At 50.8% G+C, this 57,671-nt stretch carries 54 protein-coding genes and 1 other RNA gene (1 of these 55 cut by a window edge); 28 read left to right on the top strand and 27 right to left on the bottom strand.

Annotation, left to right across the window (positions count from 1 at the left end):
• The first annotated feature begins 97 nt into the window (after positions 1-97).
• Positions 98-463: a DUF805 domain-containing protein gene (locus tag ACHHZ7_RS10075; protein ID WP_060683769.1), complete on the top strand. Its 366-nt coding sequence runs from the start codon at positions 98-100 to the stop codon at positions 461-463.
• Between the two features lie 108 nt (positions 464-571).
• On the opposite strand, the gene yhaJ is transcribed toward ACHHZ7_RS10075, so the two are convergent.
• Complete coding sequence (gene yhaJ, locus ACHHZ7_RS10070; protein ID WP_003024855.1) at positions 572-1,468, bottom strand: DNA-binding transcriptional regulator YhaJ; 897 nt, start codon at positions 1,466-1,468, stop codon at positions 572-574.
• Positions 1,469-1,572: 104 nt separating this feature from the next.
• Between yhaJ and ACHHZ7_RS10065 the strand changes: the two genes are divergently transcribed.
• Positions 1,573-2,274 carry a pirin family protein gene (locus tag ACHHZ7_RS10065; protein WP_060683154.1) on the top strand — a complete coding sequence of 234 codons (702 nt, stop codon included), beginning with the start codon at positions 1,573-1,575 and terminating at the stop codon, positions 2,272-2,274.
• Between the two features lie 26 nt (positions 2,275-2,300).
• Positions 2,301-2,450, top strand: coding sequence for a hypothetical protein (locus ACHHZ7_RS10060; RefSeq protein WP_003828578.1), 150 nt, complete (start codon positions 2,301-2,303; stop codon positions 2,448-2,450).
• 54 nt (positions 2,451-2,504) lie between these two features.
• Here the strand turns inward: ACHHZ7_RS10060 and ACHHZ7_RS10055 are convergent, their stop codons facing one another.
• From ACHHZ7_RS10055 to tdcA, 9 genes are all read right to left on the bottom strand, one after another.
• Positions 2,505-3,815: a serine dehydratase subunit alpha family protein gene (locus ACHHZ7_RS10055; RefSeq protein ID WP_008785880.1), complete on the bottom strand. Its 1,311-nt coding sequence runs from the start codon at positions 3,813-3,815 to the stop codon at positions 2,505-2,507.
• Between the two features lie 24 nt (positions 3,816-3,839).
• Entirely contained in the window at positions 3,840-5,171 is a 1,332-nt protein-coding gene (locus tag ACHHZ7_RS10050) for an amino acid permease (RefSeq protein WP_020996346.1), read from the bottom strand.
• 569 nt (positions 5,172-5,740) lie between these two features.
• Positions 5,741-7,105, bottom strand: coding sequence for an L-serine ammonia-lyase (tdcG, locus tag ACHHZ7_RS10045; RefSeq protein WP_048236822.1), 1,365 nt, complete (start codon positions 7,103-7,105; stop codon positions 5,741-5,743).
• A gap of 87 nt (positions 7,106-7,192) precedes the next feature.
• On the bottom strand, positions 7,193-7,588 hold the full coding sequence (locus ACHHZ7_RS10040; protein WP_003828585.1) for an enamine/imine deaminase: 396 nt from the start codon (positions 7,586-7,588) through the stop codon (positions 7,193-7,195).
• Between the two features lie 13 nt (positions 7,589-7,601).
• Positions 7,602-9,896 (bottom strand): formate C-acetyltransferase, encoded by a 2,295-nt coding sequence (pflB, locus tag ACHHZ7_RS10035; RefSeq protein ID WP_043017750.1) that lies wholly within the window; start codon positions 9,894-9,896, stop codon positions 7,602-7,604.
• Positions 9,897-9,924: 28 nt separating this feature from the next.
• Positions 9,925-11,133: a propionate kinase gene (gene tdcD / locus ACHHZ7_RS10030; RefSeq protein ID WP_060683153.1), complete on the bottom strand. Its 1,209-nt coding sequence runs from the start codon at positions 11,131-11,133 to the stop codon at positions 9,925-9,927.
• Between the two features lie 31 nt (positions 11,134-11,164).
• Positions 11,165-12,496 (bottom strand): threonine/serine transporter TdcC, encoded by a 1,332-nt coding sequence (gene tdcC / locus ACHHZ7_RS10025; protein ID WP_008785886.1) that lies wholly within the window; start codon positions 12,494-12,496, stop codon positions 11,165-11,167.
• A 22-nt stretch (positions 12,497-12,518) separates the two neighbouring features.
• Positions 12,519-13,508 (bottom strand): bifunctional threonine ammonia-lyase/L-serine ammonia-lyase TdcB, encoded by a 990-nt coding sequence (gene tdcB / locus ACHHZ7_RS10020; protein WP_003828594.1) that lies wholly within the window; start codon positions 13,506-13,508, stop codon positions 12,519-12,521.
• A gap of 98 nt (positions 13,509-13,606) precedes the next feature.
• Positions 13,607-14,545 carry a transcriptional regulator TdcA gene (gene tdcA, locus ACHHZ7_RS10015; RefSeq protein ID WP_003828596.1) on the bottom strand — a complete coding sequence of 313 codons (939 nt, stop codon included), beginning with the start codon at positions 14,543-14,545 and terminating at the stop codon, positions 13,607-13,609.
• Positions 14,546-15,733: 1,188 nt separating this feature from the next.
• On the opposite strand from tdcA, the gene ACHHZ7_RS10010 reads away from it, so the two are divergent.
• Positions 15,734-16,881, top strand: a protein-coding gene (locus tag ACHHZ7_RS10010) for an IS3 family transposase (RefSeq protein ID WP_126317353.1) whose coding sequence is annotated in 2 segments (ribosomal slippage) — positions 15,734-15,980 and positions 15,980-16,881 — 1,149 coding nt in all. Because the reading frame shifts where the segments join, the coding sequence is not laid out codon by codon here.
• A 61-nt stretch (positions 16,882-16,942) separates the two neighbouring features.
• On the opposite strand, the gene ACHHZ7_RS10005 is transcribed toward ACHHZ7_RS10010, so the two are convergent.
• A complete protein-coding gene (locus tag ACHHZ7_RS10005; RefSeq protein ID WP_053263617.1) occupies positions 16,943-17,467 on the bottom strand; it encodes a phage repressor protein in 525 nt (174 codons plus the stop codon).
• An 80-nt stretch (positions 17,468-17,547) separates the two neighbouring features.
• Positions 17,548-19,305 carry a FliC/FljB family flagellin gene (locus ACHHZ7_RS10000; RefSeq protein WP_284300832.1) on the bottom strand — a complete coding sequence of 586 codons (1,758 nt, stop codon included), beginning with the start codon at positions 19,303-19,305 and terminating at the stop codon, positions 17,548-17,550.
• A gap of 441 nt (positions 19,306-19,746) precedes the next feature.
• Between ACHHZ7_RS10000 and ACHHZ7_RS09995 the strand changes: the two genes are divergently transcribed.
• Positions 19,747-20,325, top strand: a complete 579-nt coding sequence (locus tag ACHHZ7_RS09995) for a recombinase family protein (protein WP_044701290.1) — start codon at positions 19,747-19,749, stop codon at positions 20,323-20,325.
• A gap of 306 nt (positions 20,326-20,631) precedes the next feature.
• On the opposite strand, the gene ACHHZ7_RS09990 is transcribed toward ACHHZ7_RS09995, so the two are convergent.
• The 7 genes from ACHHZ7_RS09990 to garP all read right to left on the bottom strand — a co-directional run bounded on the left by ACHHZ7_RS09990 (position 20,632) and on the right by garP (position 28,061).
• Entirely contained in the window at positions 20,632-21,330 is a 699-nt protein-coding gene (locus ACHHZ7_RS09990; RefSeq protein ID WP_060683151.1) for an inovirus-type Gp2 protein, read from the bottom strand.
• A gap of 385 nt (positions 21,331-21,715) precedes the next feature.
• Complete coding sequence (locus ACHHZ7_RS09985) at positions 21,716-23,110, bottom strand: tyrosine-type recombinase/integrase (protein ID WP_225623071.1); 1,395 nt, start codon at positions 23,108-23,110, stop codon at positions 21,716-21,718.
• 289 nt (positions 23,111-23,399) lie between these two features.
• Positions 23,400-23,776, bottom strand: an RNA gene (gene rnpB / locus ACHHZ7_RS09980) — RNase P RNA component class A.
• Positions 23,777-23,808: 32 nt separating this feature from the next.
• On the bottom strand, positions 23,809-24,954 hold the full coding sequence (gene garK, locus ACHHZ7_RS09975) for a glycerate 2-kinase (protein WP_060683149.1): 1,146 nt from the start codon (positions 24,952-24,954) through the stop codon (positions 23,809-23,811).
• Positions 24,955-25,019: 65 nt separating this feature from the next.
• Complete coding sequence (garR, locus tag ACHHZ7_RS09970) at positions 25,020-25,910, bottom strand: 2-hydroxy-3-oxopropionate reductase (RefSeq protein ID WP_003828600.1); 891 nt, start codon at positions 25,908-25,910, stop codon at positions 25,020-25,022.
• 30 nt (positions 25,911-25,940) lie between these two features.
• Positions 25,941-26,711, bottom strand: a complete 771-nt coding sequence (gene garL / locus ACHHZ7_RS09965; protein ID WP_008785889.1) for a 2-dehydro-3-deoxyglucarate aldolase — start codon at positions 26,709-26,711, stop codon at positions 25,941-25,943.
• A 15-nt stretch (positions 26,712-26,726) separates the two neighbouring features.
• Positions 26,727-28,061 (bottom strand): galactarate/glucarate/glycerate transporter GarP, encoded by a 1,335-nt coding sequence (gene garP, locus ACHHZ7_RS09960; RefSeq protein WP_008785890.1) that lies wholly within the window; start codon positions 28,059-28,061, stop codon positions 26,727-26,729.
• Between the two features lie 405 nt (positions 28,062-28,466).
• Between garP and garD the strand changes: the two genes are divergently transcribed.
• The 7 genes from garD (at position 28,467) to ACHHZ7_RS09925 (ending at position 36,860) form a co-directional block, all read left to right on the top strand.
• Positions 28,467-30,038, top strand: coding sequence for a galactarate dehydratase (gene garD / locus ACHHZ7_RS09955; protein WP_060683148.1), 1,572 nt, complete (start codon positions 28,467-28,469; stop codon positions 30,036-30,038).
• Positions 30,039-30,393: 355 nt separating this feature from the next.
• The gene (locus ACHHZ7_RS09950; RefSeq protein WP_060683147.1) at positions 30,394-31,653 is read left to right on the top strand and encodes a sugar ABC transporter substrate-binding protein; all 1,260 of its coding nucleotides are present in this window, start codon (positions 30,394-30,396) and stop codon (positions 31,651-31,653) included.
• Between the two features lie 78 nt (positions 31,654-31,731).
• The gene (locus tag ACHHZ7_RS09945) at positions 31,732-32,676 is read left to right on the top strand and encodes a carbohydrate ABC transporter permease (RefSeq protein WP_048236826.1); all 945 of its coding nucleotides are present in this window, start codon (positions 31,732-31,734) and stop codon (positions 32,674-32,676) included.
• A gap of 9 nt (positions 32,677-32,685) precedes the next feature.
• Positions 32,686-33,510 carry a carbohydrate ABC transporter permease gene (locus ACHHZ7_RS09940; RefSeq protein WP_079938288.1) on the top strand — a complete coding sequence of 275 codons (825 nt, stop codon included), beginning with the start codon at positions 32,686-32,688 and terminating at the stop codon, positions 33,508-33,510.
• 11 nt (positions 33,511-33,521) lie between these two features.
• Positions 33,522-34,628 carry an ABC transporter ATP-binding protein gene (locus ACHHZ7_RS09935; protein WP_060683146.1) on the top strand — a complete coding sequence of 369 codons (1,107 nt, stop codon included), beginning with the start codon at positions 33,522-33,524 and terminating at the stop codon, positions 34,626-34,628.
• 36 nt (positions 34,629-34,664) lie between these two features.
• Positions 34,665-35,921 carry a Gfo/Idh/MocA family protein gene (locus ACHHZ7_RS09930; RefSeq protein ID WP_192463945.1) on the top strand — a complete coding sequence of 419 codons (1,257 nt, stop codon included), beginning with the start codon at positions 34,665-34,667 and terminating at the stop codon, positions 35,919-35,921.
• 18 nt (positions 35,922-35,939) lie between these two features.
• Positions 35,940-36,860 carry an ROK family protein gene (locus ACHHZ7_RS09925; protein WP_060683145.1) on the top strand — a complete coding sequence of 307 codons (921 nt, stop codon included), beginning with the start codon at positions 35,940-35,942 and terminating at the stop codon, positions 36,858-36,860.
• Positions 36,861-36,897: 37 nt separating this feature from the next.
• Here the strand turns inward: ACHHZ7_RS09925 and agaR are convergent, their stop codons facing one another.
• A complete protein-coding gene (gene agaR / locus ACHHZ7_RS09920) occupies positions 36,898-37,668 on the bottom strand; it encodes a transcriptional repressor AgaR (RefSeq protein ID WP_003024920.1) in 771 nt (256 codons plus the stop codon).
• Positions 37,669-37,992: 324 nt separating this feature from the next.
• On the bottom strand, positions 37,993-38,799 hold the full coding sequence (locus ACHHZ7_RS09915) for a DeoR family transcriptional regulator (protein ID WP_003024922.1): 807 nt from the start codon (positions 38,797-38,799) through the stop codon (positions 37,993-37,995).
• Between the two features lie 249 nt (positions 38,800-39,048).
• Here ACHHZ7_RS09915 and kbaZ point away from each other — a divergent pair, with 249 nt between their 5' ends.
• From kbaZ to kbaY, 8 genes are all read left to right on the top strand, one after another.
• Positions 39,049-40,344, top strand: a complete 1,296-nt coding sequence (gene kbaZ / locus ACHHZ7_RS09910) for a tagatose-bisphosphate aldolase subunit KbaZ (protein ID WP_071845261.1) — start codon at positions 39,049-39,051, stop codon at positions 40,342-40,344.
• Between the two features lie 19 nt (positions 40,345-40,363).
• The gene (gene agaV / locus ACHHZ7_RS09905; protein ID WP_003024925.1) at positions 40,364-40,837 is read left to right on the top strand and encodes a PTS N-acetylgalactosamine transporter subunit IIB; all 474 of its coding nucleotides are present in this window, start codon (positions 40,364-40,366) and stop codon (positions 40,835-40,837) included.
• 10 nt (positions 40,838-40,847) lie between these two features.
• Positions 40,848-41,627 carry a PTS N-acetylgalactosamine transporter subunit IIC gene (agaW, locus tag ACHHZ7_RS09900; protein ID WP_003839998.1) on the top strand — a complete coding sequence of 260 codons (780 nt, stop codon included), beginning with the start codon at positions 40,848-40,850 and terminating at the stop codon, positions 41,625-41,627.
• Positions 41,617-42,495 (top strand): PTS N-acetylgalactosamine transporter subunit IID, encoded by an 879-nt coding sequence (agaE, locus tag ACHHZ7_RS09895; protein ID WP_060683143.1) that lies wholly within the window; start codon positions 41,617-41,619, stop codon positions 42,493-42,495. Before agaW ends, agaE begins: the two co-directional genes overlap by 11 nt.
• Positions 42,496-42,511: 16 nt before the next feature.
• A complete protein-coding gene (gene agaF, locus ACHHZ7_RS09890; protein WP_008785899.1) occupies positions 42,512-42,946 on the top strand; it encodes a PTS galactosamine/N-acetylgalactosamine transporter subunit IIA in 435 nt (144 codons plus the stop codon).
• Entirely contained in the window at positions 42,943-44,076 is a 1,134-nt protein-coding gene (gene nagA / locus ACHHZ7_RS09885; protein ID WP_060683142.1) for an N-acetylglucosamine-6-phosphate deacetylase, read from the top strand. Before agaF ends, nagA begins: the two co-directional genes overlap by 4 nt.
• A 301-nt stretch (positions 44,077-44,377) precedes the next feature.
• On the top strand, positions 44,378-45,532 hold the full coding sequence (locus ACHHZ7_RS09880; protein ID WP_008785901.1) for an AgaS family sugar isomerase: 1,155 nt from the start codon (positions 44,378-44,380) through the stop codon (positions 45,530-45,532).
• Between the two features lie 12 nt (positions 45,533-45,544).
• On the top strand, positions 45,545-46,426 hold the full coding sequence (gene kbaY / locus ACHHZ7_RS09875) for a tagatose-bisphosphate aldolase subunit KbaY (RefSeq protein WP_016151042.1): 882 nt from the start codon (positions 45,545-45,547) through the stop codon (positions 46,424-46,426).
• A 55-nt stretch (positions 46,427-46,481) separates the two neighbouring features.
• On the opposite strand, the gene rsmI is transcribed toward kbaY, so the two are convergent.
• Entirely contained in the window at positions 46,482-47,345 is an 864-nt protein-coding gene (rsmI, locus tag ACHHZ7_RS09870; RefSeq protein ID WP_060683141.1) for a 16S rRNA (cytidine(1402)-2'-O)-methyltransferase, read from the bottom strand.
• A gap of 63 nt (positions 47,346-47,408) precedes the next feature.
• Between rsmI and ACHHZ7_RS09865 the strand changes: the two genes are divergently transcribed.
• The 4 genes from ACHHZ7_RS09865 to dolP are packed head-to-tail and all read left to right on the top strand — an operon-like array spanning position 47,409 to position 51,023.
• Positions 47,409-49,460 carry a penicillin-binding protein activator gene (locus ACHHZ7_RS09865; protein WP_060683140.1) on the top strand — a complete coding sequence of 684 codons (2,052 nt, stop codon included), beginning with the start codon at positions 47,409-47,411 and terminating at the stop codon, positions 49,458-49,460.
• Positions 49,418-49,813, top strand: coding sequence for a YraN family protein (locus tag ACHHZ7_RS09860; RefSeq protein ID WP_003828625.1), 396 nt, complete (start codon positions 49,418-49,420; stop codon positions 49,811-49,813). Before ACHHZ7_RS09865 ends, ACHHZ7_RS09860 begins: the two co-directional genes overlap by 43 nt.
• 34 nt (positions 49,814-49,847) lie before the next feature.
• Complete coding sequence (gene diaA, locus ACHHZ7_RS09855; protein WP_003024948.1) at positions 49,848-50,438, top strand: DnaA initiator-associating protein DiaA; 591 nt, start codon at positions 49,848-49,850, stop codon at positions 50,436-50,438.
• 9 nt (positions 50,439-50,447) lie between these two features.
• Positions 50,448-51,023, top strand: a complete 576-nt coding sequence (gene dolP, locus ACHHZ7_RS09850) for a division/outer membrane stress-associated lipid-binding lipoprotein (RefSeq protein ID WP_008785904.1) — start codon at positions 50,448-50,450, stop codon at positions 51,021-51,023.
• An 84-nt stretch (positions 51,024-51,107) separates the two neighbouring features.
• Here the strand turns inward: dolP and ACHHZ7_RS09845 are convergent, their stop codons facing one another.
• On the bottom strand, positions 51,108-51,743 hold the full coding sequence (locus ACHHZ7_RS09845) for an NAD(P)H-binding protein (RefSeq protein WP_060683139.1): 636 nt from the start codon (positions 51,741-51,743) through the stop codon (positions 51,108-51,110).
• A 36-nt stretch (positions 51,744-51,779) separates the two neighbouring features.
• Positions 51,780-52,208 carry a YhbP family protein gene (locus ACHHZ7_RS09840; RefSeq protein ID WP_032945092.1) on the bottom strand — a complete coding sequence of 143 codons (429 nt, stop codon included), beginning with the start codon at positions 52,206-52,208 and terminating at the stop codon, positions 51,780-51,782.
• A gap of 52 nt (positions 52,209-52,260) precedes the next feature.
• Between ACHHZ7_RS09840 and ACHHZ7_RS09835 the strand changes: the two genes are divergently transcribed.
• A complete protein-coding gene (locus tag ACHHZ7_RS09835; protein WP_048236838.1) occupies positions 52,261-52,551 on the top strand; it encodes a GIY-YIG nuclease family protein in 291 nt (96 codons plus the stop codon).
• Here the strand turns inward: ACHHZ7_RS09835 and ACHHZ7_RS09830 are convergent.
• A complete protein-coding gene (locus ACHHZ7_RS09830) occupies positions 52,548-53,051 on the bottom strand; it encodes a GNAT family N-acetyltransferase (protein WP_060683138.1) in 504 nt (167 codons plus the stop codon). The two genes, ACHHZ7_RS09835 and ACHHZ7_RS09830, sit on opposite strands and share 4 nt — an antisense overlap.
• A complete protein-coding gene (locus tag ACHHZ7_RS09825; RefSeq protein ID WP_060683137.1) occupies positions 53,045-53,569 on the bottom strand; it encodes an SCP2 domain-containing protein in 525 nt (174 codons plus the stop codon). Before ACHHZ7_RS09825 ends, ACHHZ7_RS09830 begins: the two co-directional genes overlap by 7 nt.
• Before the next feature lie 220 nt (positions 53,570-53,789).
• On the opposite strand from ACHHZ7_RS09825, the gene ACHHZ7_RS09820 reads away from it, so the two are divergent.
• From ACHHZ7_RS09820 to ACHHZ7_RS09810, 3 genes are all read left to right on the top strand, one after another.
• Positions 53,790-54,785 (top strand): peptidase U32 family protein, encoded by a 996-nt coding sequence (locus ACHHZ7_RS09820; protein WP_003024971.1) that lies wholly within the window; start codon positions 53,790-53,792, stop codon positions 54,783-54,785.
• Entirely contained in the window at positions 54,776-55,672 is an 897-nt protein-coding gene (locus ACHHZ7_RS09815) for a U32 family peptidase (protein ID WP_008785909.1), read from the top strand. The genes ACHHZ7_RS09820 and ACHHZ7_RS09815 overlap by 10 nt, the downstream gene beginning before the upstream one ends.
• Positions 55,673-55,850: 178 nt before the next feature.
• Positions 55,851-56,858, top strand: a complete 1,008-nt coding sequence (locus tag ACHHZ7_RS09810) for an LLM class flavin-dependent oxidoreductase (RefSeq protein ID WP_060683136.1) — start codon at positions 55,851-55,853, stop codon at positions 56,856-56,858.
• Positions 56,859-56,948: 90 nt separating this feature from the next.
• Here ACHHZ7_RS09810 and mtr read toward each other — a convergent pair whose 3' ends face one another.
• On the bottom strand, positions 56,949-57,671 hold the 3' portion of the coding sequence (gene mtr / locus ACHHZ7_RS09805) for a tryptophan permease (protein ID WP_003828642.1). It continues 522 nt past the right edge of the window; only the last 723 of its 1,245 coding nucleotides appear in the window; the start codon falls outside the window, past its right edge — the gene reads right to left on this strand; its stop codon occupies positions 56,949-56,951.

Raw genomic sequence — 57,671 nt, 5'->3', positions numbered from 1 at the left:
ATAATTAATACCGTAAATATTTACCATCATTTCATTCACGGCTATTCTTAATTTGATTACTTTAAAAACAAGTAATTGAATGCAGAACGAGGCAAAAATGGATTGGTATTTAAACGTATTAAAGAATTACTTTGGTTTTGGTGGCCGCGCACGTCGTAAAGAATACTGGATGTTTGTGCTGGTCAACATCATCTTCTCATTCGTGCTGGGTATTCTGGACAGAATGTTTGGCTGGGAGCGCGCCGGTGGAGAAGGCATATTAACGACGATTTACGGGGTTCTGGTCTTTATTCCGTGGTGGGCGGTACAGTTCCGGCGTTTACATGACACCGATCGTTCAGCCTGGTGGCTACTGGTGCTGCTGATCCCGATCGTAGGCTGGCTGGTGATCATCATTTTCAACTGTCAAAACGGGACTCAGGGGAGTAACCGCTTCGGGCCCGATCCCAAACAGTTATCCTGACGTAGCATATGTAGATGCCTGATGGCGCTGCGCTTATCAGGCCTACAACATACTCCGTCTTCCAGGCCGGATAAGGTGCTTCGCACCGCATCCGGCGTAACAGTCAGGCTATTTACCCGCAAACAGCTTGGGGATTTCCCGCAGACACCAGGATTTCGCCTCGCCCATGCTGTCACGACGCCAGGCCATAATAATATCTATCTCGCTTGTCGATTCCGGACTAACGACCCGCAGCCGACCAGCCGCAATATCCTCTTCCACCAGTGGGTACGGCATCGTCGCCACGCCAAGTCCTGCCAACAGCGCCTGACGTTTATCTTCTATCGTACTCACCGTCAGACGCGGCTGCTTATCAAGCAGTTGAACCGTCAGCACCGGACGTTCACGGGCGGTATCCGCCACCGCGATCCCACGGTATTTAACGCGGGTGACTTCCGATAACGGTTCCGGCTCCTGATGGATGGGATGATCCGGGGCCGCTACATAGACGTTCATCAGCGAGTACAGCTTGCGCGAGTTGATTTCTGAGGATGAGCGAAAATGCATATCCGGCGCAATCACGATATCCGCCCGCCCCTGCTCAAGACGCTCCCACGCCCCGGCCAGAACTTCGGTAATAACGGAAAGCTGGGTATTGGCCTTCCCGGCAAGCCTGTCGATCAGCGGGAAAAACGCCGCCGTCGGCACCAGCGCTTCGGTAACGATAGTCAGATGCGTTTCCCAACCGCGAGCCAATGCTTCGGCATCGGTAGTCAGTTTATCCGCAGCTTCCAGCAGTACGCGCCCGCGCTCCAGCAACATACGCCCAACGTTAGTAAATTTTGTGCGGTGGCCTGAACGGTCAAACAGCACCACGTCCAGCTCTTCCTCCAGCTTCTGCATGGTATAGCTAAGTGCGGAAGGAACGCGTCCCAGTTCGTCTGCCGCAGCAGCAAAACTACCGCGTCTGTCTATTGCGTCCATGACGCGTAACGCTTCAAGCGTTAAAGCCCTTTCTTTGGCCATCTCGTTCTCATTCAGGAAATTTGAACATACCGGGCAGAATATCTGGCTAACAATGCAGCGTCTAGCCATTTAACATAAAAGGAAGTAAAGAGAGGTCAAGAACTATGATTACTACCCGTACAGCCAAACAATGCGGGCAAGCAGACTACGGCTGGCTGCAGGCCCGTTATACCTTCTCCTTTGGACACTATTTTGATCCTAAACTGCTGGGTTATGCCTCGCTGCGTGTTCTGAACCAGGAAGTTCTGGCACCGGGGGCCTCTTTCCAGCCACGGACCTATCCGAAGGTGGATATCGTCAATCTGATCCTCGAAGGGGAAGCGGAGTACCGAGACAGCGAAGGCAACCATATCAAGGCCAAAGCAGGTGAAGTTTTGCTGCTCGCGACACAGCCCGGGATTAGCTATAGCGAACACAATATCAGCAAAGACAAACCGTTAACCCGGATGCAGCTCTGGCTGGACGCCTGCCCGCAGCGTGAAAACGCCTGTGTACAGAAAGCCACGCTGAGCACCGGTAAGCATCAGTTGCTGGCCTCGCCGGACGGTGAACAAGGCAGCCTGCATCTGCGCCAACAGGTATGGGTGCACCACGTTGAGCTACAGCAAGGTGAATCGTTGAGTTTTCAGTTACATGGGCCACGTGCTTATTTACAGTCGATTCACGGCAGATTCCATGCGGTGACGTCTGGCGCCGAAAAAGAAGCGCTCACCTGTGGCGATGGGGCATTTATTCGTGACGAAACTAACATAACGTTAGTCGCCGATACCCCGCTGCGCGCTTTGCTGATAGATTTGCCCGTATAGTCAGGGAAAACAATGGAGTACGACTATTGAGCAAGAAATCATCAAAAAAACGCCAGCCTCAGGTTGAGCCGAAAAAACAGGAAACAGTTACCTTCGGCTATGAAGAAATGCTGACAGAGCTGGAAGCGATTGTGGCCGATGCCGAACTACGGCTGGAAGACGAAGAAGCCGCCTGAACAGGCGGCTTAGACTTATGCCGGGTGGCGTCAACGCCTAACCCGGCCTATAGATTAATGTGCCTTACTGGCCATGATCTCAATAATCTGCTTGTCGGTTTCCTGCATCGAACGACACGCCAGCGCACACAGGTTAGCGATAGATTGCTCCACGTTATGCGCCACAATCCCTTCGTTGCCAGTTACAGCAGTATCATCCAGCGCCATCAGTACCGCTTTCCACGCCGCGGAAGCACTGGTTGAGACTTTCATCGCGCAGCTGTTTGAAGCGCCATCGCATATCATTCCGCTCACGTCGCCAATCATGCTGCTGATCGCCATCGCGATGGTGTTGTAGCGACCATCTACGATCCATGCCATCCCCGCTGCTGCCCCCATCGCCGCCGTAGTTGCCGCACACAGTGCAGACAAACGCGGAAGCTGATGATGGATGTAGATAGCGCTCAGATGAGACAACATTAGCGCACGTGCCAGTTTCTCCTCATCCGCACCAAAGTGCTCGGCCACCACCATCACCGGAACAGTCGCGGTAATGCCCTGATTACCGGAGCCGGAGTTGCTCATGGCCGGCAGCGTCGCCCCGCCCATTCGCGCATCCGATGCCGCACTGGTGCGGATCAGAATAGAGGTGGAAAGATCGTTCGCCAGCAGGCCACGCGCACACTGCTTCTCAAGCGTAGTTCCGATGTGCAAACCCCAGTTACCGCGCAGCCCTTCCTGAGACAGCGCACCGTTCAGTTTTGCCGCATCGAGGATAAAGCGGATTGACTCAAACGGTACCGCATTCACGAACGCCAGAATCTCTTCCAGCGAGGTGTGAGACAGTACCGCCAGCGGCGACTCCTGTTCCTCTTCCTGAGCATTCTGTTCTGTGGTGAACACTACGCCCTTATTGGTCTCAATGTGCACAATGTTGGTATGACCGCCCACAATCGTCACGCACGCCCATCCTTCAGCGCTGTAAACCTTCGCGCGGGAAAAGAGGATGTCCTCGCAAGGCTCCTGCAGCATCACCGCAACCTTGCCAGCGCTCAGCATCGCTTTCGCATCGGCGATCGCTTGTGGTGACGCATCTTTCAGTACCTCTAAACCGGCACGGGCATTTCCCCCCAGCGCACCCAGCGCCGCCGCGACAGGTAACCCGACCATTCCGGTACCCGGCACGGTAACGCCCATGCCGTTTTTCATCAGGTTCGGTGAGACCCACGCGTCAATGCGTTCAACCGCGCCGTCCAGCTCAGAGGAGGCAACCGCCGCCGCCAGAGCCAGAGAGATAGGTTCTGTACAGCCCAACGCAGGCTTAACTTCTTCCTGCACCGCGCGGATAAAACTATCCCATAATGGATTCAATGTAGTCTCAAACATAACAACAACCTTTGCTCAAATATCTCAGGAAAATGCCAGGAACGGAGAAACGCACAACAGCAGGCCCGTGAAAATAATCAGATACAGGGAAGCGCCTTTGTATTTGTGCAGTGCAGGAACTTTGTAGACCAGCCAGGCCGGGATCAGACAACCCACCATGCCGAAGATAGGGCTACAAATAGAGGTGAAGCTCAGCACCGGCGCGTTGAGCACAATTGCGCTCCAGGCCAGCAGGATGGCAAAAATCATAATGCCGCGCTGAACAAAGGTTTCGTTGATTTTCTCAGCCGGCATATAGCGGCGCAGAATGTTCATCACGATCCCTTGAGTCGCTTCACGGAAACCTAAGTAGACACCGAAGAAAGCGGTCATAACGGCGAAAATGTTCAGAATAACGCTGACGATTTTCACCCAGCCAGCACCCGCACCATTGATAAATTGCGCGGCAATCGCCAGAGCGGAAATGTTCTGCTCATAAGCTTTAACCGCTTCGTCGTGGCCCATCGCCAACGTGAAGGAAACGGCGTAGAAAAAGACGGTAACAAACAGAATACCGAACGCGATGTTCATGGCACGCAGGGCTTTATGGCGCGCCACTTCGATGGATTTGTTGCGTGAACGGTATGAGATAACCATCGGGCTTAAGGTCTGAATAAACAGAATCGAGGTCAGCGTAAACGGCAGAGTGATGATCGCATTTTTGATCAGCAGCGCCATCGGCGGCAGTGAACCCGCGTTATGCAGATGCCACATCCCTACCATCGACACGCCAAGCGCTGCCACAACCAGCAGCTTGGTCATTACCATACCGGTGGAGATTTTAAACAGCATTTGTTCCCCGCGTGACGAGATAGCCACCAGGATGCAAATCAGTACCAGGCCATAGAACGGGCTGTCGGACAGTAAACCTTCCGTCACACCAAACGTGTGCAGATAGGAGGCGCTGTCATTGGTGATGGCGGTGGAATAAACGAACATCCAGATAACCAGCATCACAAAATACAACGCACCTAACAGGATGCCCCAGTTCTTACCCAGATAGCCGCTGATCACGCTCGGGTAGTCTTTACACTCTGGGGACTCAGCCAGCGTGTTGATAAACAGGCGCTGGAACAGGTACATGGCTGGGTAGCCGATGATAGAGGAGAGCAAGAACACCCACAGCCCCATCAATCCTACCTGGACAGGAAGAAAAACAATCCCCGCGCCAATTGCCATACCGATACTCATAATGACCCAGCCGGTGTCCGTGCTGTCGAACTTAATGGCTTCACGCCATTCGCTTTCGGTCATTCCCGCCCGACGTGCCGGAGCAGATGCGTCGAGTATTACGCTACTATTCGTTGCCGTTTCCATAATTTCCCGCTCAATGTGTAGGTAGAGGTTTTTATATTTTTTTCGTACTGCATCAATGCGATACGCAGTACTTAGGTGCAGGTGAGCTATTGGAGTAATGAAGAAATCATACGCGCAGGATCAGAGAAAAACTTCACAAACAAACCCCTGTAATTTCTAAAAGTTAAGAAATATTTTCTCTTTTATATGCATGTATAGGATTTAAATTCTATTTTTGAAGCAGATCACAACAAAAAATGTACACCAAAGTGCTAATGCTGATCAGTTAACACCTCACCTTCTGCGTTTTTTGTTAAAACAGCAAAACAGATTTAACTGGAAGTCAGAGGGTTGAAGCGATGACCCCGGTCCGGCTGAAAATCGATGAGGCGTTGACGGCTGACCGGGACTGCCCGCAGGGATGCGGGCAGAGGGGACGGCCTGCATGGATGCAGGCTCGGCCCCGACCCGACAGGCAGACGGAATAAGACGAATAGCTCGCGCAGCGACGATTTTCCCGCCGGGAGCCTGGGATGCAAGGGAGCGGCGGCGCTTACGCCTTATCCGGCCTACAAACGCACCCTTTCATCTCAGGTACAGACCACTTTAATCGCCAGACCACCGCGTGACGTTTCGCGGTATTTGTCGTTCATATCTTTGCCCGTTTCATACATGGTCTCGATCACTTTATCGAGCGAAACGCGTGGCTCAGATGTGCGACGTAGCGCCATGCGTGCGGCGTTGACGGCTTTTACCGCGTTGATCGCATTACGTTCAATACACGGTATTTGCACCTGTCCAGCAACCGGATCGCAGGTCAGCCCCAGGTTATGCTCCATGGCGATTTCCGCCGCAATACAAACCTGCGACGGGCTACCGCCGAGCAACTCGGTCAGCCCGGCTGCCGCCATTGAACAGGCTACGCCAATTTCACCCTGACAGCCGACTTCGGCACCAGAAATAGAGGCGTTCATCTTATACAGCGCCCCTATCGCCCCCGCGGCCAGCAAGTAACGGGCAATGGAGTTTGCATTCACCGGACGGCGGAACTTGTCGTAATAGGCCAATACGGCAGGGATAATTCCACATGCGCCGTTGGTCGGTGCCGTCACAACCCGGCATCCGGCGGCGTTTTCTTCGCTCACGGCCAGCGCGAACATGTTGATCCAGTCAATAACGTTCATCGGGTCGCTGGACAGGTTATCGCTGGAAACCAGCAACCGGCGTAATGCCACGGCGCGGCGCGGGACGTTCAATGGACCCGGCAGGACGCCTTCGGTGTTCATGCCGCGCTCAATCCCGGCGTGCATGACATCCCAGATGGCGGCAAAGCCAGCATCGATTTCTTCTTTGCTGCGCATCGCCAGTTCGTTCTGCATCATCAGACCGGAAACGGACAGCCCGTTACGCTCACACAGTTTCAGTAGTTCGCTGGCGGAATGAAAATTGTAGGGCACGTGTGCTTCAACATCATGCGCCTGACCAAATTGCTCCTCTTCAACGATAAAACCACCGCCGACGGAGTAATAGGTTTTGCTTAATAGCGTCTCGGTGCCGTTCCATGCGGTGATACGCATGCCATTTTCATGGCGCGGCAGCGTTTCGGCGTGAAAAAGAATATTTTTATCTGGAGTGAAATCGACAATATGCGTGCCCTCTGCAACCGGTAAACGTCCGGTACGGGCCACTTCCTGAATAAAGCCAGCGATTGAATCTATATTAACGTTTTGCGGACTGTTACCGGCCAGTCCCATTATGATGGCGACGTCTGTCGCATGACCTTTTCCGGTCAGGGAGAGCGATCCGTAAAGATCGACCACAATATGCGTAGCCTTGGGGAGTTCCCCACAGCTGACCAACAGATCGATAAAGCTTTTACCTGCGTTCATTGGCCCCACGGTATGGGAGCTGGAAGGCCCAATGCCAATCTTAAAAATATCGAATGCGCTAATCATATCCACACCCTCGGATTGCCGTTCAGTGAAGACCAGGTTTCACACTCATTAAGGATCGGGGCGATCCTGAGATCGCCCCGCAAGGGATTACAGCGTGTCGCCACGTACGGCGATGGCTTCAATCTCCAGTTTCACATCCTTTGGTAAGCGGGCGACCTGCACGCAACTGCGCGTGGGGTAGATTGCCTTATGCTCATCAAAGAACTGCTGGTACACCTGATTAATGGTGGCGAAGTCGTTCAGGTCAGAAACGAAAACGGTCGTCTTCACGATATCGCTCACTTTCAAACCTGCGGACTCGACGATCGCTTTCACGTTTTCCAGGCTTTGACGCGCCTGATCGGCCACGTTTTCAGCCACTTCACCGGTCTGTGGACACACCGGGATTTGACCTGACGTCAACACCATGCTGCCCAGATCCACACCCTGTACGTAAGGCCCAATCGCCCCTGGCGCACATTCGGTTGCAATTACTTTTCTCATAGTCCCTCCGGCGTCAGAGCGCCTGGGTGAAAGTACGTGAAATAACATCCTGCTGCTGTTCGCGGGTCAGCGCGTTGAAGCGCACCGCATAACCAGACACGCGGATCGTCAGGTTCGGATAGTTTTCCGGGTGCTCAATGGCATCCATCAACATTTCACGGTTCATAACGTTAACGTTTAGATGCTGACCACCTTCCACATGTGCTTCATGGTGGAAGTAACCGTCCAGCAGACCGACCAGGTTGGTTTTACGCACTCCATCCTCTTTGCCCAGCGCTGCCGGCACAATGGAGAAGGTGTACGAGATACCGTCTTTGGCATAGGTGAACGGCAGTTTGGCAACCGAGGTTAACGACGCCACCGCACCTTTACGATCGCGGCCGTGCATCGGGTTCGCCCCTGGCGCAAACGGCGTACCTGCGCGACGTCCGTCCGGCGTGTTACCGGTTTTCTGTCCGTACACCACGTTGGAGGTAATGGTCAGAATAGACTGCGTCGGCACCGCGTTACGGTAGGTTGGTAACACCTTAATTTTCTTCATAAAGCGTTCAACCAGGTCGCAGGCAATGCTGTCTACGCGCTCGTCGTTGTTGCCGTATTGCGGATAGTCGCCTTCGATTTCGAAATCAACTGCCAGACCATTTTCATCACGAATCGGTTTCACGCGAGCGTATTTGATAGCCGACAGAGAATCCGCCGCCACGGACAGACCCGCCATACCACAGGCCATCGTGCGATAGACATCACGATCGTGCAGCGCCATCAGCGAAGCTTCGTAGCTGTACTTGTCGTGCATGTAGTGGATGATGTTCAGCGCGCTGATGTACTGCACGGCCAGCCAGTCCATAAAGTGGTCCAGGCTCTCCATCACCGTGTCGTAGTCCAGCACGTCATCCATCAGCGGTGCCGTTTTCGGCCCGACCTGGATTTTCAGCTTCTCATCCACGCCGCCGTTGATTGCATACAGCAACGTTTTGGCGAGGTTGGCACGTGCCCCGAAGAACTGCATTTGCTTGCCGATAACCATCGGGCTGACGCAGCAGGCAATGGCATAGTCATCGCTGTCAAAGTCGGCACGCATCAGATCGTCGTTTTCATACTGCAAAGACGAGGTGATGATAGACACCTGGGCGGCGTACTTTTTGAAGGCTATCGGTAGCTGCTCAGACCACAGCACCGTCAGGTTCGGCTCAGGTGCCGGGCCCATGGTGTGCAGCGTATGCAGATAGCGGAACGAGTTTTTCGTCACCAGCGTGCGGCCATCCAGTCCCATACCGCCGATAACTTCGGTCGCCCAGATTGGGTCGCCTGAGAACAGGGTGTCGAATTCCGGCGTACGCAGGAAGCGCACCATACGGATCTTCATAATGAAGTGGTCGATCAGCTCCTGCGCCTGCTGCTCGTTTAAAATTCCCGCTTTGAAGTCGCGCTCAATGTAGATGTCGAGGAACGATGCGGTACGGCCCAGCGACATAGCGCCACCGTTCTGCGATTTCACCGCAGCCAGGTAAGCAAAATACACCCACTGCACCGCTTCCTGCGCATTACGCGCCGGACGGGAGATATCGCAGCCGTATTTCGCCGCCATTTCCTGCATTTGCAGCAGGGCGCGACGGTGTTCAGACAGCTCTTCGCGAAGACGAATCGTGGCTTCAAGATTCTGGCCCCACTCCAGGTTCGACTGGAGATCGGCAAACTGCAGTTCACGCTCACGTACCAGATAGCGGATACCGTACAGCGCGACGCGGCGATAATCACCGATGATACGACCACGACCATAGCCATCCGGCAGGCCGGTCAGCACGCCGGATTTACGGCAGCGCAGCATATCCGGAGAGTAGGCGTCGAATACGCCCTGGTTATGGGTTTTACGCAGTTCAGTAAACTGGTATTCAAAATCAGCATCCATCTCACGACCATAAGCATCAAAAGAGCTTTTGATCATGTTGATGCCGCCAAACGGATGCAGAGCACGCTTGAGCGGCTTATCCGTTTGCAGACCGACGATTTTTTCCAGTTCTTGTTCAATATAACCCGCATCATGCGCGGTTATCGTGGTAGCAATATTGGTATCGAAATCAACCGGCGCGTGCGTCGAGTTTTCAATACGGATGCCCGCCATAACTTTTTCCCACAATGCAGTGGTCGCAGGCGTTGCTTCGGCGAGGAAAGATTCATCCCCTTCATAAGGCGTATAGTTGTGCTGAATAAAATCACGGACATTAATTTCTTCTTTCCAGTCCGTACCTTTAAAGCCATTCCAGGCTTCGGCATACAGCATATCGCTGGTATCGATATTTACCTTCATGAAAAATAATCTCTCTGCTGAAATTTAATTATGCAAATTCTACTGGTGTATTAATTTTGCCTAAGGCAATGGCATCACGCGCAATCATTTTCTCTTCATTTGTGGGAATAACCGCACAAATAACACGAGCATCTTTATTAGAGATAATTCTTTCGCCATGGGAATTTGGCAGGCTATTCATTTCGCTGTCGATATTCACCCCTAAAACGGCGAGATGTTCAATAACCAGACGACGAATTAATACCGAGTTCTCACCAATTCCGCCGGTGAAAATAATCCCATCAAGACGATGCAGCGATGCGGCATGTCCGGCGATATGGCGTGCAATACGATGCACAAACGTTTTAATCGCCAGCTGCGCACGCTCATGTCCTTCGTGCCAGGCTTTTTCTAACGTACGTAAGTCAGAGGACAGACCGGAAATACCCAGTAAACCGGACTCTTTATTCACTACGCGCTCAAGGTCGCCGAGCGTCTGGTTGGTTTCGCTGGCAATCCACGCCATCGCGCCGAAATCGACGTCGCCGCTGCGTGTGCCCATCATCAGCCCTTCCAGCGGCGTCATGCCCATTGAGGTATCAACGCTCTGTCCATTACGTACCGCACAGATTGACGCGCCGTTCCCAAGGTGCGCCACAACCAGACCGGAGTCATCACTCTGCAGGTCAAGAAGCTCATGCGCCCGTTGAGAAACATAGCGGTGCGACGTGCCGTGGAAGCCATAACGACGAACGCCCAACTCCTCAAAATATTTCCACGGTAAACCGTACAGATAGGCTTCAGGAGCCATCGTCTGGTGGAAGCTGGTATCAAATACCGCCACCTGCTGCACGCCTGGGAAAAGGTGCTGAGCAGATTCGATCCCACTCAGGTTCGCATAATTATGTAACGGGGCTAATGGCGATACCCGGCGAATATTATCGATAACTTCGTCAGTAATAATTGCTGATTCGGTAAAGATATTTCCGCCGTGGGCAATGCGGTGGCCAATTAAGGCCACACTGTCCATTAAATTACGTTTCTCCAGTTCAACGGCAATTGCTTTTAATGCGTCTTCGTAGCTGTGGTGAGCCAGCTTAGCTGGCTCTCCTCCATTAATTGCTATGAACGCATTTTCAGAGTTAATACCGTCTGCAATTCCCGCCATTAAAACTTCACAGTTTGCTGCATCCAGCACTGAGAATTTAATGGAAGACGAACCACAGTTAATAACCAGTACTACCGGAAACTCATTCATTTCACTACTCCGCTCATCCTGAGCTTAAGGATTAAAACAGTTTGTAGACGATGTTCAGAATGGTCAGCAGACCAATCACGGTAACAAACACGTTATCCAGACGGCCACGGTATTTCGCCAGTGATGGCGCTTTACGGATGGCATACATCGGCAGCAGGCAGAGCAGAGAGGCAATAATCGGCGCGCCCATTGCTTCAATCAGGTCCAGGATGTTCGGGTTGGCGTAAGCCACAACCCAGGTGGAGCCCATGATGAAGATCATGCTGATGGTATTAAGTTTGCCGGCAGAAACTTTCGTTTTATCGCCTTTGTAACCAAACTTCAGCACCAGACCGTTCAGACCTTCCAGCGTCCCCAGATAGTGGCCGAAGAAAGATTTGAAGATAGCAACCAGGGCGATGATTGAAGCACCGTACTCCAGAACAGTTGCGAAGGTGGACTTCGTACCGGACAGTGAAGCGAAGTGGTTTGCCAGGTAAGACAGCACAGGAATGTTTTGCGCTTTCGCATCCGCCATGTTTGCCGGAGAGAGCGTGAACAGGCAGCTAAAGGCGAAGAACATTACCACCGCAACCATCAGCATACTGGCGCGGGAGATGATTTTAGAACATTTCTGCTCGGTGAATTCGCGACCGTAATCTTTCTCATACTCTTCGCGTTTAGAGACGACGAAGGAAGAAACGATTGGCGAGAAGTTGAAAGAGAACACCATGATGGAAATACCCAGCCATACGGTAACCAGGATGCCGTCATGGCCAGTCAGGGCGATATTGCTGATATCAACCTGATCGATAACCGCAGAGTTCCAGTAAGGAATCAGTGACAGAGAGATAAGCACCAGGCTGGCAATGAACGGCCATACCAGGTAGCTCATCACTTTAACCATCAGATCTTTACCAAACCAGATGACGAATGCCATCAGCAGCAGCAGGAACAGCGCCACGAAGCCACGGTTTAACGCTGGCATCTGCAGCTGGTTTTCCCAGAAGGTCATAAAGGTGTTGGTAATGGTGACGCCATAAATCCACAGCAGCGGACAAATCGCAAAGAAGTAGAGGAACGTGATAACCACGCCGCCCGTTTTACCAAAGTGCTCTTCAACCGTTTCTGTGATGTTACCGGAAGGGTTAGAACCGGAAAGACACAGGCGTGCCAGCGCACGGTGGCAATAGAAAGCGATGGGGTATGCTAACACCAGCATGATCAGAATGGGGATCAGTCCGCCAAAACCTGCGCGGATAGGGAAGAACAGCACCCCAGCGCCGATGGCTGTACCAAATAAACCCAGTGTCCAGGTGGTGTCCGATTTGCGCCAGGACGACTGTTTTGTCTGGCTGGATACAATGCTATCAGTAGTACTCATATCCTATCCTCAACGAAGTATATTAAGCGTCAACTAAACCAGTAATTTGAGATACACGAGAAAGGTCGATATTACCGCCAGAAATAATGCTGACTGTTTTTCTGTTCTGGATATAGCTATCTAATTTCCCGCTTAATAATGCTGCGCATGCCAGCGCGCCGGCACCTTCAGTCACAACTTTATTTCGCTGAATTAATGCCACCATGCTGTTGCGAATTTCATCTTCGCTGACCAGGACAATGTCATCCACCAACTCACGAACAATTTCATACGTTAAAGTACCCGGGCGGGAAACGTCACAACCATCCGCCAGGGTGCCGGTCGTTCGGTGCGTGGTTATTTCTCCAGCGTGGAAAGAAGCCGCCATGCCGTGAACGTTTTCAGACTGTACGCCAATAATTTTAATGGTCGGGTTAATAGATTTAATTGCCACCGCAATACCAGCAATCAGTCCACCACCGCCAATTGGCACAATCACGTTATCGACATCGTACAGATCTTCCAGAATTTCCAGACCAATAGTGCCCTGACCAGCAATAACTTTCGGGTCATCATAGGGTGGAATAAAGATACGGCCTTCAGTTTCCACAATCTCGCTAACCTTAGCGATTGTGTCGTTGAAGTTGTCGCCGTGCAGCACAACTTCTGCGGAATAATCGCAGGTTGCCGCTACTTTAGACTTCGGTGCGCCTTTCGGCATCACCACTTTGCCGTCGATTCCGAGCATAGCGCAGGAGAGAGAAACACCTTGCGCATGGTTACCTGCAGAGCAAGCCACCACGCCCTTACATCTTTCAGCTTCGGTTAATGAACTGAGCTTGTTAAAAGCACCACGGATTTTAAATGAACCGGTACGCTGCATGTTTTCAAACTTGAGGAAAATTTCCCCTTTGCAACGTTCACTAAAATAGTTAGAGCGAGGCATTCCCGTTTTATAAATTTTCCCCGCAAGTCTTTTTTTCGCTTCGAGGATATCTTCAATTGCAACTGGGAGATCGTATGTAATGTGCATTAGAACCTCTTACCTGGGTATTAAAGTAAATAGATAGCCGTGACCATTGTCAGATATAGACAAATGGCGTTTATTTCGTGTTAAAACAAATTCAATCTTTAATCAATTTCAATTAATTGCCTTCGTCTCCGACAATTATATGATGAATATTCTTTGGCTAATTCCACCAAAATAGATGCTGCTTTTTTAATTCGATAATTTTTCGACCACACGGCGGCATAGCGCGCGACGGGTAAGGTTTCTTCTACCGGGATAGTAATAAACTGGTTTGAGCCAAACGGTGTGGTCATATCGCAGGGAATTACTGTTAAGAAATCAGCATTGAGAACAAGATTATAAATCGTAACGACAGAGTCTGTTTTAACGATGTTTTCACTGCTGATGCCATTATTCTGTAACGTGGTAAGAAGTTCGCTGTAGTACCCCATATTCGTTTGTGGCAACACCCACTGTTCGTTTTTCAACGCGCTCAGCGAGGTGATGCCGGTGCATGTTCGGGACTTGCTGGCAACCAGGATAAAGTCTGACTCAAAGAGCGGCTCAACATGCAGATCGTGCAGTTTCATCTCATCACTCAGCGTACCGATGGCGAAATCCAGACGTCCGTCACGGATTGCCGGTAAGAAGGAGGAGAGTTGAGCTTCATACATAGAAACCTGCGCCTTCGGGAACACTTCTTTGAATTTTTTAATCATGCCGGACATGATGGTGAAGGCAATCAGTGAAGGAAAGCCAAACGACACATCAACGACCGCGTTGCTCGTCATGCTGTTCATCTCATCAACCATGTTTTTCATTTCACGGGTAATAGATTCAGACCATGAGAGCATCACCTGCCCTGCCTGAGTCAATGTCACACCAGTATTTTTACGTACAACTAACTCAATACCGAAATAAGCCTCTACATCATTAATGATTTTGCTGACAGCCGGTTGAGTTAAACCTAATTCTTTTGCAGCTGAGCCGATAGAACCGCTTCTAATGACTTCCTGAAAGACCACTAAGTGCTGTGTTTTAGGGAGTGTAATAGTATTCATATCGACCTGCGTTAATTACTTTGTTGACGGCAGGAAGTGTACCAAATTAAGCGAACAAGGATATGTGCTACCCCTCACAAATCCCCTTGACTTACATTTTGCAAGACTATCGTTAAAATTTAAATCACTTAATAATCATATAGATATGAATTATCGATCTCACTTTATCCTGACTTTAGTCAAAAAAAGATGGGGGGATAACGATTTTTTATGGCTATAACACCGCCATTTTTTCCACTATTTTTTAAAACCATGAAAGGCTATATTTCAATCAATTACAGAACAATTATCAGGCAAGATGGCGCTTAAATTTAATAAACAACTTATCAAATTTAATTATATTTTAATGATTATGGCGATTAAATAACGTTATGCATCACATTTTTTCGCCACATTTGTTTGTAAAGAAACATTGCATTTATTAAAATTCAATCTAAAAAATACAAACAATTATCATATGCAACATTATATTAACACTGATTTTGTGCGATTTATTAGCAAGTAATTTTGTGATGGCGATCGATTGCGTTCGATTGTTCTCGATAAAAACGTATCGCGCAGCGTTTTGTGTTGGTCGTCACAAAATTAGAAATATCCACCGACACATTCCCCTCAGATAAAAGAAATTTGGTGCATAAATAATAGGGATATAAAAATTAGATAGGAAGGAAATAAGCGCCTGCATCCTCGAAAACCAATCTCAATGCTCGCTGTAAAACCTCTGCCGGATGGCGGTGTAAACACCTTATCCGGCCTACAAAACCAGTCTCTCCCCCAGTAGGCCTGATAAGCGCAGCGCCATCAGGCATGGCAACCGCCCTGAAAGCAAAAACCCCGCTGAAGCGAGGCTTTATAAAGTGTGAAGCTGACCGATAAGCCGCGTTCTTTTGAGCATAGCGTCGTGGACAGTCATTCATCTGGCTTACCCAGAAAGCAAAAATCCCGCCGAAGCGGGGTTTTATTAAAGAGTGAAGCTGACCGATAAGGCGGCTTCGTTCAACCATACGTCAGGCATCTGCGGCGCTGGAGTTGTCTTGTGTCGCAGACTGTATCGCAGTTTGTATCACAACGATAGCCCTGAAATTTACTTACTATCGCTCGTATCGAAAGTCTTGGTGTAAGGACTGAATCGCCACGGGTTTAACAGACACCTCAGAGTCATTTAAGATGGCTTAAAGAGAGGTGCCCATGAGCGGTAAGCGTTATCCCAAAGAGTTTAAAACTGAAGCAGTCAAACAGGTTGTTGATCGCGGTTATTCTGTTGCCAGCGTTGCAACACGTCTCGATATCACCACCCACAGCCTTTACGCCTGGATAAAGAAGTACGGTCCGGATCCTTCCACTAATAAAGAACAGTCAGATGCTCAGGCCGAGATCCGCCGTCTCCAGAAAGAGCTGAAGCGAGTTACCGACGAACGGGACATATTAAAAAAAACCGCGGCGTACTTCGCAAAGCTGTCCGACTGAGGTACGCCTTTATCCGTGACAACACCTGTTGCTGGCCTGTTCGCCTGCTCTGTCGGGTGCTGGATGTTCATCCCAGTGGTTTTTACGCCTGGCTTCAGCAGCCGCATTCACAACGCCATCAGGCAGACCTGAGACTGACAGGACAGATTAAACAGTTCTGGCTGGAGTCGGGATGCGTTTATGGTTATCGCAAAATCCATCTGGATCTGCGGGACAGCGGGCAACAGTGCGAAGTGAACCGGGTCTGGCGACTGATGAAACGTGTCGGGATAAAGGCTCAGGTCGGATACCGGAGCCCGCGGGCACGTAAAGGCGAGGCCAGTATCGTGTCGCCCAACAGGCTCCAGCGACAGTTCAATCCGGATGCTCCGGATGAGCGTTGGGTAACGGACATAACCTACATCAGGACCCACGAAGGCTGGCTGTATCTTGCCGTGGTTGTTGATCTGTTCTCACGCAAAATTATCGGCTGGTCCATGCAATCCCGGATGACAAAGGACATTGTCCTGAACGCACTGCTGATGGCTGTATGGCGGCGTAATCCCCAAAAACAGGTGCTGGTTCATTCGGATCAGGGCAGTCAGTACACAAGCCATGAGTGGCAGTCGTTCCTGAAATCACACGGCCTGGAGGGCAGCATGAGCCGTCGCGGTAACTGCCATGATAATGCGGTTGCAGAAAGCTTTTTCCAGTTGTTGAAACGCGAACGGATAAAGAAAAAGATCTACGGAACGCGGGAAGAAGCCCGCAGCGATATTTTTGATTACATCGAAATGTTTTATAACAGTAAGCGTCGGCATGGTTCTAGCGATCAGATGTCACCGACAGAATATGAAAACCAGTATTATCAACGGCTCGGAAGTGTCTAGATTATCCGTGGCGATTCATATCCTTATGAAAATATTGATAAGCAACTGATACTATGAGAGTTTAATCTGAGTAATCTGAGGAGGTTATTCTGCTAACCCAGTCAAACATGATCTGCATATGGTTGCCATTAGGTCTAATCATTCCAACCTGACAAGCATTAACGCCAGTTGTTTCCCCAATCAGAATGCGCCCATCTAACATATGTACTTTTATACCCACTCCTTGTTTGAAACACTTATTGCAGATAGAAAAAAAGTCTTTCCTTGTTGGGTCACATGGCTGAACATTAAAAATATCAGCAGCAATAAGTCTTGCAGTTAAATTTTCGCCAATCGGCAATTCTTCGAGTGATGCGAGAAACTCAAGTTTTACCTCAATCCTATTGCTTCCCTTAGCTTCATCAGATGCCAAGATCATATTTTCTTTCTGGTTAAACTTTGAAATATAACCAATTATTGATTGCCCATTACCACTTACCAGCTTCACTGGATAATCATTAAAGCGTAAAAATTGTATCCTGCGAGCAAGCATAGAATATTCACGGGGCCATTTTTCCGCTTCTCGACCATATGAGATATCATTCATAACAGTTGTACCTAATAACCAGCGTTAGCATATTTAATAAAAAAGCCCCGCAATCACGGGGCTTAGTACTATAAACTATATTAACGCAGTAGAGACAGTACGTTCTGAGTCGTCTGGTTAGCCTGTGCCAGAACAGAAGTACCTGCTTGTTGCAGGATCTGTGCGCGAGACATGTTAGACACTTCGGTCGCGTAATCAGCATCTTCGATACGGCTACGGGCAGAAGTCAGGTTGTTAACAGTGTTGCCCAGGTTGGTGATGGTAGAATCGAAACGGTTCTGTACCGCACCCAGGTCTGAACGCAGAGCGTCAACTTTAGCCAAAGCATTATCCAGCGCTTTCAGCGGATCCTCAGTCGCTACAGATTTGGTTTTCGCTTCAGTCGTCATCTTCCCATCAGCAGTCTGGTAAATAATTGAGCCAGTACCATTTGTTACTGCGCCATTTGCATGGGCAAAGTAGTTCACAATCTCTTTATCAGTGGTAGTAATTTTACCGTCCTGACCCACAAAGGCTGCCGCTGCCGCTGGTCCAGTAGTATTGTCATTGTCGTATTTAACAACACCACCAGCTACAGTAAACTCTTCTTTACCAGTAGTTAAAGTAAAGTTGCCTGTACCTACTGCATTGGAAAGTTCTGCAGCACTAATAGTCGCTTTTTCAATATTTACTGAAGTAGTTGCTGCAGTAGGAGTACCACCAGCAATTTGGGTATTTGTAGCAGCGTCACCACCAGCAGATTTAATAACAACACCTGCATCAGTAGTAATAGTCGTTGCTACTCTCTTAAGGGCTGCTGTGACACTTTTATCGCTGTTAGCAATCAATGCATCCCATGTAGCAGGCGCCTCTGTACCACTTGCTTTGGTCTGGGTGAGGTTACCTTGAAGATCAATAAAGAGGTCACTGCCATCTTTTGCTTTTACAACACCATCTTTACCAATTTGGACGGCTACAGTTTTGTCGCCAATAGAAACTTTTGCACTAAAAGAATCACCAGCTTTAGGGGCTAAGTAATTAAGAGCATTGGCATTTGTTACATTATCAGCATCGAAGCTATATGATTTTGTGTCAGCATTGTAAGTATATTCGGCTTTAGCAGCCACACCAAGACCAGTACTAGTTCCTGCGAAATCTACAGTGCTACCTTTTTTAGCTGTGGCTAATACATCAGCTGCTTTTGCTGCGTCATTAGGAACTTCTTTGCTATAGGTGGTACTGCCGTCTGCGTTAACAGCGCCCCCCTTAGTAAAGCCAGCCAGGGTCAGGCTGTCGGCAGTCGCCGCTTTGTTATCCACTTCACCTTTACCGTTCACGTTGAAACCAGTCAAACCCAACGTAGAGGAAGTAATTTCTTTCAGGTCGATGGTGATGGTTTCGCCGTCGTTCGCACCAACCTGAATTTTCATGGAGCTGTCGGACGCCAGTACTTTCACGCCGTTAAACTGAGTCTGACCGGAAACACGGTCAATTTCGCTCAGGCGCTGTGTGATTTCATTCTGGATGGAGTCCAGGTCAGACTGGGAGTTGGTGCCGTTGGTTGCCTGAACGGACAGTTCACGCACACGCTGCAGGTTGTTGTTGATTTCGGACAGTGCACCTTCAGTCGTCTGCGCGATGGATATACCGTCGTTGGCGTTACGGGAAGCCTGGGTCAGGCCTTTAACGTTGGCAGTGAAACGGTTAGCAATCGCCTGACCAGCAGCATCGTCTTTCGCGCTGTTGATACGCAGACCGGAAGACAGACGCTCGATTGCGGAACTCAGAGAGGACTGAGATTTGTTCAGGTTATTTTGTGTCAACAGCGACAGGCTGTTAGTGTTGATAACTTGTGCCATAAAATTTTCCTTTTGGGTATATAAGCTAGGCTTACCTGTGTCATTCAAGTTATCGACCACTTCGGCCTAAACTTTATCTTTTTTTTAATTACAACAAGACATTGTTTTTTATTTGTTTTTTAGTAAAGCAGGGGCAACTCACAGTACGCACCAATAATGTGAATTTTTTATCAAGACCTGCTCTCTTTTGCTACTTCAAAAAAAATTGCTAGGCGATTGCCAGGTCGGTCAAGCTGGTTCCACCAGCTTACAAAGACAACTCTCGATCTTTTACAAATATCATGCATGTCAATGGCATTAACCTGAGTGGTATCAACAATCGAACGTTTTATGATACCAGTAAACCCTACCTTAAATTGGTGTCATTAAATTAGTGCATTGACATTATGATACCATTAGTTAATTATGATACCGTTTTTGATACCAATCAGGGGAGCGATTATGAGCCGTACATTTGCATATTGCCGTGTGTCCACCAGCGAACAGTCAACAGAAAACCAGATTATGGCGATTCGTCAGGCTGGCTATGCAGTGAATGATAGCAGGGTGATATCAGAAACCGTGTCAGGGGGAGTACAGGCAATGCAGCGCAAAGGCTTTGCTGATATGGTGACTCATAAACTGGAGGCTGGGGATCAGCTTGTAGTATTGAAACTGGACCGCCTGGGAAGGGACAACATCGACGTGCAGCAAACCATTACGATGCTGGTGGATAAAGGGATTGATGTTGTTTCACTGGATCTGCCTGTGCGTAACCTTTCCAGCGCGGAAGGGAAGTTGATGCTGCAAATGTTTTCTGCGTTTGCAGAATTCGAAAAATCCCGCATCATTGAACGTACAAAAGAGGGTTTAGTAAGAGCCAGGAAGGAAGGGAAGAAGTTAGGCCGTCCGGTTGCGTCAGATACCCTTCAGCGTGTACAGGAAGCCAGAGCTAAGGGGCTGAGTCAGTCCAAAGCGGCGTTAGCATTGAATTTAAGTCTCCCGACTATCAAACGAAACTGGAACATCAAAGAGGCGTAAGATTTAACCTGTCTTCACTCAGATTCAGATGCTGCCCTGCCAACGTGTGAGGCTTAATTATGGCTATTTTCGGGTCAATTAATCCGAAATATTCCGGCGACAGTAAATCCAGCGGAGCCGCACACCAGCTTAAATCTACGTGGAAAAGATAGAGATGTGGTGCTATATTTAAAAGTTAAGCCGTGATATGTGAGAGAGGGTATTGTTAAACGCAATGAGCGCTATCGTGAGCGCTTTTTTTGGCGTGGGTAATGCGAAGGTACTGCCTCCTGATTTGAAGGCCGTAGAGAGCGTTACACGAAGGATTTAGCAATTATGGTTTTTATTGCTCAACTTTGATGTTGAGTGTACCCGATCCCCATTTCCGGTCTGATACTTCCCACGCTCTTTCGCCAGATACGATACCCACAGAAAGGGACCCTTTAGCGTTTCCGGCCTATTTCTTTCGATAACGTAATGATTCGGATATCTTTCCGTTGCTTTTGGCAGCTCCACCAGCGCTGCTTTACCGCCCGTCAGGCCCATCCAGATTTCAACAATACTTCCGGCAATGCCGCTTGTGGGTGTCCCAAGGCGTCTGACCTGTCGATGCGGGAGAGCAATCCAGCAATGATAATGCACCTGCTTTGCTTCCTCTTTCTCCCGTACCCAGCCATAAGCAAAGTTGAGGATCGGTTCTGCTAATCCCTCAGGTCTGTTTAATTTAGACTTCAGACGTTCACGTAGTTTTTTAAACAGGTCGCTTACCCACTTGTTGCCTGTGTCTATTGGGGTATTCTCAGGTAAGCGTAAATCGAAGCGAGAGAAGTAAACCCGGCTGTAGATGGATAGTATTGCATCAAGCTGTTCTGCTATAGGGGTAAGGATATCAAGGCGAACACCAGATTGGTCGGTGGCGTTGATCGGGTAGGCGTAACCATGATGAATGAAAACATCACCTGTGATGACCCTGTAACGCCCGTGTGTATGAACTTTGGTTGTGTAAGGCGTAGCCTGTGTGAGCATTGACTGAATAGATCCTTCTTCTGACACAACACCCCCATAAGTTATTTATACAAACAACCCCTCGCGTACACGCACACACGTATAAGTTATTATCATCTGACCACCGTAAAACGAAGCGGGTACAGGTAGTTCAAACCCCATCAAGCAAAGCCTGACGGCAAAAAAGATGGATGAAATTTTTTCGAATAAAGTTTACATGATATAGAAAACCCCAAAATAACAATAGCGCAAAACAAACTGCAGTGCAAAGATTATTTTAATCTGCGGTATTTTTCGGGTTTGCTTCTGCAATTTTCCCGCTTTTGCGATACTCCGACATTGTGCTTCCCTGTCGATAAGCGCTTAGCTACGGCTCAGCAAACCCATTGAATTAGAATGACTATCACTAAAACCAATCAACACTATCAACCACTGGAAGCAAGTCAGAAACTTTCATCTTGCCTGTATAAACCTTAGTTTGCCCCTGGTTTGAATGCTCATGGCCGATTGTCTGCTGAACAAGCGTGAGAGTATGTTTTGCCTGAATTTCAGTTACGAAAGTGTGGCGTAAGCTGTGAACAATGCGCCTGTTTTTAAAATCGTCAAGGTAATCAATATTCAATTGCTCGCGTATCGCGTGGAACAACCGGGTTACCTGACTTCGATTAGTAATCTCGGGAAACAAGTAAGCATCTGGCTTTTTGCCATCCAGATACAGCAAGAACCCCATGTCAAGAAGACGCTTTGCGATAGGAACCTGTCGAATCCCTGCCTCAGTTTTACTATCCCCGATCATTATGTAATGCCTCTGGCTATCCTCGTCCAACCGCACATCGGAAACTTTCAGTTTTGCGATTTCAGAGCGTCTTGCGCCAGTGTACGCCAATAGCAAAAAACCCCATTTATTCCACCCTTCCAAAGTCGCAAAGTGACATACTAATTTTCGCATTTCTGCTCGAGTGTAATAACCATAGCTGTGGCTTTTAGCTTGGTACGTAACGTTAAGTGTCGGTGATGATTCAAGAATATCCTCTTCTTTAGTCAGGTATGTTGAAAACAACCCCTGACACAGTTTCAGATAATCTTTGACCGTTTTGGATGAAACCAGATCTTCTTCTGGGACTTCATCCAAGTCCAAAAATTGCTGGATCGTCATACGGTTATAAGGCCTCTTATTCTGACGAGGTAAACCTTCAACTACCTCAAGCAGGTTTTTAATATCACGTCGAGAAATGTCAGAAACTTGAGTGTCAGCCCCCAAAACCGCCTCTATCACTTCATAGTATTTTTCATTCCCCTGCCGAATCTTGGGAGTCCAGTCCGACTTATATTTTACAAAACCCTTCCATGCCTCACATAGCGACAAAGCAGGGGTCTGTGGTTCTTCAGGCTTAGCAGCTTGACCGGGAACATAATCACTTTCTGGTCGCATAGAGTTAACGATCTGGCGATAATCAGAATGCCGTTGATCCATAAAGGCTATATGTGCATCGCAGTAATGTCTCCAAAGGAGATCGTACTCTGAGGCCAAATAATCGATTTCATCCGCCATGCCCGTAAGATCAAACTGGCTACCAAGTTGCTCTATGACTGAATCTGTCGACAGCGGTTCAACATCTTGTTTAAAGGTTCCATCAAGTAGCAGCCCAAAATCATGCGCATTGCGTTTTTCACGAGCCAATGACCCGGATTCTCGCAGGGTGTTACGTACAGTTGAGGGAATTCTTTTTGCTGCGGCGTAAAAACCTGCCTGAATTTTAAGCAAAAAACGATCAATATCGTCTTGTTCTAACTTCTTCATTTTCTGCACTATGTCCAATAATTGGGCTGGCTCCATTTTGGACGATTTTACAAAAGAAATGAACATAGAGAGACGGGAAGATATAAATCTTGCTCTGCTGGCTGAATCGCAGCCCAGAGACACGCGGAACAAACCACCTGAAGGTAGTCTGAAATGAAGGCAGTAGCGGTTGCCACGCTTTAGGATATTCGGGATGGAACAGCCGCTGGTGTGCCTCGTCTGTATCACAGTCTGTGTCACATTTTCACCTATTAAGGCCTGAGACACACCAACGTATTGTTTTAGAAGAAGTTGAAGCTGACCGATAAGCCGGGTTCTGTCGTGGACAGTCATTCATCTAGGCCAGCAATCGCTCACTGGCTCAAGCAGCCTACCCGGGTTCAGTACGGGCCGTACCTTGTGAACCCCTATTTGGCCTTGCTCCGGGTGGAGTTTACCGTGCCACGGACTGTTACCAGCCGCGCGGTGCGCTCTTACCGCACCCTTTCACCCTTACCTGATCCCACTTGCGTGGGCCATCGGCGGTTTGCTCTCTGTTGCACTGGTCGTGGGTTTCCCCCCCAGGCGTTACCTGGCACCCTGCCCTATGGAGCCCGGACTTTCCTCCCCTCCGCCCGTCTCCCCCGAAGAGGACGACGACGAAGCGGCGACTGTCTGGTCAGCTTCGGCGCGCAGTATAGAGGGTTTGCGGGGCAATGTCACCCCGCACTGCGCATTCCTATCGCTAACGTGGCAGCGATGTTTCTTGAGGCGCGATAAATATTATCAAATGCCCCACAGAAGGCCTCTTCCAGCGTACTGATGCTAGTCAATACGCTAAACACCGCATCGATACCATATTGATGCACTACCTCCACATCGCGCGTCAGACTGCCACCAATACCAATAACCGGCTTGTGGTACTTCTTCGCGACATTCGCCACGCCTACCGGCACTTTGCCGTGAATGCTCTGGCTGTCGATCCGCCCTTCGCCGGTCACCACCAGCGTACAGTCGTGAATATGCTCTTCCAGATTGAGCGCCTGGGTCACAATCTCGATACCGCTGCGCAGCTCGGCGCCTAAAAAAGCCATTAATGCCGCGCCCATTCCACCTGCCGCACCGGAGCCTGGCACATCTTTCACATCGACCCGCAGCGATTTTTTAATGATGTCGGCATAGTGAGACAGATTACGGTCCAGTTCGAGAATGCGTTCTTCCGTCGCCCCTTTCTGCGGGCCAAAAATGCGCGAAGCGCCAGAATCGCCGATGAGTGGATTAGTCACATCACAGGCCACGCGAATGGAACAGGTTTTTAAGCGCGGATCCAGACCCGAGATATCGATGGAGTTCAGACTCATCAGGCTTCCACCACCATAGCCAATTTCTGTCCCGTTGGCGTCGCAAAGTTTTGCCCCCAGCGCCTGCACCATACCCGCGCCACCGTCGTTGGTGGCACTGCCGCCGATGCCAATAATGATGCTCTGCGCACCGCTATCCAGCGCCTGCAAAATCAGCTCTCCGGTACCGCGTGACGTAGTGACTAAAGGGTTGCGCTTTTCAGGAGGCACCAACGCCAGACCGCTGGCTGCCGCCATTTCGATAAACGCAGTTTTACCATCTCCAGACATGCCCCAGCAGGCATTCACTTTTTCGCCCAACGGCCCCGTTACTTGCGCTGAATGTTCACTCCCTTGCGTCGCGGCAATCATGGCTTCAACCGTTCCTTCGCCGCCATCGGCAACCGGAACAGAAACATATTGCGCATCGGGGAAAATTTCCCGAAATCCTTTTTCTATTGCCTGAGCTACCTCGGTGGCAGAAAGGCTTTCTTTATAAGAGTCTGGGGCAATTACGATTTTCATAGTTATGTAGCCTGACTGTGCCGCGCAAGGCAAGAAATACAGGGCGCACATCCGCGCCCTTCTTGTTAGCGAGTGACTTCCACTTTCGCCAGTTTTTCGTAGTAGCATGCGAGCGCACTGTGATCGGCAGTACCCAATCCATCTGCGCGTAGCGCCTGCATCATCTCCATGACTGCTGCAGTCAGCGGCAACTGAGCGCCAACGCCATGAGAGGTATCCAGCGCGTTCGCCAGGTCTTTGATATGCAGGTCAATACGGAAACCTGGTTTAAAGTTGCGATCCATCACCATCGGCGCTTTCGCATCCAGCACAGTGCTGCCTGCCAGCCCGCCACGGATCGCCTGATACACCAGATCCGGATTCACACCCGCTTTGGTCGCCAGCGTCAGCGCTTCAGACATCGCGGCAATGTTCAGCGCCACAATCACCTGATTCGCCAGCTTGGTAACGTTACCCGCACCAATTTCACCGGTATGCACCACGGAGCCTGCCATCGCTTTCAGCAGATCGTAGTACTTGTCGAAAATCGCTTTATCGCCGCCGACCATCACCGACAACGTGCCGTCAATCGCTTTTGGCTCGCCGCCGCTGACCGGCGCATCCAACATATCCACGCCTTTCGCTTTCAGCGCGTCGCTAATTTCACGGCTGGCCAACGGTGCAATGGAGCTCATGTCGATAAGCACTGTGCCCGGTTTCGCCCCTTCAATAATGCCGCCTTCACCCAGTGCCACTTCCTTAACATGCGGAGAGTTCGGCAGCATGGTGATGATCACATCACACTGCTCAGCGATATCTTTCGCCGTGGCGGCAGTTTCAGCACCTGCGGCAATTACTTCCGCAATGGATTCCGGGTTACGGTCAGCAACCACCAGCGAGTAACCTGCCTTGAGGAGGTTTTTACTCATTGGTTTACCCATAATACCGAGGCCAATAAAACCAACTTTCATTGTCATGTCTTTATCTCTCTCTACTGTCGATGGTGGTTATTTCTTAAAAGAATCAGCCAGTTTCTGCGTGGCTGAACGGAACACGCCAAGGTCGCTGCCAACGGCAACAAACGTCGCGCCCCACTCCAGATAACGACGCGCATCCGCCTCTACCGGGGCCAGAATGCCGCTTGGTTTGCCGTGTGCTTTCGCGCGGGCAAAAATGTGCTGGATAGCTTTCTGCACATCAGGATGTGACGCATTGCCGAGGTGACCTAGCGCCGCGGCCAGATCGCTTGGTCCGACGAAGACACCGTCAACGCCTTCTGTCGCCGCGATTGCGTCAACGTTATCAACGCCCTGCTGACTTTCGATCTGCACGATGATGGTGATGTTCTTATTCGACTGCGCAAAGTAGTCCGGTACGGTGCCAAACATATTGGCGCGATGGGATACGGACACGCCGCGAATACCTTCCGGCGGATAGCGGGTCGACGCCACAGCGTTAACCGCTTCTTCTTCCGTCTCAACGAACGGGATCAGGAAGTTGTAAAACCCGATATCCAGCAGGCGCTTGATAATCACCGGTTCGTTGGTTGGTACACGCACTACCGCCGCACTGTCGCTGCCTTTCAGCGCCATCAATTGCGGAATAAACGTCGAGATATCATTCGGCGCATGTTCGCCATCCAGTACCAGCCAGTCAAAACCTGCCAGGCCTAAAACTTCGGTACTGATTGGGCTGGCCAATGCAGACCAGCAGCCAATCTGAATTTGTTGCGCCGCGAGGGCCGCTTTAAACTTATTCGGGAAAATCGTGTTATTCATCGCCTATACCTTTGTTTATTTCTGCAATTCCATACGTTTAATGTCACCGACAATAAACAGGTAGCAAACCATTGCCATCAGCGCCGAGCACCCTACAAACATCAGCGCAGCATTAAATGAGTGCAGCTCGCTCACCAGATACCCAATCACCAGCGGGGTGACGATGGAAGCCACGTTGCCAAATACGTTAAATACCCCACCGCAAAGACCGACAATCTCTTTCGGCGCGGTATCGGAAATCACCGGCCAACCCAGCGCGCCGAAACCTTTACCGAAGAACGCCAGCGCCATCAGCGCCACCACAAGAGCGGTATTATCGGTGTAGTTACACAGAATAATGGTCGATGCGAGCAACATGCCGAGCACTATCGGCAGCTTACGCGCCAGGGTAATGCTGAAACCACGTTTAATCAGATAATCAGAGAACACGCCGCCGAGCACGCCACCGAAAAACCCACACAGTGCCGGAATCGAAGCCACCAGGCCCACTTTCAGAATCGACATACCTTTTTCCTGAACCAGGTAAATCGGGAACCAGGTGAGAAAAAACCAGGTAATTGTGTTGATAAAATACTGGCCAAAGAACACACCAAGCATCATACGATTCGTGAGCAACTGCTTGATATAATGCAGTTTAGGACCACCTGACTTCACATCGCCCGGTTTTTTATGGTCCATATCCACGACCGCGCCGTTTTCAGAGATAAACTTCAACTCTTCTTGCGACATGCGCGGGTGATCGGTTGGGTTATGAATAAACTTTACCCACAGTCCGGTAAGCACAAAACCAATCACGCCCATCACGGTAAAGACGTGCTCCCAGCCCCAGGCGAAGGTCAGCCAGCCGAGCAGCGGGGAAAACAGCGCCAGGGAGAAATACTGTGCGGAGTTAAAAATCGCGGATGCCGTGCCGCGCTCTTTCGTTGGGAACCAAGCTGCCACGATACGGGCATTAGCCGGGAAGGATGGCGCTTCCGAGAAGCCCAGCATAAAGCGCATGATGAACATTGAAATACCCGCCCAGGCCAGCGGGAACATGTCCACAAAGCCCTGCAGGAAGGTAAACAGTGACCAGAAGAACAAACTGTAGGTGTAGACTTTCTTCGAGCCGAATTTATCCAGCAGCCAGCCGCCGGGGATTTGCATCAACAGGTAAGCCCAGCCGAAGGCGGAGAAAATGTAACCCATTGAGATGGCGCTGAGATGTAACTCTTTCGCCACTTCAGTTCCGGCAATAGACAGCGTCGCACGGTCCGCATAGTTAACGGCTGTAACAATAAATATTATCAGCAATATTAAATAACGGGTGTGCGTACCTTTCTTTTTCTCGACAACTGTATCCAATATCATTCTATTTACCTCGGGCACATAAAAGGTTTTTATTATTATTTTATGGGTGTTTCTCGTGATAAATTACCGATAATAAAAATAGATAATAATTTATCAGACGTTATGAAACCGTGATTTAGTATAATCATCAGCACAACGTTAATCATTGTGCAAACGCTCATTAAATACGCGTTATTAAATGAATGTTTTGGGCATATGCACACAAGCATGGGCGCTAATGCACACATTTACGTATTGCTACTCCTGGTGACTCGGCCTTGCTGAGTTTAAGTGATCATCATCACATTCTTCACGTTAAACTCCTGACATTCTTATTTCACGATACCGAATCTTTATTACTTACAATTAGATTCAAAATATAAATATCCACACTATTATCACCACCTTGTTGGAGAATACTGGACAATGGCCGACATCGAAATCAGACAAGAATCGCCAACGGCGTTTTATATTAAAGTTCACGAAACAGATAATGTGGCGATAATTGTCAATGACAATGGTCTTAAAGTCGGAACGCGTTTTCCGGACGGACTGGAACTCATTGAACATATTCCCCAGGGTCATAAAGTGGCGCTATTGGATATTCCTGTTCATGGCGAAATCGTGCGTTATGGCGAAGTGATAGGCTATGCCGTTCGCGATATCCCACGCGGCAGCTGGATTGATGAATCAATGGTTGAGCTGCCCAAAGCCCCGCCGCTGGAGACGCTGCCGCTGGCAACTAAAGTGCCAGAGCCGCTTCCGCCTCTTGAGGGCTATACCTTCGAAGGTTACCGCAATGCTGACGGTAGCGTAGGTACCAAAAATCTACTCGGTATCTCCACCAGCGTGCACTGCGTAGCGGGCGTGGTGGATTATGTGGTGAAAATCATTGAGCGCGATCTGCTGCCTAAATACCCGAACGTCGACGGTGTGGTGGGGCTCAATCATCTCTACGGCTGCGGCGTGGCGATCAATGCTCCAGCCGCCATCGTGCCGATTCGCACCATTCACAATATTGCGCTTAACCCAAATTTTGGCGGTGAAGTGATGGTCATCGGCCTCGGTTGCGAAAAACTGCAGCCAGAGCGGCTGCTGGAAGGCACGCACGACGTGAAAAGTATTCCGGTCGACAGCGCCAGTATCGTCAGCCTGCAGGATGAAAAGCACGTCGGCTTTCAATCGATGGTCACCGATATTCTGCAGGTGGCCGAACGTCATCTGGCAAAACTCAATCAGCGCCAACGTGAAACCTGTCCGGCTTCAGAACTGGTGGTCGGCATGCAGTGCGGCGGTAGCGATGCGTTCTCCGGCGTGACGGCCAACCCGGCGGTGGGTTATGCCTCCGACCTGTTAGTACGCTGCGGCGCGACCGTAATGTTCTCTGAAGTAACCGAAGTGCGCGATGCCATCCACCTTCTGACCCCACGTGCGATTAACGAAGAAGTAGGTAAACGCCTGCTCGAAGAGATGGCCTGGTACGATAACTACCTTGATATGGGCAAAACGGATCGCAGCGCCAACCCTTCTCCGGGCAACAAGAAAGGCGGTCTGGCAAACGTGGTGGAAAAGGCGCTGGGCTCGATTGCTAAGTCTGGCAAGAGCGCGATTGTCGAAGTCTTGTCGCCGGGCCAGCGTCCAACCAAACGTGGCCTGATTTACGCCGCAACCCCCGCCAGTGATTTTGTTTGCGGTACGCAGCAGGTCGCTTCCGGGATCACCGTGCAGGTGTTCACCACCGGTCGCGGTACGCCATATGGCCTGATGGCCGTGCCGGTGATTAAAATGGCGACACGCACCGAGCTGGCCAACCGTTGGTTTGACCTGATGGACATTAACGCGGGCACCATCGCCACCGGAGAAGAAACCATTGAAGACGTGGGTCTGAAACTGTTCGAATTTATTCTCGACGTTGCCAGCGGGCGTAAGAAAACCTTCTCGGATCAGTGGGGACTGCATAACCAGCTGGCGGTGTTTAACCCGGCGCCAGTGACCTGATTATCGAAACGAAAGCCAACGAAAAAACGGGGATTTATCCCCGTTTTTTATGTCTATGTAACAACAAATAAAGTGATAACGTTCGCATTTTAAGAGGTTTTTTTAAACATCTGTTTTTTTCGATTCAAACCCACAAAATGAACCTAACAACATGAAATTAAACGAAATAATATCGCCATTGTTTTATGTTATATTTTCGTTTTGATAAAAGAGAAACCTACCGAAAGACGACCTTGTTTTAATGCGATAATCCCCTATTTTTTACCGCTTTGACTTTCTCCAATGTAAAACAGATTATTCATAGGCTCCTGTAATTTACCTCATAAGCATTCTGACCTGAATAAAGAGGGAAGTTATGTATACCCTGAATAAAAATAATGTCGCATTGGCCTGTCTTATTTCCTGTTTACTGGCAACTCCTGTCGTCGCGAGTGCTGAAGGCCAATCGGACGCAAAGCCTGTTAAATTACGCTACACGTTATGGGACCGTAATCAACTCCCTGGCGAACAACAGCTCGTTAATGAATTCGAAAAAAACAACCCTGGCATCAAAGTCGAAATTGAATTAACACCTTATGACCAATATTTTATCAAGCTAAGTTCAGCAGTCGGTGGAAATGTAGCACCGGATGTATTCTGGATGAATATGCCTAATTTCCAGCAATATGTTAAAAATGGCATGCTGGAACCACTGAGCAATTATCTGAAAGAGAAATCAGCGCCGAAACTGGATGATTTTGTTAAAAGTTCAGTCGATGCCTATCAATACCAGTCGCAGCAATATGCCATCCCAAGGGATATTGATGCAATTGCCGTCTGGTACAACAAAAAAATGTTCGATCAGGCTGGCGTGAGCTATCCCGATAAAAACTGGACATGGGACGATTTAAAACAAAAATCAGCGCAGTTGCGTAAAGGGCTGGATAAACAGTCTTATCCACTGGCAATGGAATTCAGCAGCGGACAGGACAGTTATTTTAACCTGCTATTACAGGCTGGCGATAAGATTGTCCTGCCTGAGGGCAAAACGGATGTTGCCAATGACAAAGCCATCGCCGTCTATCGCGATGTTCAAGGCATGCTGAACGCGGGACTAATCCAACCGCCAGGCGAGATAGAAGCCTCAGATGTCTTCCAGTCCAACCGAGTGGCCATGGTCTACGCAGGCTCATGGTGGGCATTACCCTTCTATCAAAATGAGCTGATTAAGGATCACATCGGCGTGGTACCAATGCCTAAAATGGCAGAGCAGGCAGGTGTATCCCATAGCCTGGCATTTGCCATGTCAGCAAAAAGTCAGCATAAAGATGCGGCGTGGAAGTTCATTGAGTTCATGAGTTCTGAGCATGCGCAGCAGACGCTGGCTACGGGAAAAGTCGTGATCCCCGCTAACCAAAAAGTGGCCAAAGAGTGGGCTGAAGGCTTTAAGGGTATTGATGTTTCAGCCTATATCGATTCATTGGCTTTCTCACATAAATATCCAACCGCAGGCTCCAATACCGCCAAGTGGAATAGCATCCTGAATGATGGCTTGAAAAAAGTCTGGACGGGTACTGACCCAGAAAAAGTCATGCCTGGTGTTGCAAAACGCGTTGAACGAGAAATGCAGAAATAATCCTGAGGGAGCCATGCTCCCTCTCGCTTTCGCCCACGCAATATATTTTGGTTGCACAGTGAGCATCCCGGAGTCTGTATGAGCTATTCAGATGAAGCTGCATCCCCACAATTACCAGCCAGGGAAGTGCACAAAAAATCCCTGACCAAGCTGGAAAAAGAAGAACGCTTCTGGGGATGGATAATGATTATGCCGTTACTGGCGGGGTTAATTGTTTTTTACTTTACTCCATTCTTCCAGAACGTTTTTTATAGTTTCACCGACCTCGGCGAGTTTCAGATCTGGACGACGATCAGCTTAGATAACTATATTAATTTATTCAGCGATGATGAGTTTCGTTCAGCAATATATAACACCCTGGCCTATGTTTTTATTTGCGTACCGATAATCACCGTTTTGTCATTGCTGCTCGCAATTGGCCTGAATCAGGCGATTCGCGGTCAGTGGTTGTTTCGCACGCTGTTATTTCTACCCGCTGTCACTATGCCTGCGGCCATTGCTATGGTCTGGCAGTGGTTGATGAACCGAAACTTCGGCTTAATTAATCAGATCCTGGCTTTTTTCGATCTTCCGGCCATCGGTTGGTTATCCGATCCCGATGTCGTCCGCCTGAGCGCCTCGTTGGTTATCATCTGGTCGGCTATTGCGCTGAAGATGATCATTCTGCTCGCTGGATTGCAGGGAATCCCCAAACAAATTTATGAAGCGATGTCGCTGGATGGCATCAGCAAATTGCGTGGATTCTGGTCTATTACCTTACCGCTAATGATCCCAACACTGTTTTTCGTACTGGTGATCTCTTTTATCGAAACGCTGCAAATTTTCGATGTGGTTTATCTGCTGTTTGGCAGTTCATCCATGGTGGACGATCAGACGATGACCATCGCCTATCTCTTCTATAAATACGCCTTTATCTACCATGAAAAAGGGTATGCCTCAGCAATCGCCGTGGTGATTTTCGTTATCACGATGGTCCTGACGCTGCTGCAAATATGGATTGGTAAACGACTTAAAGCACAGTGAGGCACCACGATGTTCATGACAAAACGTGAAAAATGGCTAATTTACGGCCTGATGATCCTCGCGACGCTGGTAACGGTGGTTCCGTTTATCTGGATGATCATCACCTCTTTTAAAACCCAGGCAGAAAGCATCGCCTTTCCGCCGATACTGCTACCCGCCAACCCAGGGTTTCAGGCTTACGGTAAAATCTTGCATGAAATGCCTTTTGGCAGCTTTTACTTTAACTCGATCGTCTCCACGCTGGTCATCGTCATTTTGCAGACGCTGATTGCGGCAATGGCAGCGTACGGTTTCTCCCGACTGCGTTTCAAAGGACGAGATATCCTGTTTATGCTGTGTATTTCAATTCTGATGGTGCCCGGTCAGATCTTTTTAATCCCACAGTTTTTAACCGTTGAAAAAATCGGTTTGCTGAACTCAATTCCTGGACTGGTGTTACCGGGTTTATTCAGCATATATAGCGCTTTTTTATTACGTCAGTTTTTTCTGTCAGTACCTAAAGAACTGGAAGAGGCAGCCATTATGGATGGGTATAACCATCTGACTATTTTCTTCAAAATTATGCTGCCATTAATTAAACCGGGACTGATTGCCTGCGTCATTATTAACGGACTGTGGAGCTGGAATAATTTAATGTGGCCACTGATCGTCAACACCTCCATGGATAAAATGACATTACCAGTAGGATTAGCCTCACTTTCTGGCCGTTCAGGCGTGGAATATCCGATGTTAATGGCGGGCGCATTGCTGGCGATTATCCCGATGTTGTTACTTTATATCTTCTTCCAGCGCTATTTTATTCGCGGCATCGCTGGTGCCGGAATTAAAGGATAAGGGGCAGTGTTATGTCAGGTATTCAATTACAGGCAGTAAGCAAAGTCTATCCCAATGGCTTTCAGGCGATCCATGGCGTTGATCTTGAAATCCACGACGGCGAATTCATGGTGTTTGTCGGGCCATCAGGCTGCGCCAAATCAACGCTGCTACGCATGATTGCAGGTCTGGAAGATATCACTCATGGCCATATCGCAATCGGAGAGAAGTGCGTCAACGACCTGCTACCAAAGGAGCGAGGCGTTGCCATGGTCTTCCAGAATTATGCCCTCTATCCCCACATGACGATTTATAAAAATATGGCATTCAGTCTGTTAGGGAAAATGAGCAAAGAAGAGATTGATATCCGCGTCCGGGAAGCTGCACACAAGCTGGAAATCGAAACATTGCTCGACAAAAAGCCCGGTCAGCTTTCAGGCGGTCAATGCCAGCGAGTAGCCGTTGGCAGGGCCATCGTGCGTAAGCCAGACGTTTTTTTGTTTGATGAGCCGCTGTCCAACCTGGATGCAAAACTGCGTGTTTCAATGCGCGTGCGGCTGACAGAACTGCATCGACAACTGCGTCACGAAGGCGTGAGCGCAACCATGGTGTACGTCACGCACGATCAGATTGAAGCAATGACGATGGGAGACAGGATTTGCGTTCTAAATGGCGGTCGTATTATGCAGGTGGATACCCCAGGGAATATTTACCATCACCCCAGGAACAAATTTGTTGCTGGTTTTATTGGTAATCCGGCAATGAATATTATGCTGCTTGATATTGACCCCAGCACTCGTGGCCTGCGCCTGGCTGATAATTTAATCCTGCCATTAAATACGCGCTTGAGTAACCTACTGGAGCAATATCCGCACTCCAGCGTCTGGTTTGGCATCCGCTCAGAGGCCATTCAGTTAGCCTCGCAGCATGATGCCTCTGCGTTCGATGCGCACATTACCAACGTAGAAAGGATGGGCAACGAAGACCTTCTGCATTTTGATATTGGTGAGCAACATATGATCTTACGTATTAACTCCTCACCCGACTGGACCCCACTTCCCGGTGAATCTATCAAAGTGAAATTTAATCTGGAAGCCGCCTTTTTGTTTGATAAAAAACATGAAGAAAATTTGGCCTGACCGTTATTCAGGCTAAGTGAAAAATGAGAGGTTTATATGTGTGCGAAAAAAGTGACCGTATTAGTGGTAGGGGCTGGTGCGCGCGGAGAAATATATTCTCGCTATGCGCTTGAACATCCAGACAGAATGCAGGTGGTAGGCGTTGCCGAGCCCAGAGAGGCATACCGCCAGCAGTTTGTCGCACAGCATAAGATTGACCCAAATAACGTGTTTTGCGACTGGCAAGAAGCTGCGGCCCAACCCAAAATGGCCGATGTGGTACTTATTTGCACGCAGGATAATATGCACAAAGATCCTGCCGTGGCGTTTGCTAATCTCGGCTATCACATTCTGCTGGAAAAACCGCTCGCCCCTACGCCAGAAGATTGCCGGATCATTATTGATGCGGTCAAACGCAACAACGTATTACTGGCCGTCGCGCACGTCCTGCGTTACACCCGCTATACGCAAAAGCTGAAATCACTGCTTGATGATGGCGTAATTGGCGATATTGTCAGCATGCAGCATCTCGAACCCGTAGGTTACTGGCATCAGGCGCACTCGTTTGTACGTGGTAACTGGCGCAATGAAGCAGAATCGTCATTTATGTTGTTACAGAAATCCTGTCATGATTTGGACTGGATCCGCTACATCATGAGCGACAACTGCCAGGACGTAGGATCATTTGGTAGCCTGAGTCACTTTGTGAAAGAGAATCAGCCTGCTGGTGCCGCCGACCGCTGCCTTGATTGTCAGGTTGAATCAACCTGTCCCTGGTCTGCCTGCAAAATTTATCTGGGTGAAAACCAAAAATGCACTCCACACTTCCGTCGGGTGCTGACTGCAGATCCTAGCGAAGAGAATGTTCGCCAGGCGCTGCGCGATGGGCCTTATGGTCGTTGCGTTTATCGTTGTGATAATGATGTGGTGGATCATCAGGTTGTTAACTTACGTTTTGCCCACCAGCAGACAGTGACCTTTACCATGACCGCGTTTACCAAAATGGAAGATCGAAAAACGCGCCTGTTTGGTACCAGAGGTTATCTGGAAGGCGATGGCGAGCAGATCCGGGTGTTTGATTTCCTGACAGACAAAGAAACAGTGCATCAGATCGAGGAGATCGCCGCTGGCACACAAACCCAGATGGGGGGGCATGGTGGTGGCGATTACTACCTGATGGATCGCTTCATCCACGCAGTGATGGCCAACGATCAAAATATGATCCTTTCTGGCCCGGATGAATCACTGGAAAGTCACTTAATGGTCTTTGCCGCAGAGCGCGCTCGCAAGGAAAACTGTCTGGTTACGCTTTGAAGCCGGAGGAGATGAGGCATGTTTTACGGTGTTGATATTGGTGGAACCAAAACTGAAATTGTCGCTTTTGATAAGGAAATGCAGGTTTGCTGGCGTAAGCGCGTCGCCACGCCAGTGCAGGATTATGAACTCTTTCTTTCGACCTTTACTTCACTTATTGATACCGCCGACTGGGCGACTGGAAAGCAAGGAAAAATTGGCATCGGCATGCCCGGTCTTATGGACAGACATACCGGAAAATTACTGTCATCTAACGTGCCTTGCCTCACAGGACGCCAGGTGATGAACGATCTGGCCCACCGCCTCAATCGTTCGGTTGAACTGGACAATGACTGCTGCTGTTTTGCACTCTCGGAAGCCCATACTCAGCAGGCTCGCCAGTTCTCCCGAATTTTTGGTGCCATTATTGGCACCGGCATGGGTGGAGGGTTAGTCATTGACGGTCAGTTGTATCGGGGTCGCAACCGAATGGCCAGTGAGTTCGGCCATTTACCGCTTCCGGCAACGTTTATGCGTCGTTATCACTTGCCGGAGTTGAAGTGCGGCTGTGGCTTACAAGGGTGTCTGGAACGCTATCAATCCGGTCCTGGTTTACTGTGGCTCCACAAACACTTCAGTGGAGAACAACTCAAAATGGAGACCCTGCTGGAGCATTATCGTCATGGCAATGCCAGCGCCGTTACAACCATAGAAGCATGGATTGATATGTTGGGTTGTACGCTGGCGCAATTGCAGTTGATTCTGGATGTCGATGCTTTTGTTCTCGGCGGTGGAGTTTCCAACATTGAGGAAATTTATACGTTGCTGCCGCAGGCCATGTCACGTTACTTGTTCCCGGGATTAGAGCCTGCCCGCGTATTCCCGGCCATCCATGGTGCATCCAGCGGGGTTCGCGGTGCCGCATTGCTGCTGGTTGAACAGGGTACGCTGACCCACTAAAACACTGCTGGCGAGAAAATCTCGCCAGCAGTTTCAGTTATTCATCCGCAATCACCACATCCACCCCAAGCTGGATTAACGTCCGGTGATAATTTTCAGGGATACCGCTGTCGGTAATCACCCGGTCAATCCCGCTGATTTCGCTAATCATACAGAAACTTTTGCGGCCAAACTTGCTGGAGTCAGCGACTACCGTGACCTCCTGTGCAACCTCACACATTACCTGATTCAGATGTGCTTCTCCCGGATGTGGCGTGGTAATCCCCGCTTCCAGGCAGAATCCATCAACGCCCAAAAAAAGCTTATCAAACCGGTATTGTCTGAGCTGGTGTTCTGCTGAAGGGCCATACAATGAATAGACGCTTTGCCTGACGTTCCCTCCCAGGATCATGACGTCTACGCGCTCAAAATTCGCCAGTTCCCACGCAATGTTGAGCGCATTGGTCATCACCACCAGATCGCGGCGATTCTTTAACATTGGAGGAATGAGCGTGGTGGTCGAACCGGAATCGAGGATTAACGTGTCACCATCTTTCACAAAGCTGGCTGCTTTTTCGGCAATACGCGTTTTCACATCGCGATTCAGCCGGTCCTTATCCTGCAAAGGCCGGTCAAGGGCAAAGTGCTGATTGAGAACCGCCCCGCCGTAGGAGCGCATGACGCATCCTTTCTGCTCCAGATAACGTAAGTCGTTGCGGATCGTGACCGATGACACACCAAAATGGACGCTCAGTGGCTCGACACGAACGCTACCCTGATCGCACAGCAGATCAATTATTTGCTCGCGACGTCTTAAGTTATCCAGCATTTCTATTGCTCCATCAAATATTCATGTTGTTTTGTTTTAGCGCTTTAGCACTTTCGTTTTCTTTTGAATATATTACATCAGAAGCAATAAGGTGAATTTGTGCGCACAGACTCAGCGTTTAATTTAACCAAAACTGACTATTTTCTTTCGTTTTAGCAAACCGAAACGAAGAAAACCGAAAAAATGAAAAGACTCAAAGCGGGTAAGATGCGAGAAAGAGACGGGAAGCATGCAAAAAAACGAAAGCGAGCTACTAAAAAAGCTCGCTTATGGTTTGTTTTTGTTTAATTGAATGGGATCACATTTTTGAATTTTAGAGCGGAACTACTCAACAATGATCACTTCAACACCGCTGCGGCGTAGTTCCTGCAAACTTTCCTCTGGGATACCTTCATCAACAATGATGGTATGGATCCTCTGAGTATCAATGATCTTATGCAGGCTGGAGCGGTTAAACTTCGTCGAGTCGGTAACAACAATAATACGTTCAGCCACTTCACACATCCGACGGTTGAGACGCGCTTCATCTTCGTTGTGCGTGCTAACACCACGCTCTAAATCAATAGCATCAACGCCAAGAAACAGCATGTCGAAGTGATAATTTTGTAGCGACTGCTCAGCCTGATCGCCATAAAACGATTGTGACTGACGACGCAAATGACCGCCGGTCATCAGCAGCTCAACCCCTTCGGCTTCCAGTAGCGCATTGGCGACATTCATACCGTTGGTCATAGCAATGACATTAGTATGCTGGCGCATAAGGCGGGCAATTTCATAGGTCGTGGTACCGGAGTCAAGGATCACGCGGTGTCCCGGTTGAATCAACTCTGCGGCGGCTCTGGCAATACTGCGTTTTACTGCCGTATTAAGTGAACTCTTATCTTCAACAGAAGGCTCCACAACAGGTGCATTGCTTTCGCAAATCAGCGCTCCGCCATAGGCACGTACCGCAATCCCCTGCTTTTCCAGAAAAGCGAGGTCGTTGCGAATAGTGACCGTGGAGACGCCAAAAAATAAGGAGAGATCGTTAACCTGAACGCTTCCCTGCTGCCGTAACCGCTGGATGATCTGCTCACGTCTTTCGCTGGTGCCAATAACGCGCTTGTCTGCAGAGGACTCGGTGTTACTCATAAGAAATCCTTTAGTTGAACCTTTCGTTTTATTTCGTTTTGTCTATTAACGCCTTTCTTTTGCGCGAATGCAAGCCCCGCAAGCAGGGAAGAGCCGGACGAACTTACGCTGAAACCTTTCATTGTGTTTCTTTTGTGAAACAGATCGGAAAACTATTATCTTTCGTTTTATTTTTATAACACCATGATGCAGTATTAAATGAAACAAAACGAAAGATTGATGTCGCAGTAATCTGACCTGGAGAGGAAAGTGAAACATCTAACTAAAATGGTCGAGCAGCATAAACGGGGGAAGGCAAACGGGATTTATGCCGTTTGTTCCGCGCATCCAATCGTACTGGAAGCCGCAATACGCTACGCCCATGCAAGCCATACACCGCTGTTGATCGAAGCAACCTCTAATCAGGTTGACCAGTTTGGCGGCTATACAGGTATGACGCCAGCCGATTTTCGCAGTTTTGTCTGCCGATTAGCCGACTCGCTTGATTTTTCTCAGGATATGCTGATTCTCGGCGGAGACCATCTCGGACCAAACCGCTGGCAAAATCTGCCTGCGGAACAGGCAATGGCCAATGCTGACGATCTGATCAAGAGCTATGTCGCCGCAGGCTTTAAAAAAATCCACCTCGATTGCAGCATGTCTTGTGCCAACGACCCGGTTCCACTGACGGATGAAATCGTCGCTGAGCGCGCCGCACGCCTGGCCAAAGTCGCCGAAGAAACCTGTATGGCACATTTTGGCGAGTCTGACCTGGTCTATGTGATTGGCACAGAAGTTCCGGTTCCTGGTGGCGCACACGAAGCGTTAACCGAACTGGCGGTAACAACGCCAGATGCCGCACGTGCAACGCTGCAGGCCCACTATCACGCCTTTGAAAAGCGCGGGCTGGAAGGTATATGGGCACGTATTATCGCCCTGGTCGTGCAACCTGGCGTTGAATTCGACCACACGCACATCATTGATTATCAACCGCAGAAAGCCGTGGCACTCAGCAAAATGGTGGAAGACTACGACACGCTGGTTTTTGAAGCGCATTCTACCGATTACCAAACGCCACAGTCCTTGCGCCAACTGGTGATAGACCACTTCGCTATTCTGAAAGTGGGACCCGCGCTTACCTTCGCCCTGCGCGAAGCGCTGTTTTCGTTAGCTGCCATTGAAGAAGAATTGCTGCCTGCAAAAGCCAGCTCGGGCCTGCGACATGTGCTGGAAAGCGTAATGCTTGATAGACCAGAGTACTGGCAGAGCCATTATCACGGTGATGGCAACGCACGCCGTCTGGCCCGTGGATACAGCTACTCTGATCGGGTTCGTTACTACTGGCCGGACAGCCAGATTGATGAAGCATTTGAACGTCTGGTACGTAACCTGGCGGACGACCCCATTCCACTACCGCTGATTAGCCAGTATTTACCCTTGCAGTACGTAAAAGTGCGCGAGGGAGATCTCAGCGCCACGCCGCGAGAACTCATCATTAACCATATTCAGGACATACTGCAGCAATATCACTGCGCCTGCCTGGGTGCTCCAGATCGTAACGCATAACAAAAAAGAGAAAAATACCATGCCAAACATTGTATTAAGTCGCATTGATGAACGTCTGATTCACGGTCAGGTTGGTGTGCAATGGGTCGGGTTTGCGGGGGCAAACCTGGTGCTGGTCGCTAATGATGAGGTGGCTGAAGATCCAGTGCAGCAAAACCTGATGGAAATGGTACTGGCAGAAGGGATCGCCGTACGCTTCTGGTCACTACAAAAAGTGATCGACAATATTCACCGTGCCGCCGATCGCCAGAAAATTCTGCTGGTCTGCAAATCGCCTGCGGATTTCTTCCGTCTGGTCGAAGGCGGTGTTCCTGTTAACCGTATCAACGTTGGCAATATGCACTACGCCAACGGCAAGCAACAAATCGCCAAAACGGTTTCTGTAGACGCTGCAGATATTACGGCGTTCAACGGGCTCAAAGCCGCTGGAGTGGAATGCTTCGTTCAGGGCGTTCCAACAGAACCCGCCCAGGACCTCTATAAACTTCTCTGAGGGATTCACAATGGAAATCAGTCTGTTGCAGGCTTTTGCGTTGGGTATTCTCGCCTTTATTGCAGGCCTGGATATGTTCAACGGGTTAACGCACATGCACCGCCCGGTTGTTCTCGGGCCGCTGGTCGGCCTGATTCTGGGCGATCTGCATACCGGTATTTTAACAGGTGGTACGCTGGAACTGGTGTGGATGGGTCTTGCCCCACTAGCGGGAGCTCAACCGCCAAACGTGATTATCGGCACTATCGTGGGAACCACGTTTGCCATAACGACCGGAGTGAAACCTGAAGTTGCCGTAGGTGTGGCGGTACCGTTCGCTGTAGCAGTACAGATGGGGATTACCTTCCTGTTCTCTGTGATGTCCGGGGTGATGGCTCGCTGCGATCGCATGGCAGCGAATGCCGATACCGCCGGGATTGAGCGGGTCAACTATCTGGCGTTGCTCGCGTTGGGGACCTTCTACTTTTTATGCGCGTTCCTGCCGATTTACTTTGGCGCGGAACATGCCAAAACCGCGATAGATGTTCTGCCAACGCGTCTGATTGACGGACTGGGTGTGGCAGGCGGCATCATGCCAGCTATCGGCTTCGCCGTACTGCTGAAAATCATGATGAAAAACGTCTATATCCCCTACTTCATCCTGGGTTTTGTAGCAGCTGCTTGGCTCAAACTCCCTGTGCTGGCGATCGCCGCCGCAGCACTGGCAATGGCGCTGATCGATTTTCTGCGTAAATCACCTGAACCTACAGCTCCCGCAGCACAAAAAGAGGAATTCGAAGATGGCATCTAATCAAACGGCTCTGCCGAACGTTTCCGATACCGAAGAAACGCTGCTGTCCGGCACCAATGAAAACGTCTACGAAGACCAGAATATCGGTGCCGAGCTGACGAAAAAAGATATCAACCGTGTTGCCTGGCGTTCAATGCTGTTGCAGGCCTCTTTTAACTACGAACGTATGCAGGCATCAGGATGGCTGTACGGCCTGTTACCTGCTCTGAAAAAGATCCATACCAATAAGCGCGATCTGGCGCGTTCGATGAAAGGCCATATGGGCTTCTTCAACACGCACCCGTTCCTGGTCACGTTTGTTATCGGGATTATCCTGGCGATGGAACGCTCCAAGCAGGATGTGAACAGTATTCAAAGCACCAAGATTGCCGTGGGTGCGCCGCTTGGCGGCATCGGCGATGCCATGTTCTGGTTAACGTTACTGCCTATTTGCGGCGGTATCGGGGCCAGCCTGGCGCTACAAGGCTCTATTCTTGGTGCAGTTGTCTTTATTGTTATGTTCAACGTGGTTCATCTTGGTCTGCGCTTTGGGCTGGCACACTATGCTTATCGAATGGGCGTTGCTGCCATTCCGCTGATTAAAGCTAACACCAAAAAGGTTGGACATGCGGCATCCATCGTAGGGATGACGGTGATCGGTGCGCTGGTAGCGACCTATGTTCGCCTGAGCACTACGCTGGAAATCACTGCTGGCGATGCGGTAGTGAAACTGCAAACAGACGTGATAGACAAGTTGATGCCTGCTTTTTTACCGCTGGTCTACACATTAACCATGTTCTGGCTGGTCCGCCGTGGCTGGAGTCCTCTGCGCCTTATCGCCATTACCGTGGTGCTCGGCGTCGTAGGTAAGTTCTGTCATTTCCTGTAAATATAAGGGGTTGTAGATGTTAGGTATTATTTTGACGGGTCATGGCGGGTTTGCCAGCGGAATGGAAAAAGCGATGAAACAGATTCTGGGTGAGCAGACTCAGTTCATTGCCATCGACTTTCCGGAAACCTCAACCACTGCCTTGCTCACCTCACAACTTGAACAGGCGGTGGGTGAACTGGATGCGCAGCAAGACATCGTGTTTCTGACTGATTTGTTGGGCGGAACACCATTTCGCGTCGCTTCCACACTAGCCATGCAAAGGCAAGGTACTGAAGTGATCACCGGTACCAATCTACAACTGCTACTGGAGATGGTGCTGGAGCGCGACGACCTGAGCAGCGAAGCGTTTCGTTTGCAGGCGCTGGAGTGCGGGCACCGGGGTTTAACCAGCCTGGTGGACGAGCTGGGACGCTGCCGTGAGGAAAAGCCCGTTGAGGAAGGGATATGACACTGCTACTGCGCGCCAGACGTCTACTGACCGAACAGGGCTGGCTGGACGATCATCAATTGCATATTGAAGACGGTATCATTGCGGCAATAGAGCCAATTCCTTCCGGCGTTATGGTCCGCGATGCTGAACTGCTCTGTCCGGCATACATTGATACCCACGTACACGGGGGCGCGGGTGCCGATGTGATGGATGAAGCACCGGATACGCTCGACAAACTGGCGATGCACAAAGCGCGTGAAGGGGTAGCCAACTGGCTACCCACTACCGTCACCGCTCCATTACCGGATATTCACAAGGCGCTTGAGCGTATCGCCCATCGCTACCATTCCGGAGGGCCCGGCGCACAGGTGCTGGGCAGTTATCTTGAAGGCCCGTACTTTACGCCGCAGAACAAAGGGGCGCACCCGCCTGAGCTTTTCAGGGAACTGGAACTCAGTGAACTGGATGAACTGATTGCGATTTCCCAGCAAACATTGCGCGTGGTTGCGCTGGCACCAGAAAAACCCGGTGCATTGCAGGCCATCGAACATCTGAAGCAACGCAACGTACGGGTGATGCTGGGACACAGTGCAGCTACCTGGGAACAAACCCGCGCAGCCTTTGACGCCGGCGCTGACGGACTGGTTCACTGCTATAACGGTATGACCGGTTTACATCATCGGGAGCCAGGAATGGTTGGCGCAGGGTTAACCGACCCTCGCGCCTGGCTGGAACTTATCGCTGACGGACACCATGTCCACCCGGCAGCCATGAAACTCTGCTGCTGTTGCGCCAAAGACAGACTGGTGCTGATCACCGATGCCATGCAGGCTGCAGGAATGCCAGACGGACGCTATACACTCTGCGGTGAGGAGGTGGAAATGCACAGTGGTATTGTGCGTACCGCTTCCGGTGGCCTGGCTGGTAGCACGCTCTCGGTTGACGCAGCCGTACGTAATATGGTCGAGCTCACCGGGATAACGGCAGAAGAGGCAATTCATATGGCCTCTCTCCACCCCGCACGTCTGTTGGGTATCGATCGCCAACTGGGATCGTTAGCAGTGGGAAAACGTGCAGACGCGATCGCGCTCAATAGCGGGCTACATTTACAACAGATCTGGATTCAGGGTCAGGCTCTCCCCCTTTGACCTTTCATTTTGTCTCGTGTTGGCCTGCGGTCTTCGATCGCAAGGCCTTTCTTTTCCTTTCGCTTGAGTAAATATCTAACCATCCTACAACAAGCCTACTTCTTATAGATCAACAAGATAACTACACCTTTCGTTCCCACGATCACAAATTTCGTTTTATTTCATTTTGAATTATTGCTCTTTCGATTTCTTTCCTATAGATTTTAATTAATCGACGAGATGAACAAGTGAAACGAAACGAAAGATAGCGACATTCTCGCCAGCGTCTTATGTGGAATTTACAAGACTAAGGACTTAAGTTATGCCAGAAACCTATACCCCTGTTACCGCGGTAACGGGCACCTGGACCGAAGAAGAGATCCGTCAACAACCTGCCAGTTGGATCCGTTCCCTTACGAATATCGACAACATTCGATCTGCCATTGACAGCTTTCTCGCACCATTACTGCGCAAAAACGATCTGCGGATCATACTGACCGGGGCTGGAACATCAGCATTCATTGGCGACATCATCGCCCCCTGGCTGGCAAGCTATACCGGTAAAAACATCAGCGCTGTGCCGACCACCGATCTGGTCACCAATCCGATGGATTACCTGAATCCCGCACATCCGCTGCTGCTCATTTCTTTCGCTCGCTCAGGTAACAGCCCTGAAAGCGTTGCAGCAGTGGAACTGGCTAATCAGTTTGTGCCTGAGTGTTATCACCTGCCGATCACCTGCAACGAAGCAGGTAGCCTCTATCAAAACGCAGTTGCAAGCGACAATGCCTTTGCTCTGTTAATGCCCGCAGAGACACATGACCGTGGCTTCGCGATGACCAGCAGCATTACCACCATGATGGCCAGCTGCCTGGCAGTATTTGCCCCAGAGAAAATCAACAGCCAGACCTTCCGTGACGTGGCCGATCGATGCCAGACGATTCTGACTTCGCTGGGCGATTTCAGCGACGGTGTATTTGGCAATGAACCCTGGAAACGGATCGTTTACCTTGGTAGCGGTGGATTACAGGGAGCAGCGCGGGAATCGGCACTGAAAGTCCTGGAGCTGACTGCAGGCAAACTGGCCGCATTCTATGACTCCCCGACAGGCTTTCGTCACGGTCCAAAGTCACTGGTTGATAACGAAACGCTGGTAGTGGTCTTTGTTTCCAGCCATCCGTATACACGTCAATACGATCTCGATCTGCTGGCAGAGTTACGCCGCGATCGGCAGGCATTGCGGGTTGTCGCGATTGCCGCACAAACCCATGAGGTGATTGAAGCAGGCCCACATATTCTGCTGCCGCCAGCACGCTCTTTCATCGATATGGAATTGGCGTTCTGCTTCCTGATCTACGCCCAGGTTTTTGCTTTGACGCAATCCATCAATATCGGCAATACACCGGATACGCCTTCTGCCAGCGGCACTGTGAACCGCGTTGTACAGGGCGTTGTTATTCATCCCTGGAACGCCTAAAAGGATCGTTTTATGAGCATTATTTCCACGAAATACCTCCTGCTGGATGCCCAAAAAAAGGGCTATGCCGTACCCGCCTTTAACATTCATAACGCCGAAACGATCCAGGCGATCCTTGAAGTGTGCTATGAAATGCAATCGCCGGTGATCCTGGCAGGAACGCCGGGGACCTTTAAGCATATCGCGCTGGAAGAGATCTACGCGCTGTGCAGCGCTTATTCCACCAGCTACGGTATACCGCTGGCGCTGCACCTCGATCACCATGAGTCGCTGGACGACATTCGTCGTAAAGTGAATGCAGGAGTGCGCAGCGCAATGATTGACGGCAGCCACTTTCCGTTTGAAGAAAACGTGAAGCTGGTGAAATCCGTTGTGGATTTTTGCCATGCCAAAGATTGCAGCGTGGAAGCTGAGCTGGGTCGCCTCGGTGGCGTAGAAGATGATATGAGTGTGGATGCAGAAAGCGCCTTCCTCACCGATCCACAAGAAGCTAAACGGTTTGTTGAGCGTACTGGCGTAGATAGCCTTGCTGTTGCCATCGGCACAGCACACGGTTTGTACACCAAAACACCCAAAATCGATTTCCAGCGGCTGGGTGAAATTCGTGAGGTAGTCGACGTTCCGCTGGTGCTGCATGGTGCAAGCGATGTCCCTGACGAATACGTCCGCCGCACGATCGAGCTTGGCGTTTGCAAAGTTAACGTCGCGACCGAACTGAAAATCGCTTTTGCCGATGCGGTCAAAGCGTGGTTTGCGGAGAATCCGCAGGGCAACGATCCTCGCTATTACATGCGGGTCGGTATGGATGCGATGAAAGAAGTGGTGCGTAGCAAAATCACTGTATGCGGGTCAGCAAACCGCTTATTAATCAGTGAAACTGCCGCTCAGTCTTAAGCACTGTGTTAGCTAATGGCCATACCCTTGTCGGTTTGGCCATTAGCAATCGGGCTTACTCTCCCTGCTGTTCCAGCGCGTGCTTATACAACGCATTCTTTTTCACGCCATGGATTTCAGCAGCCAGCGCGGCGGCCTTTTTCAGCGGCAGTTCTGCCTGCAATAAGGCCAATGTACGCAGCGCATCGGCAGGAAGATCGTCTTCCTGCGCTTTATGCCCTTCAACAATCAGCACCATTTCGCCTTTGCGACGGTTTTCATCTTCCTTGACCCACGCCAGCAGTTCACCAACCGGTGCGCCGTGAATAGTTTCCCAGGTTTTGGTCAGCTCGCGCGCCAGCACCACGTAGCGGGATTCGCCCCACACGGCAACCATGTCCTCCAGGCTATCCAGCAAGCGGTGGGTAGATTCATAAAAAATAAGCGTACGCGGCTCGGCCTCAATGGCTTTCATCGCATCACGACGCCCTTTCGATTTGGCAGGCAGAAATCCTTCATAGCAAAAACGGTCTGAAGGCAGGCCTGCAGCGCTCAGGGCAGCAATCGCCGCACAAGGACCAGGCAGGGGAACAACGCGGATCCCTGCTTCACGACAGGTACGCACCAGATGGTAGCCAGGATCGTTAATCAGCGGCGTTCCGGCATCGGAAACCAGCGCAATGTTTTGTCCTTCTTTGAGCTTCACGACCAGCGTTTCAGCCTTTTGCTGCTCGTTGTGGTCATGTAGCGCGAACAGACGCGCGTTAATCGCGAAGTGTTGTAACAATAATCCTGTATGACGAGTGTCTTCAGCGGCAATCAAATCAACGGCTTGTAAAACTTCGAGCGCTCGTTGGGTAATATCAGCCAAATTTCCTATAGGAGTAGGTACAATAAAGAGTTGGCCTTGAGAATTATCCGCCGATTCGTGTTGTTTCATTGTGTCGTCCGTATTGCCGATTTAATATTGAGCATTGAGTAAAAAAATATCACTGGATACAGTATGGTACCCTCAACATTTTCTCGTTTGAAAGCCGCACGCGCGCTACCAGTCATTCTGGCAGCACTGATTTTCGCAGGCTGTGGCACCCAGGCGCCAGACCAGAGTGCAGCCCATATGCAGGGCACTGCGCAGGCTGATTCCGGCTTTTATCTGCAACAAATGCAGCAAAGCTCTGATGATAGCAAGACCAACTGGCAATTACTCGCCATTCGTGCACTGCTGAAAGAAGGCAAGAGCCAGCAGGCTATCGAACTGTTTAACCAGCTACCGCAGAAGCTAAGCGATACCCAGCAGCGTGAGCAGTCACTGCTGGCCGTCGAGATTAAGCTCGCGCAGAAAGATGTCGCTGGCGCACAGGCCCTGCTGGATAAGTTAACTCCCGCCGATTTCGATCAAAACCAACAGGCACGCTACTGGCAGGCGCAAATCGACGTCAACCAGGGTCGCCCATCTCTGACGCTGCTGCGCGCCCTGATCGCGCAGGAACCGCTGCTGGCCGCGAATGCTAAGCAGAAAAATATGGACGCCACCTGGCAGGCGCTGTCGTCCATGACCCAGGAGCAAGCGCAAGCGCTGGTCATCAATGCTGATGAAAACGTGCTGCAAGGCTGGCTGGATCTCCAGCGCGTCTGGTTCGATAACCGTAACGATCCGGACATGATGAAAGCTGGTATTGCGGACTGGCAGAAACGTTATCCGCAAAACCCAGGAGCAAAACTGTTACCAACACAGTTGGTTAACGTGCAGAGCTTTAAGCCCGCCTCCACCAGCAAAATCGCCCTGCTGTTACCACTGAACGGTCAGGCCGCTGTATTTGGCCGTACTATTCAGCAAGGCTTTGAAGCTGCGAAAAACATGGGCACTCAACCTGTCGCAGCCCCTGTTGCTGTCGCACCTGCCGCAGTTCCAGCTGCCGCGACCACCACAGAACAGCCGCAAACGACTGACGGCGTTGCCAGCCCGTCTCAGGCGTCAGTAAACGATCTGACCAACGAGACGCCGGCTCAGCCAGAAACCCCTGCTGTGCAGCCCGCAGCACCCGCTCAGCCAACAACCGCCAGCGCACCGGCGAATCCATCCGCTGAGCTGAAAATCTACGACACTTCATCACAGCCGCTGAACCAGATCCTGACTCAGGTTCAGCAGGATGGCGCCAGCATCGTGGTTGGCCCACTGTTGAAGAACAATGTTGAAGAGCTGATGAAAAGCAACACGCCATTGAACGTCCTGGCGCTTAACCAGCCGGAGTCGGTGAAAAATCTGCCGAACGTCTGCTACTTCGCCCTGTCGCCAGAAGATGAAGCGCGCGACGCCGCACGCCACATCCGCGATCAGGGAAAACAGACGCCGCTGTTGTTGATTCCACGGAGTTCATTAGGCGATCGCGTTGCCAACGCCTTTGCACAGGAATGGCAAAAACTGGGTGGCGGCGTGGTATTGCAGCAGAAGTTCGGCTCCACCGCTGAACTTAAAATGGGCGTCAACGGCGGCTCGGGGATTTCCCTGACAGGCAGCCCGGTGGCCTCCTCTGTGCCAGCCCAACCCGGCGTGACGATTGGCGGTCTGACCATCCCGGCAGCACCTACCGATGCGCAAATAACCGGCGGCAGCGGTCGTGTTGATGCCGTGTATATTCTGGCGACGCCGGAAGAAATTGCATTTATTAAGCCGATGATCGCCATGCGCAACGGCAGCCAGAGCGGAGCAACGCTGTACGCCAGCTCTCGTAGTGCGCAGGGCACTGCCGGCCCGGATTTCCGTCTGGAGATGGAAGGCTTGCAGTACAGCGAAATTCCGATGCTGGCAGGCGCTAATGCGCCTCTTATGCAGCAGGCGCTTGGCGCGGTTCGTAACGACTACTCGCTGGCGCGTATGTATGCCATGGGTGTCGATGCCTGGTCGCTTGCCAACCACTTCTCGCAAATGCGTCAGATGCAGGGTTTCGAAATTAACGGTAATACCGGGGCCTTAACCGCAACGCAGGATTGTGTGATTAACAGGAAGTTATCATGGCTCAAATACCAGCAAGGACAAGTCGTCCCCGCCAGTTAACGAGTAAACAGACCGGTGACGCGTGGGAATCCACCGCGCGTGACTGGCTGCTGAGCAAGGGACTGCATTTTATCGCCGCCAACGTGCGTGAACGTGGTGGCGAAATCGACCTGATAATGCGTGAAGGCAACACCACCGTATTTGTTGAGGTTCGCTACCGACGCTCAGCACAGTTCGGTGGTGCGGCGGCGAGTGTGACCCGGAGCAAACAACACAAATTATTACAGACCGCCCGCTTGTGGCTTGCGCGCCACAATGGGAGTTTTGATACTGTGGATTGCCGGTTCGATGTGTTAGCCTTCACCGGAAATGATGTTGAGTGGTTTAAGGACGCGTTCAACGACCGCTCATAGTTGAAGATTCAGAGCCTGGTTCTTAAGGATTAGCGTGTTAGATAGAATTAAAGTCTGCTTTACAGAAAGCATTCAAACTCAGATAGCTGCGGCTGAAGCACTTCCGGATGCAATCTCCCGTGCCGCCATGACGCTGGTTCAGTCCCTGCTCAATGGCAACAAAATTCTCTGTTGTGGTAATGGGACGTCCGCTGCCAACGCACAGCATTTTGCTGCCAGCATGATCAATCGTTTTGAAACAGAACGCCCAAGTTTACCTGCGATTGCACTAAACACTGATAATGTGGTCTTAACTGCGATTGCCAACGATCGCCTGCACGACGAAGTTTATGCAAAACAAGTCCGTGCGCTGGGACATGCAGGTGATGTTCTGCTGGCAATCTCTACGCGTGGTAATAGCCGCGATATCGTAAAAGCCGTTGAAGCCGCCGTGACACGCGACATGACAATCGTCGCGCTGACCGGGTATGACGGAGGGGAACTGGCCGGATTACTGGGGCCACAGGATGTTGAAATCCGTATACCCTCACACCACAGCGCCCGCGTTCAGGAAATGCACATGCTGACGGTCAACTGCCTTTGCGATCTTATCGATAACACGCTTTTCCCTCACCAGGATGATTAAGGAGTACACATGAAGGCATTTTCGCCGCTTGCTGTGATTATCGCTGCACTGCTGCTGCAAGGCTGTGTCGCTGCCGCCGTTGTTGGAACTGCAGCTGTCGGGACTAAAGCCGCGACGGATCCTCGTAGTGTCGGCACCCAGGTTGATGACAGTACCCTGGAATTACGCGTCAATACGGCATTGTCGAAAGATGCCCAGATCAAGAAAGAAGCGCGAATCAACGTGAGCGCATATCAGGGTAAAGTGCTGCTGGTCGGCCAGTCGCCGAATAGCGAACTGTCTGCGCGAGCAAAACAGATTGCGATGGGCGTAGAAGGTACGACTGAGGTCTTTAATGAGATCCGTCAGGGCCAGCCAATCGGTCTGGGCGATGCGTCCAACGATACCTGGATAACCACCAAAGTACGTTCCCAGTTACTGACCAGCGATCAGGTGAAATCCTCTAATGTGAAAGTAACGACTGAGAACGGAGAAGTGTTCCTGTTAGGTCTGGTGACCGAGCGTGAAGCGAAGGCGGCGGCGGATATCGCCAGCCGGGTAAGCGGCGTGAAACGCGTCACGACAGCCTTTACGTTTATTAAGTAACACGCCTGTAGATGGCATCTTATCCGTCCTACAGAACGTAATCGTTTGTAGGCCGGATAAGCGTCAGCGCCATCCGGCATTTTTTTATTTAGCCCTTTCGCGTAGCTCGGAAGAGGTCAGGATCGAAACCCCTTCATGCCCAGGTGCCAACGCTTCTGCCAGCATTGCCCGAGCAACATCGCGTGCTTCAATCGACTTCCAGTTACCCGGCAGCAGCCTGAACAACGGCGCTAAAAACATCTCATTCGTCCGCTGTTTGTCCCTATCACCCTGTAGCATTGAAGGCCGGACAATCGTCAGCCGTGGCCAATTCTGCGCGATCAGCGCCTGCTCCATTTCACCTTTCACCCGATTATAAAAAAACGGTGAATTCGCATTGGCGCCCATCGAACTCACCACCAGCATATGCTGGGCGCCTAACCTACGTCCCGTCAGGGCCGTATCTACCACCAGCGTATAGTCAGCATGGATAAACGCCTCTTTGCTGCCCGCTTCACGCCGGGTAGTCCCCAAACAACAAAAGACAATATCGACTGGATCGGTGACCTGCGCCAGAGCATCGGTTAGCTGCGGATCATGGGGGTTATAGATACCAACCGTATCTGCCAGCGGTCGACGCGTTGGTGCCGTGATGGCATTGACCCGGGGTTCATTGAGCAGCATACGCAGCAAATGTCCGCCCACCAGCCCCGTGGCTCCCGTTATTAACACCTGACTCATCGCTTATCTTCCCCAGGTCTTCAATCACTGTTCTAACTATAGATCACGTAACCAATGCATCTTTTTACCAAAGCCCAGCGTGTTGTCCGTGAATTTGACTTCATCCAGTCGAATCTCCCATACGGGCGCTGGCAGCATTCTGGCGACGGGGAAACGGCGGTTGTAGGCTTTACGCGCAGCTTCGCTCTCCTGCCCTTCAAGACGCCGGATTTCCCCTTTAAACTGTACGCCCCGAATCAGAGCGACGGTTTTAGGCTGACCGTTTACCGTACCGGCAATCGGCGCTCGTGGTCCGGACATCTGCGCATGGCGCGTTTTCTCTTCGGTCAGCACATAGAACACCATCTTCTGCGCATCAAACAGGTAAAACGCATTGGCGCACCACAATTCACCTTCATGGTGTACGCACCAGGTCACGACGTGCTGTTTTGCCAGCCAGCGAGACACCGCAGTCAGTGTTTCCATTTCTGTTCTCTTTTATACTGTAGGCCTGAAAATTATCACGTCGATGGTAACAATGACACCCTGGTATCTGTACCTGATCCGTACCGCAGACAACGCCTTATACACCGGAATAACCACCGATGTGCAGCGCCGCTATAAGCAGCATCAAAATGGGAAAGGCGCGAAGGCGCTACGCGGAAAGGGGGAACTCACGTTGGCATTTGCGGCGCAGGTCGGCGACCGTTCGCTGGCCCTGCGCATAGAGTATCGCGTTAAACAGCTCACCAAGCGGCAGAAAGAGCGCCTTGTCGAAGGCGAAGGGTTTGAGGCGCTATTAAGCAGCCTGCAAACCCCGGAAGCTTAAAAGCGATTGAAGTGGTCGTGGTATTCCACAAGACCCGTCACGCCATCCAGCGCATCGTCCGCCAGGCGATGAACCTGGAACGCGCTTTCGGTGCCCGGCCAGCGGCAACGCAGGTCATGATGGGCTGCCAGCTCAAAGCCAAAGCGGCTGTACAGGGCCGGATCCCCCAGCGTAACCACCGCGGCGTAGCCAAACTCGTTCAGTGAATCGAGTCCTTCATAGACCAACTGACGCGCCAGGCCCTGCCCCCGGTAGTTTTCATCCACCGCGAGCGGCGCCATGCCGACCCATTGCAGATCTTCACCCTGAACATCGACAGGGCTGAATGCGACGTAACCCATTACCTGACCTTCGTCATCGGTAGCAACCAGACCCAGCGTTAAGAAACCATCTTCACGCAGGTCGTGCACTAATTTCGCTTCCGCATCGCTCTCAAATGAACGGCGCAGTAGCGCATCAATACCAGGGGCATCAATGGGAATTTCAACTCGAATCAGCATGGCTCACCTACCGAGGTCTGTTTGGTTTCTGGCGACGTTTTCATCCCCGCCTCAACAAAATCCGCCAACTGCATCAGCATGACGCGCAACGCTTTAGGCATCTGCTCCAGTTCGATGGCATCCATCAGATTTTTTACGTATAGCCCTAATTCTGTATCACCTTCAATCACCAGACGACGCTGGAAGAAAAGCGTATCCGGATCCTGCTTGCGGGCCACGATCATCAGCAGATCGCTGGCATCGGCGCTAAAACTCACATCCGTATCTGCATTCTGGCTGACGATAAGTTTATCGTTCTCAACAGAGGTATACCATTTGAGGTCAATGTCACGCACATGAATGCTCAGCCAGCGACCTTCGAGAAACTCCAGCTCCCCATCGGCCAGCGCCTGACTAAACTGCCAGCTCAGGACCTGCTCCAGAACCTGGCGCTTCAGTGCAAAGGGCGTCAGTTTAACTGGTACACTCATCAGAGAAGGACCAAATTGTACTAAGCGTGAACGCAGTTTATCCAACACGAGCTTTACTCCCTGTTTCAATAGTCCTGCTATTTTGCCATATCAAATAAACGACATAGCGGCATAAATCAACAATTCGATGCGAAATTGTTACCTCTTTATTGGTGTCACCAATACGACTTTAACTGCCTCAAATCAAAAATTGTCTCAGCAAGGTTAACTAAAATCCCCATTCGTTAACATTTCTGCGCCCATCACGGCGCAACGTTCAGGATAAATTATGGAGCTGCTCTGCCCTGCCGGAAACCTACCGGCGCTTAAGGCGGCCATCGAGAACGGCGCTGATGCTGTCTACATCGGGCTGAAAGATGATACCAACGCCCGTCATTTCGCCGGCCTTAATTTTACCGAGAAAAAATTGCAGGAAGCGGTGAGTTTTGTCCATCAGCACCGCCGTAAGCTGCACATTGCGATTAACACCTTTGCGCACCCGGATGGTTACGCGCGCTGGCAACGTGCCGTTGATATGGCAGCGCAACTGGGTGCAGACGCGCTGATCCTTGCCGACCTCGCCATGCTTGAGTATGCCGCAGAGCGCTACCCGCATATTGAGCGCCATGTCTCTGTTCAGGCATCTGCAACCAATGAAGAGGCAATTAATTTCTATCATCGCAACTTTGACGTCGCCCGCGTGGTGCTGCCGCGCGTGCTGTCTATTCATCAGGTGAAGCAGCTCGCTCGCGTCACGCCAGTTCCCCTGGAAGTGTTCGCCTTCGGTAGCCTGTGCATTATGGCGGAAGGCCGTTGCTATCTTTCGTCCTATCTGACGGGTGAGTCTCCTAATACGGTTGGTGCCTGCTCGCCTGCCCGTTTTGTCCGCTGGCAACAGACCCAACAAGGGCTGGAATCCCGTCTTAATGAAGTGCTGATCGACCGCTATCAGGACGGGGAAAACGCCGGTTATCCGACGCTATGCAAAGGCCGCTATCTGGTTGACGGCGAGCGTTACCATGCGCTGGAAGAACCCACCAGCCTGAACACGCTGGAGCTGCTGCCGGAACTACTGGCAGCCAATATTGCCTCGGTGAAAATCGAAGGTCGTCAGCGCAGCCCGGCCTATGTCAGTCAGGTGGCGAAAGTGTGGCGTCAGGCGATCGACCGCTGTATGGCCGACCCGCAAAACTACGTCCCGCAGGCCGCGTGGATGGAAACGCTCGGTTCTATGTCCGAAGGCACGCAGACCACGCTTGGCGCGTATCACCGTAAATGGCAGTGAGAGAAGCAATGAAATATTCCTTAGGGCCGGTGCTGTGGTACTGGCCGAAAGAAACGCTGGAAGATTTTTATCAGCAGGCTGCCGTAAGCCAGGCCGACGTTATCTATCTTGGCGAAGCGGTATGCAGTAAACGCCGCGCCACCAAAGTGGGCGACTGGCTCGATATGGCGAAATCGCTCGCTGGCAGCGGTAAACAGGTTGTGCTGTCAACACTGGCGCTGGTGCAGGCCTCTTCTGAACTGGGAGAGCTGAAGCGCTATGTCGAAAACGGTGACTTTCTGCTGGAAGCCAGCGATCTCGGCGTAGTAAACATGTGCGCCGAGCGTAAGCTGCCGTTTGTCGCCGGGCATGCGCTCAACTGCTACAACGCGGTTACCCTGCGTATCCTGCTCAAACAAGGCATGGTGCGCTGGTGTATGCCGGTAGAGCTTTCCCGCGACTGGCTGGCAAACCTGCTCAACCAGTGTGATGAGCTGGGTATTCGCAATCAGTTTGAAGTTGAGGTGCTGAGCTACGGGCATCTGCCGCTGGCGTACTCTGCCCGCTGCTTTACCGCGCGCTCTGAAGACCGTCCAAAAGACGAGTGTGAAACCTGCTGCATCAAATATCCGAACGGGCGCGATGTGCTGTCGCAGGAGAATCAGCAGGTCTTTGTCCTCAACGGGATCCAGACCATGAGCGGCTATGTTTACAACCTCGGCAACGAACTGACATCGATGCAGGGGCTAGTTGATATTGTGCGTCTGTCCCCTTCAGGCACTGAAACATTCGCCATGCTCGACGCCTTCCGCGCCAATGAAAATGGCAGTGCTCCATTACCGCTTGCCGCCCACAGTGACTGTAACGGCTACTGGAAGCGACTGGCTGGACTGGAGCTGCAGGCCTAGCCGGATGCGGCATAAATGCCTTATCGGGCCTACAAATAGCGATCCCGTAGGCCCGATAAGCGCAGCGCCATCGGGCATGTTATATTCGGTGCCCGCCGTATAAAGCTCACTTTGTTAACAACATTCGCTAATCTTTAATGCAGTATTAAAAGATTAACCGGTAACAAAGTGAGCCGTTATGACTGACAAAACTATTCCGTTCTCGGTGCTGGATCTGGCGCCGATCCCTGAAGGATCCTCGGCAAAAGAGGCCTTCACACACTCGCTTGATCTCGCTCAACTGGCCGAAAAACGCGGCTACCACCGCTACTGGCTGGCGGAACATCACAACATGACCGGCATCGCCAGCGCAGCAACCTCAGTGCTGATTGGTTATCTGGCTGCCAATACCACCACGCTGCATCTCGGGTCTGGCGGCGTGATGTTGCCTAACCATTCGCCGCTGGTGATCGCCGAGCAGTTCGGTACCCTGAACACGCTATATCCGGGACGAATCGATCTCGGGCTTGGTCGCGCACCGGGCAGCGATCAACCAACCATGCGCGCACTGCGCCGCCATATGAGCGGTGATATCGATAACTTCCCACGCGACGTCGCTGAACTGGTGGACTGGTTCGACGCCCGCGATCCTAATCCCCATGTACGCCCGGTTCCCGGCTACGGCGAGCAGATCCCGGTCTGGTTATTAGGCTCCAGCCTGTACAGCGCACAACTGGCGGCCCAGCTTGGTCTGCCGTTTGCCTTCGCCTCGCACTTTGCCCCGGATATGCTGCATCAGGCGCTGCATTTGTATCGTACCCAGTTCAAACCCTCGGCGCGGCTGGCAAAACCGTATGCGATGGTGTGCATCAACATTATTGCCGCCGACAGCAATCGCGACGCCGAGTTTCTTTTCACCTCCATGCAGCAGGCATTTATGAAGCTGCGTCGTGGCGAAACCGGCCAGCTACCGCCGCCGGTAGAGAATATGCATCAGCTGTGGTCCGCTTCTGAGCAGTACGGCGTACAACAGGCGCTGAGCATGTCGCTGGTCGGTGATAAGGCAAAAGTGCGGCATGGTCTCGACGCCATTTTGCGTGAAACCCAGGCTGATGAGATTATGGTTAACGGTCAGATTTTTGATCATCAGGCACGTCTACATTCATTTGATTTGGCGATGGATGTGAAGCAGGAATTATTGGGGTAGTGCGTTGTTTTGCCCGGTGGCGCTTCGCTTACCGGGCCTACTTGACCCTGTAGGCCGGATAAGGCGCAGCCGCCATCCGGCACAACAAAGTTACTGATAAACAGGCAACAGATTCACGCTCGAGAGAATATGGATAACCGCGTTGCCGATACCGAATACCAGGATCAGCGCAATCATCGGCTTGCCGCCCCAGACACGGAATTTCGGGCTACCGAAACGCTCGCGGGATTTACGTGCCAGCAGCGCCGGAACAATGGCGGCCCAGATGGTTGCCGCGAGTCCTGCATAGCCAATGGCGTACAGAAAACCGTTCGGCCACAGCAAGCCACCGATAATTGGCGGGACAAACGTCAGCAATGCCGTTTTGAAACGTCCCATTGCCGAGTCATCAAAGCCAAACAGATCCGCCAGATAGTCAAACAGACCGAGCGTAACGCCGAGGAATGAACTCGCCACCGCAAAGTTGGAGAACACCACCAGCAGCAGATCCAGACTGCGGCTGTTTAGTACACCGCTCAGCGCCTGTACCAGCACATCTATGTTACCGCCCTGCTGCGCAATACCGATAAACTCCGGACGCGGAATGTTACCCATCGTCCCCAGCAACCACACGGTATACAGCACCAGCGCCAGCAGCGTGCCGTACACCAGACACTTAACGATGGTCTTCGGATCTTTGCCGTAGTACTTCATCAGGCTCGGGACGTTGCCGTGATAGCCGAATGAGGCCAGACAGAACGGTAGCGTCATCAGCAGGTACGGCGTATACGAAGCATTGCTTTCCGCCACGTTAAACAACGTTGTGGGCTGAAC

The organism is Citrobacter freundii complex sp. 2024EL-00216 (assembly GCF_043945515.1).
In the GTDB taxonomy this organism is placed as follows: domain Bacteria; phylum Pseudomonadota; class Gammaproteobacteria; order Enterobacterales; family Enterobacteriaceae; genus Citrobacter; species Citrobacter portucalensis.
Note: the sequence above shows the minus strand (reverse complement) of the source record. Positions and strands in the feature narration are given on the sequence as shown.

Bases quoted from the DNA above. Each gene is read 5' to 3' on its own strand.
- ACHHZ7_RS10075 (WP_060683769.1), top strand. From the start codon at position 98: ATGGATTGGTATTTAAACGTATTAAAGAATTACTTTGGTTTTGGTGGC.
- yhaJ (WP_003024855.1), bottom strand. From the start codon at position 1,468: ATGGCCAAAGAAAGGGCTTTAACGCTTGAAGCGTTACGCGTCATGGAC.
- ACHHZ7_RS10065 (WP_060683154.1), top strand. From the start codon at position 1,573: ATGATTACTACCCGTACAGCCAAACAATGCGGGCAAGCAGACTACGGC.
- ACHHZ7_RS10055 (WP_008785880.1), bottom strand. From the start codon at position 3,815: ATGTTTGAGACTACATTGAATCCATTATGGGATAGTTTTATCCGCGCG.
- ACHHZ7_RS10050 (WP_020996346.1), bottom strand. From the start codon at position 5,171: ATGGAAACGGCAACGAATAGTAGCGTAATACTCGACGCATCTGCTCCG.
- tdcG (WP_048236822.1), bottom strand. From the start codon at position 7,105: ATGATTAGCGCATTCGATATTTTTAAGATTGGCATTGGGCCTTCCAGC.
- ACHHZ7_RS10040 (WP_003828585.1), bottom strand. From the start codon at position 7,588: ATGAGAAAAGTAATTGCAACCGAATGTGCGCCAGGGGCGATTGGGCCT.
- pflB (WP_043017750.1), bottom strand. From the start codon at position 9,896: ATGAAGGTAAATATCGATACCAGCGATATGCTGTATGCCGAAGCCTGG.
- tdcD (WP_060683153.1), bottom strand. From the start codon at position 11,133: ATGAATGAGTTTCCGGTAGTACTGGTTATTAACTGTGGTTCGTCTTCC.
- tdcC (WP_008785886.1), bottom strand. From the start codon at position 12,496: ATGAGTACTACTGATAGCATTGTATCCAGCCAGACAAAACAGTCGTCC.
- tdcB (WP_003828594.1), bottom strand. From the start codon at position 13,508: ATGCACATTACATACGATCTCCCAGTTGCAATTGAAGATATCCTCGAA.
- tdcA (WP_003828596.1), bottom strand. From the start codon at position 14,545: ATGAATACTATTACACTCCCTAAAACACAGCACTTAGTGGTCTTTCAG.
- ACHHZ7_RS10005 (WP_053263617.1), bottom strand. From the start codon at position 17,467: ATGAATGATATCTCATATGGTCGAGAAGCGGAAAAATGGCCCCGTGAA.
- ACHHZ7_RS10000 (WP_284300832.1), bottom strand. From the start codon at position 19,305: ATGGCACAAGTTATCAACACTAACAGCCTGTCGCTGTTGACACAAAAT.
- ACHHZ7_RS09995 (WP_044701290.1), top strand. From the start codon at position 19,747: ATGAGCCGTACATTTGCATATTGCCGTGTGTCCACCAGCGAACAGTCA.
- ACHHZ7_RS09990 (WP_060683151.1), bottom strand. From the start codon at position 21,330: ATGCTCACACAGGCTACGCCTTACACAACCAAAGTTCATACACACGGG.
- ACHHZ7_RS09985 (WP_225623071.1), bottom strand. From the start codon at position 23,110: ATGAAGAAGTTAGAACAAGACGATATTGATCGTTTTTTGCTTAAAATT.
- garK (WP_060683149.1), bottom strand. From the start codon at position 24,954: ATGAAAATCGTAATTGCCCCAGACTCTTATAAAGAAAGCCTTTCTGCC.
- garR (WP_003828600.1), bottom strand. From the start codon at position 25,910: ATGACAATGAAAGTTGGTTTTATTGGCCTCGGTATTATGGGTAAACCA.
- garL (WP_008785889.1), bottom strand. From the start codon at position 26,711: ATGAATAACACGATTTTCCCGAATAAGTTTAAAGCGGCCCTCGCGGCG.
- garP (WP_008785890.1), bottom strand. From the start codon at position 28,061: ATGATATTGGATACAGTTGTCGAGAAAAAGAAAGGTACGCACACCCGT.
- garD (WP_060683148.1), top strand. From the start codon at position 28,467: ATGGCCGACATCGAAATCAGACAAGAATCGCCAACGGCGTTTTATATT.
- ACHHZ7_RS09950 (WP_060683147.1), top strand. From the start codon at position 30,394: ATGTATACCCTGAATAAAAATAATGTCGCATTGGCCTGTCTTATTTCC.
- ACHHZ7_RS09945 (WP_048236826.1), top strand. From the start codon at position 31,732: ATGAGCTATTCAGATGAAGCTGCATCCCCACAATTACCAGCCAGGGAA.
- ACHHZ7_RS09940 (WP_079938288.1), top strand. From the start codon at position 32,686: ATGTTCATGACAAAACGTGAAAAATGGCTAATTTACGGCCTGATGATC.
- ACHHZ7_RS09935 (WP_060683146.1), top strand. From the start codon at position 33,522: ATGTCAGGTATTCAATTACAGGCAGTAAGCAAAGTCTATCCCAATGGC.
- ACHHZ7_RS09930 (WP_192463945.1), top strand. From the start codon at position 34,665: ATGTGTGCGAAAAAAGTGACCGTATTAGTGGTAGGGGCTGGTGCGCGC.
- ACHHZ7_RS09925 (WP_060683145.1), top strand. From the start codon at position 35,940: ATGTTTTACGGTGTTGATATTGGTGGAACCAAAACTGAAATTGTCGCT.
- agaR (WP_003024920.1), bottom strand. From the start codon at position 37,668: ATGCTGGATAACTTAAGACGTCGCGAGCAAATAATTGATCTGCTGTGC.
- ACHHZ7_RS09915 (WP_003024922.1), bottom strand. From the start codon at position 38,799: ATGAGTAACACCGAGTCCTCTGCAGACAAGCGCGTTATTGGCACCAGC.
- agaV (WP_003024925.1), top strand. From the start codon at position 40,364: ATGCCAAACATTGTATTAAGTCGCATTGATGAACGTCTGATTCACGGT.
- agaW (WP_003839998.1), top strand. From the start codon at position 40,848: ATGGAAATCAGTCTGTTGCAGGCTTTTGCGTTGGGTATTCTCGCCTTT.
- agaE (WP_060683143.1), top strand. From the start codon at position 41,617: ATGGCATCTAATCAAACGGCTCTGCCGAACGTTTCCGATACCGAAGAA.
- agaF (WP_008785899.1), top strand. From the start codon at position 42,512: ATGTTAGGTATTATTTTGACGGGTCATGGCGGGTTTGCCAGCGGAATG.
- nagA (WP_060683142.1), top strand. From the start codon at position 42,943: ATGACACTGCTACTGCGCGCCAGACGTCTACTGACCGAACAGGGCTGG.
- ACHHZ7_RS09880 (WP_008785901.1), top strand. From the start codon at position 44,378: ATGCCAGAAACCTATACCCCTGTTACCGCGGTAACGGGCACCTGGACC.
- kbaY (WP_016151042.1), top strand. From the start codon at position 45,545: ATGAGCATTATTTCCACGAAATACCTCCTGCTGGATGCCCAAAAAAAG.
- rsmI (WP_060683141.1), bottom strand. From the start codon at position 47,345: ATGAAACAACACGAATCGGCGGATAATTCTCAAGGCCAACTCTTTATT.
- ACHHZ7_RS09865 (WP_060683140.1), top strand. From the start codon at position 47,409: ATGGTACCCTCAACATTTTCTCGTTTGAAAGCCGCACGCGCGCTACCA.
- ACHHZ7_RS09860 (WP_003828625.1), top strand. From the start codon at position 49,418: ATGGCTCAAATACCAGCAAGGACAAGTCGTCCCCGCCAGTTAACGAGT.
- dolP (WP_008785904.1), top strand. From the start codon at position 50,448: ATGAAGGCATTTTCGCCGCTTGCTGTGATTATCGCTGCACTGCTGCTG.
- ACHHZ7_RS09845 (WP_060683139.1), bottom strand. From the start codon at position 51,743: ATGAGTCAGGTGTTAATAACGGGAGCCACGGGGCTGGTGGGCGGACAT.
- ACHHZ7_RS09840 (WP_032945092.1), bottom strand. From the start codon at position 52,208: ATGGAAACACTGACTGCGGTGTCTCGCTGGCTGGCAAAACAGCACGTC.
- ACHHZ7_RS09835 (WP_048236838.1), top strand. From the start codon at position 52,261: ATGACACCCTGGTATCTGTACCTGATCCGTACCGCAGACAACGCCTTA.
- ACHHZ7_RS09830 (WP_060683138.1), bottom strand. From the start codon at position 53,051: ATGCTGATTCGAGTTGAAATTCCCATTGATGCCCCTGGTATTGATGCG.
- ACHHZ7_RS09820 (WP_003024971.1), top strand. From the start codon at position 53,790: ATGGAGCTGCTCTGCCCTGCCGGAAACCTACCGGCGCTTAAGGCGGCC.
- ACHHZ7_RS09815 (WP_008785909.1), top strand. From the start codon at position 54,776: ATGGCAGTGAGAGAAGCAATGAAATATTCCTTAGGGCCGGTGCTGTGG.
- ACHHZ7_RS09810 (WP_060683136.1), top strand. From the start codon at position 55,851: ATGACTGACAAAACTATTCCGTTCTCGGTGCTGGATCTGGCGCCGATC.